This is a genomic window from Rhizobium redzepovicii, assembly GCF_019793435.1.
GTDB classification, from domain to species: Bacteria; Pseudomonadota; Alphaproteobacteria; order Rhizobiales; family Rhizobiaceae; genus Rhizobium; species Rhizobium redzepovicii.
This window is the reverse complement of the sequence record NZ_JAILYH010000004.1, coordinates 225,339-281,736: the sequence shown is the minus strand read 5'-3', so window position 1 is coordinate 281,736 and position 56,398 is coordinate 225,339. Positions and strand designations below refer to the sequence as shown.

General features: G+C 60.4%; 53 protein-coding genes, 5 tRNA genes and 1 pseudogene (2 of these 59 only partly in view). 25 read left to right on the top strand and 34 right to left on the bottom strand.

Annotated features, from left to right (window positions below; all coding sequences use genetic code 11):
* Positions 1-1,907, bottom strand: the 5' portion of a protein-coding gene (locus K6N12_RS08470) for a ComEC/Rec2 family competence protein (RefSeq protein WP_097625364.1). It extends 523 nt beyond the left edge of the window; the window shows 1,907 of its 2,430 coding nt (coding positions 1-1,907); it begins with the start codon at positions 1,905-1,907; its stop codon lies off the left edge, out of view.
* A 290-nt stretch (positions 1,908-2,197) separates the two neighbouring features.
* Between K6N12_RS08470 and gltA the strand changes: the two genes are divergently transcribed.
* A complete protein-coding gene (gltA, locus tag K6N12_RS08465) occupies positions 2,198-3,487 on the top strand; it encodes a citrate synthase (RefSeq protein WP_222148801.1) in 1,290 nt (429 codons plus the stop codon).
* Between the two features lie 42 nt (positions 3,488-3,529).
* Here the strand turns inward: gltA and lpxB are convergent, their stop codons facing one another.
* From lpxB to K6N12_RS08390, 15 genes and pseudogenes are all read right to left on the bottom strand, one after another.
* The gene (gene lpxB, locus K6N12_RS08460) at positions 3,530-4,699 is read right to left on the bottom strand and encodes a lipid-A-disaccharide synthase (protein WP_097625363.1); all 1,170 of its coding nucleotides are present in this window, start codon (positions 4,697-4,699) and stop codon (positions 3,530-3,532) included.
* Positions 4,696-5,577, bottom strand: coding sequence for an LpxI family protein (locus tag K6N12_RS08455; protein WP_097625362.1), 882 nt, complete (start codon positions 5,575-5,577; stop codon positions 4,696-4,698). The genes lpxB and K6N12_RS08455 overlap by 4 nt, the downstream gene beginning before the upstream one ends.
* A gap of 3 nt (positions 5,578-5,580) precedes the next feature.
* Positions 5,581-6,399 (bottom strand): acyl-ACP--UDP-N-acetylglucosamine O-acyltransferase, encoded by an 819-nt coding sequence (lpxA, locus tag K6N12_RS08450; protein ID WP_097625361.1) that lies wholly within the window; start codon positions 6,397-6,399, stop codon positions 5,581-5,583.
* Entirely contained in the window at positions 6,396-6,863 is a 468-nt protein-coding gene (gene fabZ, locus K6N12_RS08445; RefSeq protein ID WP_097625360.1) for a 3-hydroxyacyl-ACP dehydratase FabZ, read from the bottom strand. Before fabZ ends, lpxA begins: the two co-directional genes overlap by 4 nt.
* Complete coding sequence (lpxD, locus tag K6N12_RS08440) at positions 6,856-7,923, bottom strand: UDP-3-O-(3-hydroxymyristoyl)glucosamine N-acyltransferase (protein WP_097625359.1); 1,068 nt, start codon at positions 7,921-7,923, stop codon at positions 6,856-6,858. The genes fabZ and lpxD overlap by 8 nt, the downstream gene beginning before the upstream one ends.
* 50 nt (positions 7,924-7,973) lie before the next feature.
* A complete protein-coding gene (bamA, locus tag K6N12_RS08435) occupies positions 7,974-10,313 on the bottom strand; it encodes an outer membrane protein assembly factor BamA (RefSeq protein WP_003586671.1) in 2,340 nt (779 codons plus the stop codon).
* Between the two features lie 203 nt (positions 10,314-10,516).
* Entirely contained in the window at positions 10,517-11,635 is a 1,119-nt protein-coding gene (rseP, locus tag K6N12_RS08430; protein ID WP_097625358.1) for an RIP metalloprotease RseP, read from the bottom strand.
* A gap of 37 nt (positions 11,636-11,672) precedes the next feature.
* On the bottom strand, positions 11,673-12,503 hold the full coding sequence (locus K6N12_RS08425; protein WP_003586673.1) for a phosphatidate cytidylyltransferase: 831 nt from the start codon (positions 12,501-12,503) through the stop codon (positions 11,673-11,675).
* Positions 12,503-13,246 carry an isoprenyl transferase gene (locus tag K6N12_RS08420; protein ID WP_003586675.1) on the bottom strand — a complete coding sequence of 248 codons (744 nt, stop codon included), beginning with the start codon at positions 13,244-13,246 and terminating at the stop codon, positions 12,503-12,505. The genes K6N12_RS08425 and K6N12_RS08420 overlap by 1 nt, the downstream gene beginning before the upstream one ends.
* 37 nt (positions 13,247-13,283) lie before the next feature.
* Entirely contained in the window at positions 13,284-13,844 is a 561-nt protein-coding gene (gene frr / locus K6N12_RS08415) for a ribosome recycling factor (RefSeq protein WP_097625357.1), read from the bottom strand.
* Between the two features lie 63 nt (positions 13,845-13,907).
* The gene (pyrH, locus tag K6N12_RS08410) at positions 13,908-14,630 is read right to left on the bottom strand and encodes a UMP kinase (protein WP_003573378.1); all 723 of its coding nucleotides are present in this window, start codon (positions 14,628-14,630) and stop codon (positions 13,908-13,910) included.
* A 96-nt stretch (positions 14,631-14,726) separates the two neighbouring features.
* Positions 14,727-15,653: a translation elongation factor Ts gene (gene tsf / locus K6N12_RS08405; RefSeq protein ID WP_097625356.1), complete on the bottom strand. Its 927-nt coding sequence runs from the start codon at positions 15,651-15,653 to the stop codon at positions 14,727-14,729.
* A 239-nt stretch (positions 15,654-15,892) separates the two neighbouring features.
* Complete coding sequence (rpsB, locus tag K6N12_RS08400) at positions 15,893-16,660, bottom strand: 30S ribosomal protein S2 (RefSeq protein WP_003573382.1); 768 nt, start codon at positions 16,658-16,660, stop codon at positions 15,893-15,895.
* Positions 16,661-16,893: 233 nt separating this feature from the next.
* Positions 16,894-17,118, bottom strand: a pseudogene (locus K6N12_RS08395) (hypothetical protein); the annotation flags it as partial.
* Positions 17,119-17,310: 192 nt separating this feature from the next.
* Entirely contained in the window at positions 17,311-18,147 is an 837-nt protein-coding gene (locus tag K6N12_RS08390) for a cell envelope integrity EipB family protein (RefSeq protein ID WP_097625355.1), read from the bottom strand.
* 136 nt (positions 18,148-18,283) lie between these two features.
* Between K6N12_RS08390 and K6N12_RS08385 the strand changes: the two genes are divergently transcribed.
* From K6N12_RS08385 to K6N12_RS08370, 4 genes are all read left to right on the top strand, one after another.
* Complete coding sequence (locus K6N12_RS08385) at positions 18,284-18,754, top strand: RidA family protein (RefSeq protein WP_003586684.1); 471 nt, start codon at positions 18,284-18,286, stop codon at positions 18,752-18,754.
* On the top strand, positions 18,751-19,470 hold the full coding sequence (locus tag K6N12_RS08380; protein ID WP_097625354.1) for a glycerophosphodiester phosphodiesterase: 720 nt from the start codon (positions 18,751-18,753) through the stop codon (positions 19,468-19,470). The genes K6N12_RS08385 and K6N12_RS08380 overlap by 4 nt, the downstream gene beginning before the upstream one ends.
* Before the next feature lie 78 nt (positions 19,471-19,548).
* Positions 19,549-20,739 (top strand): GNAT family N-acetyltransferase, encoded by a 1,191-nt coding sequence (locus tag K6N12_RS08375; protein ID WP_097625353.1) that lies wholly within the window; start codon positions 19,549-19,551, stop codon positions 20,737-20,739.
* 53 nt (positions 20,740-20,792) lie between these two features.
* Positions 20,793-21,218 (top strand): HIT family protein, encoded by a 426-nt coding sequence (locus K6N12_RS08370; protein ID WP_097625352.1) that lies wholly within the window; start codon positions 20,793-20,795, stop codon positions 21,216-21,218.
* A gap of 92 nt (positions 21,219-21,310) precedes the next feature.
* Here K6N12_RS08370 and clpA read toward each other — a convergent pair whose 3' ends face one another.
* The 6 genes from clpA to K6N12_RS08340 form a co-directional block, all read right to left on the bottom strand.
* Positions 21,311-23,803 (bottom strand): ATP-dependent Clp protease ATP-binding subunit ClpA, encoded by a 2,493-nt coding sequence (gene clpA / locus K6N12_RS08365; RefSeq protein WP_012557540.1) that lies wholly within the window; start codon positions 23,801-23,803, stop codon positions 21,311-21,313.
* A gap of 10 nt (positions 23,804-23,813) precedes the next feature.
* Positions 23,814-24,164 (bottom strand): ATP-dependent Clp protease adapter ClpS, encoded by a 351-nt coding sequence (clpS, locus tag K6N12_RS08360; RefSeq protein WP_003586692.1) that lies wholly within the window; start codon positions 24,162-24,164, stop codon positions 23,814-23,816.
* 277 nt (positions 24,165-24,441) lie between these two features.
* Complete coding sequence (locus K6N12_RS08355) at positions 24,442-24,813, bottom strand: phasin family protein (RefSeq protein WP_097625351.1); 372 nt, start codon at positions 24,811-24,813, stop codon at positions 24,442-24,444.
* A 272-nt stretch (positions 24,814-25,085) separates the two neighbouring features.
* Complete coding sequence (locus K6N12_RS08350; RefSeq protein ID WP_037094675.1) at positions 25,086-25,289, bottom strand: DUF3126 family protein; 204 nt, start codon at positions 25,287-25,289, stop codon at positions 25,086-25,088.
* 125 nt (positions 25,290-25,414) lie between these two features.
* A complete protein-coding gene (gene cysE / locus K6N12_RS08345) occupies positions 25,415-26,248 on the bottom strand; it encodes a serine O-acetyltransferase (RefSeq protein WP_012557537.1) in 834 nt (277 codons plus the stop codon).
* Positions 26,249-26,389: 141 nt separating this feature from the next.
* Positions 26,390-27,175 carry an alpha/beta fold hydrolase gene (locus tag K6N12_RS08340; RefSeq protein ID WP_097625350.1) on the bottom strand — a complete coding sequence of 262 codons (786 nt, stop codon included), beginning with the start codon at positions 27,173-27,175 and terminating at the stop codon, positions 26,390-26,392.
* Between the two features lie 166 nt (positions 27,176-27,341).
* Here K6N12_RS08340 and K6N12_RS08335 point away from each other — a divergent pair, with 166 nt between their 5' ends.
* Positions 27,342-27,587 (top strand): zinc-finger domain-containing protein, encoded by a 246-nt coding sequence (locus K6N12_RS08335; RefSeq protein WP_003539274.1) that lies wholly within the window; start codon positions 27,342-27,344, stop codon positions 27,585-27,587.
* Positions 27,588-27,615: 28 nt separating this feature from the next.
* Positions 27,616-28,770, top strand: a complete 1,155-nt coding sequence (locus K6N12_RS08330; RefSeq protein WP_097625349.1) for an FAD-dependent monooxygenase — start codon at positions 27,616-27,618, stop codon at positions 28,768-28,770.
* Positions 28,771-28,781: 11 nt separating this feature from the next.
* On the opposite strand, the gene K6N12_RS08325 is transcribed toward K6N12_RS08330, so the two are convergent.
* Positions 28,782-29,972 carry a cystathionine beta-lyase gene (locus tag K6N12_RS08325; RefSeq protein WP_097625465.1) on the bottom strand — a complete coding sequence of 397 codons (1,191 nt, stop codon included), beginning with the start codon at positions 29,970-29,972 and terminating at the stop codon, positions 28,782-28,784.
* A gap of 359 nt (positions 29,973-30,331) precedes the next feature.
* On the opposite strand from K6N12_RS08325, the gene K6N12_RS08320 reads away from it, so the two are divergent.
* From K6N12_RS08320 to K6N12_RS08305, 4 genes are all read left to right on the top strand, one after another.
* On the top strand, positions 30,332-31,357 hold the full coding sequence (locus K6N12_RS08320; RefSeq protein WP_097625348.1) for an amino acid ABC transporter substrate-binding protein: 1,026 nt from the start codon (positions 30,332-30,334) through the stop codon (positions 31,355-31,357).
* A gap of 97 nt (positions 31,358-31,454) precedes the next feature.
* Positions 31,455-32,651, top strand: coding sequence for an amino acid ABC transporter permease (locus tag K6N12_RS08315; RefSeq protein WP_097625347.1), 1,197 nt, complete (start codon positions 31,455-31,457; stop codon positions 32,649-32,651).
* A 1-nt stretch (position 32,652) separates the two neighbouring features.
* Positions 32,653-33,807, top strand: a complete 1,155-nt coding sequence (locus K6N12_RS08310) for an amino acid ABC transporter permease (RefSeq protein WP_097625346.1) — start codon at positions 32,653-32,655, stop codon at positions 33,805-33,807.
* An 18-nt stretch (positions 33,808-33,825) separates the two neighbouring features.
* A complete protein-coding gene (locus tag K6N12_RS08305) occupies positions 33,826-34,599 on the top strand; it encodes an amino acid ABC transporter ATP-binding protein (RefSeq protein WP_097625345.1) in 774 nt (257 codons plus the stop codon).
* Between the two features lie 78 nt (positions 34,600-34,677).
* Here the strand turns inward: K6N12_RS08305 and K6N12_RS08300 are convergent, their stop codons facing one another.
* On the bottom strand, positions 34,678-35,250 hold the full coding sequence (locus K6N12_RS08300) for a hypothetical protein (RefSeq protein WP_097625344.1): 573 nt from the start codon (positions 35,248-35,250) through the stop codon (positions 34,678-34,680).
* A 505-nt stretch (positions 35,251-35,755) separates the two neighbouring features.
* Between K6N12_RS08300 and K6N12_RS08295 the strand changes: the two genes are divergently transcribed.
* Both K6N12_RS08295 and K6N12_RS08290 read left to right on the top strand, forming a co-directional pair.
* Positions 35,756-36,196 carry a DUF3597 domain-containing protein gene (locus K6N12_RS08295; RefSeq protein ID WP_097625343.1) on the top strand — a complete coding sequence of 147 codons (441 nt, stop codon included), beginning with the start codon at positions 35,756-35,758 and terminating at the stop codon, positions 36,194-36,196.
* A 169-nt stretch (positions 36,197-36,365) separates the two neighbouring features.
* The gene (locus K6N12_RS08290) at positions 36,366-36,677 is read left to right on the top strand and encodes a hypothetical protein (RefSeq protein ID WP_097625342.1); all 312 of its coding nucleotides are present in this window, start codon (positions 36,366-36,368) and stop codon (positions 36,675-36,677) included.
* A gap of 123 nt (positions 36,678-36,800) precedes the next feature.
* Here K6N12_RS08290 and K6N12_RS08285 read toward each other — a convergent pair whose 3' ends face one another.
* Entirely contained in the window at positions 36,801-37,196 is a 396-nt protein-coding gene (locus K6N12_RS08285) for a hypothetical protein (RefSeq protein WP_003586717.1), read from the bottom strand.
* A 221-nt stretch (positions 37,197-37,417) separates the two neighbouring features.
* Between K6N12_RS08285 and K6N12_RS08280 the strand changes: the two genes are divergently transcribed.
* Complete coding sequence (locus K6N12_RS08280; protein WP_012557530.1) at positions 37,418-37,750, top strand: hypothetical protein; 333 nt, start codon at positions 37,418-37,420, stop codon at positions 37,748-37,750.
* Between the two features lie 767 nt (positions 37,751-38,517).
* Entirely contained in the window at positions 38,518-40,560 is a 2,043-nt protein-coding gene (locus tag K6N12_RS08275) for a choice-of-anchor Q domain-containing protein (RefSeq protein WP_131710881.1), read from the top strand.
* Between the two features lie 287 nt (positions 40,561-40,847).
* Here K6N12_RS08275 and K6N12_RS08270 read toward each other — a convergent pair.
* Positions 40,848-40,924, bottom strand: a tRNA-Pro gene (locus K6N12_RS08270).
* A gap of 595 nt (positions 40,925-41,519) precedes the next feature.
* Between K6N12_RS08270 and K6N12_RS08265 the strand changes: the two genes are divergently transcribed.
* Both K6N12_RS08265 and K6N12_RS08260 read left to right on the top strand, forming a co-directional pair.
* Complete coding sequence (locus tag K6N12_RS08265; RefSeq protein ID WP_097625340.1) at positions 41,520-41,825, top strand: ETC complex I subunit; 306 nt, start codon at positions 41,520-41,522, stop codon at positions 41,823-41,825.
* A gap of 57 nt (positions 41,826-41,882) precedes the next feature.
* Positions 41,883-41,959 (top strand) — tRNA-Arg (locus K6N12_RS08260).
* A 32-nt stretch (positions 41,960-41,991) separates the two neighbouring features.
* Here K6N12_RS08260 and K6N12_RS08255 read toward each other — a convergent pair.
* Complete coding sequence (locus tag K6N12_RS08255; RefSeq protein ID WP_097625339.1) at positions 41,992-42,480, bottom strand: DUF192 domain-containing protein; 489 nt, start codon at positions 42,478-42,480, stop codon at positions 41,992-41,994.
* Position 42,481: 1 nt separating this feature from the next.
* Positions 42,482-43,060 carry a cold-shock protein gene (locus K6N12_RS08250; RefSeq protein ID WP_003573434.1) on the bottom strand — a complete coding sequence of 193 codons (579 nt, stop codon included), beginning with the start codon at positions 43,058-43,060 and terminating at the stop codon, positions 42,482-42,484.
* 194 nt (positions 43,061-43,254) lie between these two features.
* Between K6N12_RS08250 and gloA the strand changes: the two genes are divergently transcribed.
* From gloA to K6N12_RS08225, 5 genes are all read left to right on the top strand, one after another.
* Entirely contained in the window at positions 43,255-43,695 is a 441-nt protein-coding gene (gloA, locus tag K6N12_RS08245; protein ID WP_097625338.1) for a lactoylglutathione lyase, read from the top strand.
* A 165-nt stretch (positions 43,696-43,860) separates the two neighbouring features.
* Complete coding sequence (locus K6N12_RS08240; RefSeq protein ID WP_222148800.1) at positions 43,861-44,922, top strand: YcbK family protein; 1,062 nt, start codon at positions 43,861-43,863, stop codon at positions 44,920-44,922.
* 197 nt (positions 44,923-45,119) lie between these two features.
* Positions 45,120-45,194: transfer RNA gene (locus tag K6N12_RS08235), tRNA-Glu, on the top strand.
* A gap of 75 nt (positions 45,195-45,269) precedes the next feature.
* Positions 45,270-45,344: transfer RNA gene (locus tag K6N12_RS08230), tRNA-Glu, on the top strand.
* 432 nt (positions 45,345-45,776) lie between these two features.
* Positions 45,777-45,851: transfer RNA gene (locus tag K6N12_RS08225), tRNA-Glu, on the top strand.
* Between the two features lie 49 nt (positions 45,852-45,900).
* Here the strand turns inward: K6N12_RS08225 and recJ are convergent.
* The 5 genes from recJ to K6N12_RS08200 all read right to left on the bottom strand — a co-directional run bounded on the left by recJ (position 45,901) and on the right by K6N12_RS08200 (position 51,445).
* Complete coding sequence (recJ, locus tag K6N12_RS08220; protein WP_097625336.1) at positions 45,901-47,703, bottom strand: single-stranded-DNA-specific exonuclease RecJ; 1,803 nt, start codon at positions 47,701-47,703, stop codon at positions 45,901-45,903.
* 80 nt (positions 47,704-47,783) lie between these two features.
* Complete coding sequence (locus K6N12_RS08215; protein ID WP_097625335.1) at positions 47,784-48,029, bottom strand: hypothetical protein; 246 nt, start codon at positions 48,027-48,029, stop codon at positions 47,784-47,786.
* Positions 48,030-48,205: 176 nt separating this feature from the next.
* Entirely contained in the window at positions 48,206-49,531 is a 1,326-nt protein-coding gene (locus K6N12_RS08210; protein ID WP_097625334.1) for a homoserine dehydrogenase, read from the bottom strand.
* A gap of 62 nt (positions 49,532-49,593) precedes the next feature.
* Positions 49,594-50,811 carry an LL-diaminopimelate aminotransferase gene (locus K6N12_RS08205; RefSeq protein ID WP_003586883.1) on the bottom strand — a complete coding sequence of 406 codons (1,218 nt, stop codon included), beginning with the start codon at positions 50,809-50,811 and terminating at the stop codon, positions 49,594-49,596.
* Between the two features lie 220 nt (positions 50,812-51,031).
* Positions 51,032-51,445 (bottom strand): hypothetical protein, encoded by a 414-nt coding sequence (locus tag K6N12_RS08200; protein ID WP_097625333.1) that lies wholly within the window; start codon positions 51,443-51,445, stop codon positions 51,032-51,034.
* 146 nt (positions 51,446-51,591) lie between these two features.
* Here K6N12_RS08200 and K6N12_RS08195 point away from each other — a divergent pair, with 146 nt between their 5' ends.
* Complete coding sequence (locus K6N12_RS08195; protein WP_222134747.1) at positions 51,592-53,442, top strand: PHA/PHB synthase family protein; 1,851 nt, start codon at positions 51,592-51,594, stop codon at positions 53,440-53,442.
* 206 nt (positions 53,443-53,648) lie between these two features.
* Positions 53,649-54,980 carry a DUF2778 domain-containing protein gene (locus tag K6N12_RS08190; protein WP_097625331.1) on the top strand — a complete coding sequence of 444 codons (1,332 nt, stop codon included), beginning with the start codon at positions 53,649-53,651 and terminating at the stop codon, positions 54,978-54,980.
* Positions 54,981-55,017: 37 nt separating this feature from the next.
* Here the strand turns inward: K6N12_RS08190 and K6N12_RS08185 are convergent, their stop codons facing one another.
* Entirely contained in the window at positions 55,018-56,175 is a 1,158-nt protein-coding gene (locus K6N12_RS08185; protein WP_097625330.1) for a pyridoxal phosphate-dependent aminotransferase, read from the bottom strand.
* Between the two features lie 210 nt (positions 56,176-56,385).
* On the opposite strand from K6N12_RS08185, the gene K6N12_RS08180 reads away from it, so the two are divergent.
* Positions 56,386-56,398, top strand: the start of a protein-coding gene (locus tag K6N12_RS08180) for a DsbA family protein (RefSeq protein ID WP_097625329.1). It continues 746 nt past the right edge of the window; 13 of the gene's 759 nt are visible here — the first part of the coding sequence; it begins with the start codon at positions 56,386-56,388; its stop codon lies beyond the right edge, outside the window.

The following is a 56,398-nucleotide window of genomic DNA, read 5'->3' as shown; positions in this document are numbered from 1 at the left end:
ATGAAATCCGGCGGGTTTTCACGATTGGAAGCCATTGCCGCGGTCTCGACGAGCGCGACCAGACCGCCATCCTCCGAAATCACCAGATCCGGCGGCCGGGAAACCGGCAGAATCAACAGAATGAAGGTCGAAACGGCGAGGATTGCTGAGCCGGCATGGCGCAGCCGGGTGCGGAGCAGCGTCAGCAGCAGGAAGCCTGCCACGGCGATGGCGAAATACCAGGCGGGCAAGCGGCCGACGCCGATATCGCCGCCCCAGCCGGACACTGTCTTGGCGACCGCGATCACCAGATCAAGGCCGAAGCCGACCACCTTCCAGAGCGGAGCGTCCAGACCGAACGGCATGAGCAACATCGCCAGCAGCCCGGCCGGCATCACGATGAAGGAGATGATCGGCATCGTCGCGAGGTTTGCCGGCAGGCCGTAAGCGGTCAGGCGATGAAAATGTTCGATCGAAAACAGCGCCGTGGAAAAACCGCCGATCAGCGAAGTCAGGAAGACGCCGCCGAAGAAACCGGCGACCGCAACGAGCGGCCGGAAGACCGGCAGCCTCAGCAAAGCGTTTTCGCGAATGCGCCGCTCCTTCCACAACTGATAACCCGATACCAGCGCCAATGTCGCGGCAAAGGACATCTGGAAGCTCGGGCCCAGGACTTCGGAGGGCGAAATGGCGATGATGACGAGGGCCGAGAGCACGACATTGCGCAGGCTGATCGACGGCCGATCGAAGAAGACGGCAATCAGCATGATGGCCATCATGATAAAGGCGCGTTCAGCCGAGACCCCGAAGCCGGAGATCAGGTAGTAAGCGGTGACGGCGATGAGCGCGCCTGCTGCGGCGATCTTCTTGGTCGGATAGGCCTGGGCAGCGCCTGGAAAAAGGCTGAGCAGCATCCGGAAGCCGACGAAGAAGATGCCGGCCGACAGCGCCATGTTGAGGCCCGAGATCGCGACGATATGAGCAAGGCCGGACTGGCGCAGCGCCTCCGTCGTCGCATTCGAGATGGCGCGCCGCTCGTCGGTCACCAGAGCAGCGGCAAAAGCGCCCGTATCGCCGGGCAGGATCGATCGAATGCGATCGCCGATACCGCTGCGCAGCCGGTAAAGCCATTCGAGCATTGCTTCCGACGTCGACATTGCACCCTGCGGGCCCGCCCCCAAATCCCTCTCCGGAGCGCCATAGAAGAAGCCGTTGGCACCGATGCCGTCGAAATAGGCACTGAAGGAGAAATCGTTGAGTTCAGGCAGCGCTGGGCCTGCCGGAGGCGTCAGCCGCACCCTGCCGGTGATGATGTCACCGATCTCGAAAGGCGTATCGGCGCCGCGGACGATCGCGGTGATGCGCCCCGGCCGCCGCTTCAGCTCCGGCGCCTCCGTGCCGGTGACGGCAAGGATGTAGCGCCAACGCCCACGTCCATCGCCTTCCCGCCGTTCGACACGGCCGGTCACCGTCGTCGTCACGGATGAATCGAGGATCACGGTCGAAGCCCTCCAGCTCTCGAATTGTGCTGAGAGCATGCCGCAGGCGAAAAGCGCCAACGCCAGGAAGCTGGCCCGCAGCACCGGCCGGCTGGGGCCGGCGGCGAGAACCACGACCGCCGGCATCGCCAGGCAGAGGAGCGACGCGACGAGGGGAAAATCCCATCGCGCGAGAAACCAGAAGGCCGCCCCGGCGCCGAGGAAGACCGGCGAGAACAGCAGCAGTCGGCCATGGTCGGCCTCCTCGCCCAACATGCGGATTCCAGCACGCAGCGATTGCGAGGCCGCGGCCGGCAGCCAGTGGCGCAATGGCATCGCGGACTGGGTCCTTGCCGGCCGCCTCCCCACCGCAGGCGCGGAAAAACCCGGGGACTGGGCCAGGCCAGCGCCCGCTTCCGGCCGCAATTCGACTGTCGTCAATTCCTCCATACCCCGCCCAAGATCACCCGCACCTGCGGGCAGAATGCAACCTTCAATCAAAACGAGCAAGAATAATCGATTGAAATATGAGGGAAAATCGCCACCGCCAAAAGAGCAGTCGAATCATTGGCTTCCGGTATGCGCACGGCTCATCGCTGCAGTGCCTAAAAGGTGATGCCGCAATGCACAAAATGCCGTCACGGTAACTTGGCATTAGCTTCGCGATCATATAGCTATCGGTGAGGACGCTTAACCCCTATGGCGCTTTTATGGCGCCACCGCCATTTCGGAGGATCAGCATGACGGATCAAAGCGCTACAATAAAAATCGGTGACAAATCTGTCGACCTAGCCGTCAAGAGCGGCACGATCGGCCCGAGCGTCATCGATATCGGTGCTCTCTATAAGAACACCGCTTCCTTCACTTACGATCCGGGTTTTACCTCGACCGCATCCTGTGAATCCAAGATCACCTACATCGACGGCGACGAAGGTGTGCTGCTGCACCGCGGCTATCCGATCGAGCAGCTGGCCGAGCATGGGGACTTCCTCGAAGTCTGCTACCTGCTTCTCTACGGTGAACTGCCGACCACCACGCAGAAGAAGGATTTCGATTATCGCGTCACGCACCACACCATGGTGCACGAGCAGATGAGCCGCTTCTTCACCGGCTTCCGCCGCGATGCGCATCCGATGGCCGTCATGTGCGGCTGCGTCGGCGCCCTGTCGGCTTTCTATCACGACTCCACCGACATCACCGATCCGCACCAGCGCATGGTCGCCAGCCTGCGTATGATCGCCAAGATGCCGACGCTTGCCGCGATGGCCTACAAGTACCATATCGGCCAGCCTTTCGTTTATCCGAAGAACGATCTCGACTACGCCTCGAACTTCCTGCGCATGTGCTTTGCTGTGCCTTGCGAAGAATACGTGGTCAATCCGGTGCTCGCCCGCGCCATGGACCGCATCTTCATCCTGCATGCCGATCATGAACAGAACGCCTCGACCTCGACCGTCCGTCTCGCCGGCTCGTCGGGCGCCAACCCGTTCGCCTGCATCGCGGCCGGCATCGCCTGCCTCTGGGGCCCGGCCCATGGCGGCGCCAACGAAGCAGCGCTCAACATGCTGAACGAGATCGGCTCGGTCGACCACATTCCGGAATACATTGCCCGCGCCAAGGACAAGAACGATCCGTTCCGCCTGATGGGCTTCGGTCACCGCGTCTACAAGAACTACGATCCGCGTGCCAAGATCATGCAGAAGACGACGCATGAAGTGCTCGGCGAACTCGGCATCAAGGATGATCCGTTGCTCGAAGTGGCGATGGAGCTGGAGCGCATCGCGCTCACCGACGAATATTTCATCGAAAAGAAGCTCTATCCGAACATCGACTTCTATTCCGGCATCACGCTGAAGGCGCTCGGCTTCCCCACGACCATGTTCACCGTGCTCTTCGCGCTTGCCCGCACCGTCGGCTGGATCGCCCAGTGGAACGAGATGATCGAGGATCCGGAGCAGCGCATCGGCCGCCCGCGCCAGCTCTATGTCGGCGAACCGAAGCGCGACTACATCCCGGTTTCGAAGCGCTGATCGCTTCGGCCAACATATCGGCCCGAAAAGGAGAAAACCCGGTCAGAGACGACCGGGTTTTTTCTTGTCCAGCACGTCGAGCAGGATTTCGGCGGCATGTTCGCCTGGTGGTTTTTCCGTCTGCATGCGCTGCCAGATGAGATCATAGCCTTCCTTCATCGCCTTAAGCTGGTAGGTGTCAGCCGACAGCCTTTCCATCCAGCGGGCGAGGCTTGCCCCGCGAACGACGTCGTTCAGATATTCCGGGACGACGGCGTAATCGGCAATCAGGTTCGGCAGTGCGCCAGTCCAAGTCTTGATGCTTGACGTCAGCAGACGCATGATCCAGTCGACCTTGTAGGCGGAGACGACAGGAACATCGGCAAGCGCCAGTTCAAGAATGACGGTTCCCGATGCCGCCATCGCCGCATCGGCTTCAGCGAATGCCTTCCATTTAGCTTCAGCGCCGACAACGATCTCCGGCTTGACCGCCCATCCCGCCGTCAGTTGGCGGACAAGCGCTTGCCTGTGCGTCACCGTCGGCAGAACAAAGCGCGTCGGCCCATTGCGGGCGACAAGTTCGCTTGCCGCCACCTCGAAATGGGGCAGGAGCTTCTGGATTTCCGAGGAGCGTGAGCCGGGCAGAAGCAGGATCGCGTCGTTGCCGGGCTGCCTGCCGGCGCGCCGGCGCCGGGTCTCCAAGAGCGCCGGGTCGGCGGTCAGGCGATGGCCGACATAGGTGGTTGCCGGCCCGCCAAGGCGCTGCATCGCCGCCGGTTCGAAGGGCAGGACGGCGAGCACATGATCGACATAGGCGAGCATGCGCGTGGCGCGATATTCTTTCCAGGCCCAGACGCTCGGACAGACGTAATTGACGACAGGCAGATCGGGCAGCGCGGTGCGGACGCGCTTTGCGACGCGATGGGTGAAATCCGGGCTGTCGATGATGAGGAGAATGTCGGGCCTTGCAGCGACGATGGCAGCGGTCGTCCGGCGGATCAGCGTATACAGCTTCGGCAGCCGGCTCAGCACCTGGGTGATGCCCATGATCGACAACTCGGAGAAATCGAACAGGGATCGCAAGCCCTCGGCCTGCAGCCCCTCGCCGCCGACGCCGACAAGTTCCACCGGCCCGGTGTGGACCCGCTTCAGGGCGGCGACGAGATCGGCGCCGAGCAGATCACCCGATACCTCGCCGGCAATGACGGCGATCTTCAGCGGCGCCCCGTTCATTCGAGCCCCCATGCCGGCAGCCCGCGATCGATGCCGCAGACGAAAAGCCCTGCCTCATCGGCGGCCTTGATGACGGCGGCGCGATCGAGCACCAGCGAGCGGCCGGCCTCTACCGCGATGCCGCCGAGACCGGCTTTTTTTGCGTTCAGGATCGTGGAAACGCCGATCGCCGGCAGGTCGGCGCGGATATCCTGCTGCGGCTTGCAGAGCTTGACGAGCGCGCCGCGGCGCCGCGGCGAGATGCGCCCGGCGGCTCTGAGACCCGCGACACGGTCCAGCATCTCATCCGTACCCTCGAGCCCCTCGAGTGCCACGACACGGCCGCCGATGCTGATAGCACCCTGCCCGACATCCAGCCGACCGAGCATGTCCGCGGCTTCGGCGGCGCGGCGGATATCGCGCCGGTCTTCCTCACTAGGCGTCGTCGCGCCAAGCGCACCAACAGAGGCAAGCAGATCCGGAGCAATTTCATGAGCGCCGACAACCCGGCGGCCGTTCCCCTCAATCAGCCGGATCACCATCTGCAGAACCGTGTCGTCGCCGCCGGAGAGCAGTGTGCGGATGGCGGCCGGCACTTTCATCAGAATGCGCAGTGTCGGACGCACCTCGCGCCATTCCGGTCGGCGGGCGACGCTGCCCGACATCACGACACGGCCGACACCATAACGGCTGAGCAACCCATCAAGAGCTGCGAAATCGCCGATGCCGATGACGGCGTGATCATAGTCTTCCCAGCGCCGGTCGCTTTCATCCTTCAGGGCGACGATGACGGGATTTTCACCCGCCGCACGCGCGGCTTCGGCGACATAAGAAGGCAGAAGACCGCCGCCGGCAATTATCGCCAGCCGGCCCGCAGCGGTGTCGCCTGATAAAGCCACGGATCAGCCCTTCTGCCCCCGGGTCGGCGAGGACAGAGCGCGATCGCTGTCGGCGGCGATGAAATCGAGGATCTGGACCGCCTGCTCGCAATCGGCATATTCGTCGCGGATGGCGGCGGCGTTTTCGCGGACGGAGCCCGTTCCTTCGAAGATCGACTTATAGGCGCGGCGTACCCTGTGGATGACGGCGCGGTCGACGCCGGCGCGGGTCATGCCGACGACATTCAGGCCGCTCAGCAGACCGGGATTGCCGTTCAGCATACCGTAGGGAATGACGTCGTAACTCACTGCCGAAAGCCCGCCGACGAAGGCCTGACGGCCGACGCGGGTGAATTGGTGAACGGCCGAGCCGCCGCCCAGGATGACGCGATCCTCGATGACGACATGGCCGGCGAGCATGACATTGTTCGACATGATCACGTGATTGCCGACCTTGCAGTCATGCGCGACATGGGAATTGGCAAGGAAGAGGTTGTTGTCGCCGACGATCGTCTGGCCGCCGAAATCGGCCGTGCCGGTGTTCATCGTCACACCTTCGCGCATCGTGCAGTTGGCGCCAACCGAAAGCGTCGTCTCCTCGCCGCCGTGATGCACGCTCTGCGGATCGCCGCCGATGACAGCCATCGGAAAGATGCGCGTGCCCCTGCCGATCACGGTGCGGCCGGTGACAATAGCATGCGACAAGAGCTCGACATTTTCATGCAGGACGACGTGCGGCCCGACATGGCAGAAGGGACCGATCTTGACGCCCTCACCGATCACAGCCCCGTCTTCGACGACAGCCATCGGATGAATGCGGGCGCTTTCGGCAATAGTGCTCATGCCTGTTCCTTACGAACGATCATTGCGCCGATATCGGCTTCGGCGACCAGGGCGCCGTCAACCTTGGCGTCGCAATGGAATTTCCAGATATTGCCGCGCTGCTTGTGCTTGGCGACATGGAATTCGACGCGGTCTCCAGGAACGACAGGCTTGCGGAAACGGGCATTCTCGATGGTCATGAAGTAGACGAGGTTGCCGGGCTGGCCTTCCTTCTTGGCACAGATCGCACCCGCGGTCTGCGCCATGCCCTCGATCAAAAGAACGCCCGGCATGATCGGAGCTTCCGGAAAATGGCCGGTAAAATGCGGTTCGTTCACCGTGACATTCTTGATGCCGATCGCCGAGTTGTCGCCGTCGATCTGGATGATCTTGTCGACCATGAGGAAGGGGTAACGATGCGGCAGCAGCTTCATGATCTCGATGATGTCCGCCGAAGAAAGCGTTGTCGTGGCTTCTTCAGTCATTTTCCTTGCCTCCAGGGTTCCGACCGCGCAACTTGGACTTCGACACTTGTTGTGCGGCCTCTCTCAGATAGTCTTTTAGCGGACGGGCCGGTACACCGCCATATTGCCCGCCGGCGGCAAGATCGGTCATGATACCGCTTTTGGCAGCGATCTGCACGCCGTCGCCGATCGTTACATGCCCCTTGATGCCGGCCTGGCCGCCGATCTGCACGCCATTGCCGATCTTCGTGCTGCCCGCGATGCCGACCTGCGCGACAATGGCGCAATGGCGGCCCATCTGGACGTTGTGGCCGATCTGGACCTGGTTGTCGATCTTGGTCCCCTCACCGATCACCGTATCGTCCATGGCGCCGCGGTCGATCGTGGTATTGGCCCCGATCTCGACGTTGTCCTGGATGATCACCCGGCCGATCTGGACGATCTTGATCATGCCGCGCGGACCGGGCGCATAGCCGAAACCATCCTGACCGATGCGGACGCCGTTATGGATGATGACGCCGTTGCCGATCAGCGCGCAGAGAATGCTGGCGCCGGCTGCAATCGAACAATCGCGGCCGATCTTGACATTCGGGCCTATGACACTGTGGGCGCCGATGCGCGTGCCTTCGCCGATTTCGGCATGCGCGCCGATAACCGCCAGGGGCTCGACGATCACACCTTTTTCCAGCCTGGCGCTCGGATCGATCACCGCGCTCGGCGCAATCTCGCTTTCACCCGGCGAAATGGCGACCGGACGCAATGCTGCCGGGTAAAACAGTCCGCCTGCCATCGCAAAGGCCGCGTGCGGATTGGACGACAGGATGATGGGGATATGCGGGGGGACGAGATCGGCCAGCGCCTTGTCGCAGATCACCGCCGAGGCTTCGCATGTCGCCAGCTCATCGCGGCTGCGGCGCGACAGGATATAACAGACATCACCCGCCCGCGCCCGGTTGATCGGGGCCACGGATCGGACGACGATGTCGGCATGGTCGGAATTGGGAAGTTCCGCCCCAAGAAACTCTGCCAGCTCAGCGAGCTTCAGACCTTCATGGGGCAGAAAAAAAACGTTTTGCTCCATCGGCAATGCTCCAGAACGGAATTGAGTCTTACAGTTCCGGACTGCCGATATCAGAATTGGTTGTTGATGCCAAACTTGAAGTTCTGCGTCTTGTCGAAGTCTTCCTTGAGAACCGGGATCGCGTAATCCAGGCGCAATGAACCGAAGGGAGACTGCCAGACGACACCGACGCCGACGGAAGCGCGCAGAGAGGCGTCTTCACCATCAATGCCGTCGCCCCTCAGGTCAACGTCATTGCCGAACAGCGTGCCGGCATCCGCGAAGACCGCGCCGCGCAGGTTGAAGTCACGCGGGAAGCCCGGCATCGGGAAGGTCGCTTCGGCCGATGCGGTGAAATACGTCGTACCACCCAGAGGATCATCGTTGGTGCCGGAAACGCGCGGGCCGATGCCCTTGTTTTCAAAGCCACGAATATCGCCGTTGGTCAGGGTGAACTGATCGAAGACATTCAGATGGTCGCCGAGGCCGATGACATAACCCGCCGAAGCAGAAACCGAGCCGATGATATCGGCATCGTCAGCGAGCAGACGGTAATAACGGGCCTTGCCGTAGATCTTATAGAACTGCGAGTCGCCGCCGAGGCCAGCCAGTTCCTGCGTCGCCGTCGCATAGATGCCTTCTCGCGGCAGGACGGTGTCATCAAGCGTGTTATAGGTCAGCGTCTGCGAGATCGAAGAGCGCGTCCACGGGCTGTCTTCAACGAGGTGCTGATACGGAGCTGACAGATCTGAAAGATCGCTGCTGTCCGCGTCATACTTCATCTGCTTGTAGTTATAGCGGAAAGTCGTCGCCAGGTCTTCGGTGATCGGCGCGGTGACGCGCAGAACGACGCTGGTTTCCTCATAGTCGTAGTTGTCGTTGCTCGACGTCTCGCTGTGGTTGACGTCGAAGCCTGCGGCCAGACGATAACCGAGGAAATAGGGCTCGGTGAAGCTGACGCCGTAGGCGCGCGAACCTTCCTGACCGCCGCCGGCCGAGATGCGGATATACTGACCGCGGCCGAGGAAGTTCTTTTCTTCGATGGACGCTTCAAGCAGCAGGCCGTCACCGCCGGCGGCATAACCGGCGCCGACACCGAACGAACCTGTCGACTGATCCTGCACGTCGACGACCACCACGACACGATCCGGCGAGCTGCCCGGCTGGGTTGAAATGTTGACGGACGAGAAGTAACCGAGCGCTTCGAGGCGGCGCTTGGCCTTGGTGATCATCTGCTGGTTGAAGGCGTCGCCTTCGCTCATATCGAATTCGCGGCGGATGACGTAGTCGCGCGTGCGGCTGTTGCCGCGGATTTCGATACGCTCGACATAGGCGCGCTCGCCCTGGTCGACCAGATATTCGACACCGATCGTATTGTTGTTGAGGTCGCGGTTACCGCGCGGCGTGACGCGCGCAAAAGGATAACCGGCAGACGCGACCTGATCGGAGATCGCCTCGATCGACTTCTGCACTTCCTTGGCGTTGTAGACATGACCTTCATGGGTGCGCACGAGCGGCTGCAACTGCTCGGAACCGACGCCTTCGACGGTCGACTGGACGGTCACCGGCCCGAAGTCGTAACGCTGGCCTTCCTCGATGTTGAAGGTGAGCGTGTATTTGTTGGTCGCATCGTCGAAGGTGGCATCGGAAGAGACGATGCGCATGTCGGCATAGCCGCGATTGTAATAGAACTGGCGCAGCGCTTCTTCGTCGGCGTGCAGCTTGTCTTCGTTATAGACGTCCTTGCGGGTCAGGAACGACAGGAAGTTCGAACGCTTGGTGTTGATGACAGCAGCCAGGCGGCCGGCGCTGTAGGCATTGTTGCCGACGAAATTGATCGAATCGATCTTGGTGCGATCGCCTTCGTTGATGACGAAGGCAAGGTTCACGCGGCCTTCGCCGAGCGGCACCACCTGCGTCGTGACTTCGACTTCGCTGCGGCCGGTGGCGGCGTAAGCTTCCTTGATCGACTGGATGTCGGACTGGATCTGGGTGTCGCTGTAGGGGCCTGCGGCATGCGTCTGGACGATGGTCGCGAGCTTGTCATCCTTGATCTTGCGATTGCCGTTGAAGACGACCTGGTTGACGAGCTGGGCTTCCTGGACGTTGACGACAAGCGTGCTTCCGGAGACCGAGATCTTCACGTCGGAGAAGTAACCCGTCCCGTAGAGCTGCTTGACCGATTCATCGATATCGGTGTTCGAAAAGCTCTTTCCGGGAGCGATGGTGAGGTTCGACCGGACCGCTTCCGCGCCGACGCGGCTTGCGCCGCGCACATCAATGCGCTGGATGACCGCGGCCTCGGCGGCGGTAGCGGAAACGAACGTCAAAGCACCTGCGCCCGAAGCAACAACACTAGCAGACAGCGCAACCGCCGATACTGCGTTCAAAAACTTTGAACCAGCCTTCATTTCACCTATTACCTTTTTTTCCCTCGTCCCCGGCCTCAGGAAAACCCGATTCCGGTCACGTGTGTCGTTTTACCCGCTTTTGACATACAAGCAAGGGAGGTCGTTAATTTCTGTTTACTTCATTTCGAAGCGTGACCCATTCGCCACTACAGCCTTGAAACATCGTAAATAAATAGTAATTCCCCTGCTTCGCGCGTTTACCCTTAGCTCGCGCCAATGTCGTTCCAGGTCGTGAAAACCATCAATGTCAGTATCATGGCCAAGCCAATGCGAAATGCGATTTCCTGGGTCTTGGCGCCCAGCGGTTTTCCTCTGACCGCTTCCACCGCATAGAACATCAGGTGGCCGCCATCAAGTACCGGAACCGGCATCAGGTTAAGCAATCCTATCGAAACTGAAAGCATGGCGGCAAGCTGCAACACTGCCCCTATTCCAAGCTTCGCCATCTGGCCCGAAGCTTGCGCCACACGGATCGGGCCGCCTAGTTGATCGGCCCGCATCGTTCCGCGGAAAATATTGCCGATATATTTGAAGGTGCCGGTGACGATATCCCGGGTCTCGATCACACTTTCGCGCAGCGCCTGGAGCGGTGTGTAGGTCTGCAGGCGGAAATTGCCGACCTCCTTGCTGGTCACGATGCCGATCTGGCCGACCTCGATCTTGTTGCCGAACTGGTCGGTCATGTCGACGCGCTGCGGCACCATCGGCAAATCCAGCTTCTGGCCGCCGCGCTCGATGGTGACGACGATCTCCTGACTCGGGCGGATGGCGACATAGCGGCGCACATCGTCGAAGGTCTCGACCTTGCCGCCGTCGATGGCGACCAGCAGATCGCCGGGGAGGATGCCGGCGGCAGCCGCCACGCCCTCCGGCTTAACTTCGGAAACGACGGGATCGGCGACCGAGCGGCCGTAGACCGAGAAAAGAAGGGTGAAAATAGCGATGGCCAGCAGGAAATTGGCGATCGGGCCAGCTGCGACCGTTGCTGCACGTTTCCACAATTTTGCTCCGGCAAAGGAGCGCGCCCTGTCCTCTTCGGACATGGCCGCGATCTTGTCGCTGTCGGGCTTGCTCGAGGCGTCCTCGTCTCCGAAGAAACGGACGTAACCGCCAAGGGGGATCACCGAGATCTTCCAGCGCGTTCCATGGCGGTCGGTGAAGCCGAATATCTCCGGACCGAAACCGACAGAGAAGGCGAGGATGCGGATGCCGCTCCAGCGTCCGACGAGGTAGTGGCCCATCTCGTGCACGAAGACGAGCAGCGAGAGCACGAGGATGAAGGTGACGATATTCCCCATCAGGAATGCGTATATATCGGCCATCACTTCTATCAGTTCCTTCCGTCAGGCTGCCGCGTCATCAAAGGCCGAACAAGGCCGCGCCGAGCGACGTCATCGCAGTCCCCTTTATCAGGGAAAATAATCCAGCTAGCAAGAACGCCGAAAAACAGGCGAAAATCAGTCCGTCGACACGGTCCATGACGCCGCCATGACCAGGAATGAGACGGCTTGAATCCTTGACGCCGAATTTCCGCTTGATGAACGATTCGAACAGATCTCCCGACTGGCTGCAAACCGAGAGAACGAGGGCTGCGACGGCAGCGATGATTTCCGTCCCTGGAAGGAGAAAGTGGATAAGAACGACGCCGGCTACGACCGCCGAAACGGCGCCGCCGATTGCCCCCGACCATGTCTTCCCCGGCGAGATCGAAGGGGCAAGCTTCGGTCCGCCAAGCGCCCTACCGACGAAATAAGCAAGGATGTCGGTTGCCCAGACGACGGCAAAGACGAAGAGCATGGCATAAAGGCCGGGCCGGTCATCGCTTCTGATCGCGGCGAGCGCGAGGCCCGTGGCACCGGCATAAAACAGGCCCACCGGCAACCAGCGGCTGGTGCCGTGCAGGATGATCAGCGCTATGCCGACGGCGGTGACGCCGGCCAGCATGCCGGCGGCGAATTCGAAATTGCCGACAAGCACGAGGAAGGCAATCGCCGCCTGGCCGATCCAGCCGACGGCATTGGCGACCCAATCACGCGCGACGCCGGTTATTGTCGACCATTCATAATAGATCAGCAGGCCGATCACGGCCGCCAGGATGCGGAAGGCAAATCCGCCGTACCAGGTGGCGGCAAGAACGATCACCGCAAGAATCAGGCCTGAAACAATGCGGAGCTTCAATTCCTGCTGCATCAGGTGCCGACCGCGGCTGCCTGCGACGACAGGCCGCCGAAGCGCCGGTCGCGGGAGGCGAATTTCTCCAGCGCCGAGCGGAAGATCTCGGGGCTGAAATCCGGCCAATACTCCGGAACGAAGATGAATTCCGAATAGGCGGCCTGCCAGAGGAGGAAATTGGAAAGCCGCTCCTCGCCGCTGGTGCGGATGATGAGGTCCGGATCGGGGATACCGGCCGTATCGAGACGGGCGTTGATCAGCGATGGCGTGATATCCTGCGCCCTCAGGCGGCCGGCCTCGACGTCTCTCGCCAGGCTGACCACAGCCCGCGAGATCTCGTCGCGCGAGCCGTAATTGAAAGCGATGACCAGCGTCAGCGCCGTATTGTCCTTGGTCGTTTCCTCCGCCTCAAGCAGCAGGCCCAGAATGTCGTTGCGCAAGCTGTGGCGGTCGCCGATCACCTTGATCCGCACATTCTGGCGATGAAGCTCGGCAAGGTCACGGCGGATGAAAGCCTTGAGCAGACCAAGCAGGTCGGAGACCTCGGCCTCCGGCCGGCGCCAGTTCTCCGAGGAGAAGGCAAAGAGGGTCAGATATTTTATGCCGGCCGCGCCGGCGGCGCGCACTGTCTCGCGGACCGCCTCGACGCCCTTGCGATGGCCCATCGTGCGCGGCAGGCCGCGCTGCTTGGCCCAACGGCCATTGCCGTCCATGATGATGGCAACATGCTCTGGCACAGTCACAAATACAGATTCCGACATTTCCCGTCCGGTCTTTCCAGGCAAAGGCACAGATCCACTAGACCTGCATGATTTCCTTTTCCTTCTCGCCAAGCAAGCGGTCGATTTCGGAAATCGTCTCGTCGGTCATCTTCTGTACACGTTCCGACTGCGCCCTGCCCTCGTCCTGGCCGATTACGCCATCCTTTTCGGCCTTCTTAAGGCCGTCCATGCCGTCACGGCGTACATGGCGAATCGCGACCTTGCTCTTTTCGGCGTAATCATGAGCCACCTTGACGAGCGACTTGCGGCGCTCCTCGTTCAGTTCGGGCAGCGGAATGCGCAGGTTCTGGCCGTCGACGATCGGGTTGAGGCCGAGATTGGATTCGCGAATGCCGCGCTCGACGGCGCTGACCATCGACTTGTCCCAGACGGAAACCGACAGCATGCGCGGCTCGGGCACGGTGATGTTGGCGACCTGGTTCAGCGGCATGCGCGAACCATAGGCCTCGATCGTGACCGGATCGAGGATGTTGGCCGAAGCGCGGCCGGTGCGCAGCGATGCGATGTCGCTCTTGAATGCGGAAACCGCGCCGTCCATGCGGCGCTTCAGTTCCTTGATGTCGATACCTTCACTCATGTCGATGCTCCCGTATAAAGCGCGTCGCGATGGCTGCGCCTGACAAAGGCGGCGCAGTCTATATCAGTTGTCGGAGACGATGGTCTTGAGGCCACCGCCCGTCAGGATTTCAGCAAAACCGCCTTTCTCGTGGATCGAGAAGACGATGATCGGAATGGAATTCTCCCGGGCGAGCGCCACGGCGGCAACGTCCATCACCGCAAGCCCCCTGTCCAGCACTTCCTGGTGCGTCAGGCGGTCGAGCCGGGTCGCATCGGGATATTTCTTCGGGTCGGCGGTATAGATGCCGTCGACCTGCGTGCCCTTGAAGATCGCTTGCGCGCCCATTTCGGCGGCGCGCAGCGCTGCGGCCGAATCGGTGGTGAAGAAGGGGTTGCCGGTGCCGCCGGCAAAGATCACCACACGTCCCATCGACAGGTGATAGAGGGTCGCGCGCTGCGAAAAGCTCTCGCAGATCTCAGGCATGGAGATGGCCGAAAGCACCACGGTATCGATGTTGAGCTTGCGCAGCGAGGTCGCCAGCGCCAGCGCATTGATGATGGTGCCGAGCATGCCCATGTGGTCGCCGGTGACCCGGTCACCGCCCTTGGACGCGACCGCGACACCGCGGAAAATATTGCCGCCACCGACGACGACGCCGACTTCCACGCCCATATGCCTTGCTTCGGCGATATCGGATGCAATGCGGTCCGCCACCGCAACATCGATCCCGAAACCCTGGCTACCCATGAGCGCTTCGCCGGAAGCCTTGAGTAGAACGCGTTTATAGACAGGCTCTAAAGACATCTTGGCTCCTCGTAAATTGCCGTGAATGCCCGATACACGAAGGGCACCGCGTTGTCACGCGATGCCCCTGTTGTTTTCCCAATTATGGCTGGAAGATCAACCCTTGACGGCAGCCGCAACTTCGGCTGCGAAATCGGTTTCTTCCTTCTCGACGCCTTCGCCGAGCAGAAGGCGGGCCATGCCGGCAACTTCGATCGGCGCGCCGACGGCCTTTTCAGCTTCCTTGACGGCGGCTGCGACGGTCAGATCCGGATTGATGACGAAAGCCTGCGAGAGAAGGGCGACTTCTTCGAAGAACTTGCGCATGCGGCCATCGACCATCTTCTCGATGATGTTGTCCGGCTTGCCGGAAGCGCGCGACTGCTCGATGAAGACGTTACGCTCGCGCTCGGCGACGGCGGCATCGACTTCCTCGGGGCGGATCGCCAGCGGTGCGGTCGCAGCGATATGCATGGCGACCTGGCGGCCGATTGCGTTCAGGGCTTCCTTGTCGCCGGTCGACTTCAGCGCGACGAGAACGCCGAGCTTGCCGAGGCCGTCGGAAACAGCATTGTGGATATAGGTGGCGACGACACCGTCCTCGACGGAGAGCGCGACCGAGCGGCGCAGGTTCATGTTCTCGCCGATCGTTGCGATCGCGTCCTTGATCGTGTCGGAAACGGACTTGCCGGATGCCGGGTAGGTCGCAGCCGCAACGGCCTCGACGGTGCCGTTTGTGGAGACGGCAACCTTGGCGATGCCGCGGACCAGATCCTGGAAGGCATCGTTACGGGCGACGAAGTCGGTTTCGGAATTGACTTCGACCACAACGGCCTTGGTGCCCTGGCTCGAAACACCGATGAGGCCTTCGGCAGCGGTGCGGCCCGACTTCTTGTCGGCCTTGGCGATGCCCTTGGCGCGCAGCCAGTCGATCGCCGCTTCCATGTCGCCGCCGGTTTCAGCAAGAGCCTTCTTGCAGTCCATCATGCCTGCGCCGGTCTTTTCGCGCAGTTCCTTCACCATCGCAGCCGTAATCTCGCTCATTAGCTTCCTCTTGTCGGTTCATACGGTGGGCCGCAAAGCGCGGCGCGGCACCGGATTGAGGCACGAAATGTACCTGTATGTATGACAGCGTGATGAAGACGCGTCATAACGAAACTTATCTGGCAAAGAGCCTGATGCCCTCGCCCTGAAACAGGCAAGGCCGCCGAACTTCGATGAGTCGCGAGCGGCCTTTCCCAGTCATGCAAGCTTTGGCGGACCTTTCGATCCGCCAGCTTTCATCAGCCTTCGGCTGCTTCTTCGAGAGCCGGCTCGACCGGAACTTCGGAGGATGCGCCGAGATCGCGGCCGGAAGAGCTCTGCTGACGCGCAATGCCGTCGATGGCCGCGCGGGAGATCAGCTCGCAGTAAAGAGCGATGGCGCGCGATGCGTCGTCGTTGCCCGGGATCGGATAGTCGATCAGGTCCGGGTCGCAGTTCGAGTCGATGATGGCAACGACCGGGATGCCGAGGCGCTTGGCTTCGTCGATCGCGATCTTTTCCTTGTTGGTGTCGATGATGAACATCAGGTCCGGAGTGCCGCCCATATCGCGGATACCGCCGAGAGCCTTGTCGAGCTTTTCACGCTCGCGCTCGAGGTTCAGGCGTTCCTTCTTGGTGAAGCCCTGGGCTTCGCCGTTGAGGATCTCATCGAGCTTGCGCAGGCGCTGGATCGAGTTGGAAATCGTCTTCCAGTTCGTCATCATGCCGCCGAGCCAGCGCGAGTTGACGTAGTACTGGGCCGAACGCTTGGCGCTGTCGGCGATGATCTCGGACGCCTGGCGCTTGGTGCCGACGAAGAGAACGCGGCCGCCGCGGGCAACGGTATCGCTGACGACCTGCAGGGCGCGCGACAGCATCGGAACGGTCTGAGCCAGGTCGATGATGTGGATGTTGTTACGATCGCCGAAGATGTACGGCTTCATCTTCGGGTTCCAGCGGTGCGTCTGGTGACCGAAGTGGACGCCTGCTTCGAGAAGCTGGCGCATAGAGAAATCGGGCAATGCCATGCCTTTGTATCCTTTTCCGGTTGAACCTCCGCAAGGCGAACAGCATCCTCTTCGAGAATGCCACCGGGCGGAACGATCCGGATTTCTCCCGGACAATCCCATGCCTTACGTGTGGAATGCCGCTGCCCATACATTCCGTCCGGCATAAAAGCAAGGAAAACATTCCAATCGGCAGACAAACAAGGTTTATGCCGAGAAATTCAGCCGCTGCCCCGCCCTTCGCATGCGTCCGCTCAGCTTGCCAGCATCGTCAGCAGCGACAGCATCAGCTCGGCGTCCGGCATCGGCAGGACGGCATCGACCTCGGCCGGCAGCAGGCTGCCGATTGCGCTGTCGGCGGTGCCGGCGGCGGCTCCTGGCGGACCGCCGAAGCCGTGCCTCGTCCAGGCCAGTTCCTGCAGCTTCGGGCTCACCAGCGCCTCGATCAGCCGATCGGCGTTCTCGTCGACGACGGTCAGCGAGGCGGGCTTTCCAGGCTTGCGAAAGGTAATCGCCTGGAGACCCATCTTCGCAATAAGCAGGCCTTGTCACGATGGACTGGCCGCTAGGATCACACCGACCCGAAAAGCAGGACGACGGAAGACGCTGGTCGCCGCACAATAATGAACTTTATGATACAGTTTTATGACAGTTGGAAAAGCTTTGCAGGCTTACTTGCAAACCTCGGCCTTGCGGTCGAGCAGCTCGAGCTTTGCGAGCTTGCCGGTCAGAACGAAATCGCCGTAATCCATGGTCAGGTCGCGCGTGATGCCGTTCTCATAGAGCTTGAACGACATACGGTAGACCGGCAGAGCGTCGGATTTTGCATTCTCGTTGAAATAGGCGATCGTCACCGGCCAGAAGGCCGTCTTGGAGAAAGCGCCGGCATTTCCGGAATCTGCCTCCTCGGCAACCGGCGTCTCCTGTTTGCCAACGATCGTCGTCGTCACCAGCGACTTGTCGCCGTCATCCGAGCCGTCGAAGACGCGGGCCTCGAAGAAGCGCTTGCCGTCCTTTGCGTTCTGGATCACGTCGAGCATATGTTCGGTCGGGAACCGGCTTTCGGCAAGCTGCAGTTCGCGGCTCGACGGTTGCTTGAGATCGACCTTGACCCCGTCCGGCTGATCCTGAGCCGCACCGTTGACCTCTTTGTCGAGCTGTTGGTCGGTGAAGGATTTGGTGTCGAAGGTGAACTTGCCGTCTTTGAGATTCTCGAAGGTCTTCGTCTGCTGGTCGCTGACGCGGACGCTGTCGCCGGTGTCGATCTGCGTCACGAAGCGGAAGTTGGTGGTGAAGCCCTGGCAATAGCTGCCGTCGAACTCATAGACCATGCGACCGTACATGCCGGCAATGCCGGAGCGGTCAGAGGCGTCCTTCAGTTCCAGATCGTAGACCGCGCGATGTGCGACGAGGCCGGTCGCGATCGCAGCGCTTACCGCGGGCGCGGCCGCCCATGCATTGGCGGAAACGCTGGCGAAAAGCAGAGCGACAAGACCTGATCGGAACATTCATTAACTCCTGTTGGACTCGGTCGCGATGTTATAAGAACGCTTTCGGCCAAATCGAGGCTCGAACCTGTCATATTAAAGATTCTAGTCTTGATGCATAATTTTTGAAGAATTGACAACAAAAGCGGAGACGAAAATGTCGGATGAAATTGCAAAGCGCCTGACTGAGATGGGGATAACCCTGCCCGAAGCCGCAGCGCCTGCTGCAAATTACGTTCCTTACGTCATCAGCGGCAATCTCCTCTACATCTCCGGCCAGCTGCCGCTCGAAGGCGGCAAGATCGCCGTCTCCGGCCATCTCGGCAAGACCGTGGACGTTGCGAGCGGCCAGCGCGGCGCCGAGCTCTGCGCCATCAACATCCTAGCCCAGGCGAAGGCAGCACTTGGCGGCGATCTCGGCCGCATCCGGCGCGTCATCAAGCTGAACGGCTTTGTCGCCTCGGCGCCCGACTTCGTCGAGCAGCATCTCGTCATCAACGGCGCTTCGAACCTGATTGCCGGCGTGCTCGGCGAGGCCGGCAAACATGCTCGTGCCGCCGTCGGCATGGCCGCCCTGCCGCTGAACGCCGCCGTCGAGATCGATGCTATCATGGAAATCGCGGAATGACCAATGCGGCCTGGATTCGGGACGTGCCCGTCGCCCATCGCGGCTATCACGACCTCAATAAGCTCGTCTGGGAAAACACGCTTTCGGCCTTTTCACGTGCCGTCGAAGCGGGCTTTGCGATCGAATGCGACCTGCATTACGCCTCCGACGGCGTGCCGGTCGTCTTTCACGACGAGGACCTGCAGCGGCTCTGCAATCTTCCGGGCGACATCCGCGAGCGCACCTCCCGTGAGCTCGGACTGATCGCCGTCGGCGGCACTGGAGACAAGGTGCCGACGCTCCGCCAGCTTCTCGATCTCGTCCAGGGCAAGGTGCCGCTGGTGCTGGAGCTGAAGGGCCGCGAGGCCGATGACGAGGGATTTGCAGAAGCCGTGCTCGAAGTGCTTCAGGATTATCAGGGCAAGGTGGCGCTGATGAGCTTCGACCACTGGCTGCTGCGCGATCTGAAGGCGCTTGACGCCCCCTACCCGCTTGGTCTTACCGCCAACGGCAACACACCGGAGGAGTTTGCGACGCATGCGAAGGCGATGGAGATCGGTCTCGATTTCATCTCCTATTATTATGACGACCTGCCGAACGCCTTCATCACAGGCGAACGTGAGAAGGGCATCCCCGTCATCACCTGGACGGTGCGCGACGAAGAAGCGCGCCGGCTCACCTTCGCCAACGCGGACCAGATGACCTTCGAGGGCTTCGACCCGCGTGTGGCGGTTTGACGCTCGCTTTTTGGCCAAGATCATGCGCAGACTGAGGCAGAGCCGAGATCATCCTACCACAGGCTTCGCATCTGCCCCATGACCGATGAACTATCCATTCGCGTAGAACGCTCCTTCACCGCGATTTCCCCGGAGAGCTGGTCCAGGCTTTCCGGGGCATCGAAGACTTGCCCGACGCTTGCCTATAACCCCTTCGTCTCGCACGCCTTTTTGTCTTCGCTGGAAGAGTCCGGTTCGGCCAGCGCCGAGACCGGCTGGCTCGGCCACCACCTGCTGCTCGAGACCGAGCGCGGCGAACTGATCGGCGCGCTGCCCGGCTACCTCAAGAGCCACAGCCAGGGCGAATATGTCTTCGACCATGGCTGGGCCGATGCGTTCGAGCGGGCGGGGGGGCGGTATTATCCCAAACTCCAATGCTCGATCCCCTTCACCCCGGCGACGGGGCCTCGTCTTCTCGTCGCCGAGGGACTGCAGCGGCTGCCGATCCAGAGCGCGATCGCCGAAAGCCTGAAGGAGGTCGTGCGCCGACTCGGCATCTCGTCTGCCCATGTCACCTTCGTGCCCGATGAGGAGATCGGCGTCTTCGAGATGGACGGCTATCTGCACCGCACCGACCAGCAGTTCCATTTCATCAATGACGGCTATGCCAATCATGAGGCATTTCTCGAAACGCTCGCGTCGCGCAAACGCAAGGCATTGCGCAAGGAGCGGCGCGCCGCGCTCGAAAACGGCATCAGCATCGAATGGCTGACCGGCCGTGACCTGACGGAACGCATCTGGGACCAGTTCTTCAAGTTCTACATGGATACCGGTGGGCGCAAATGGGGCCGGCCCTACCTCACCCGCAAGTTCTACTCGCTGATCGGCGAGCGCATGGCCGACGACATCCTGCTTGTCATGGCCAAGCGTGACGGACGCTATATCGCCGGCGCCATCAACTTCATCGGCGGCGATACGCTCTATGGCCGTCACTGGGGCTGCGTCGAGGATCATCCCTTCCTGCATTTCGAGGTCTGTTATCATCAGGCGATCGACTTTGCCCTATCGAAAGGGTTGAAGCGGGTCGAGGCCGGTGCTCAAGGCGAACACAAGCTCGCCCGCGGCTACCTGCCGGTGACGACGCATTCGGCCCATTATGTCGCCCATGCCGGGCTTCGCCGGGCGATCGGCGACTATCTCGCCCGCGAGCGCGCCGATGTGGAACAGATGAGCGAGCTGCTGAGCGAGCACAGCCCGTTCCGCAAAGGCGAGCGCCAGCAGGAGGATTGACGCCGCCCTGCCGGCGGCGTTACCCGATCAAGAGGAAATGAGGAGATTTCGCGATGACCAGCGCCTATGACGACAACAATATCTTCGCCAAGATCCTGCGCGGCGAAATTCCCTCGCACCGTATCTACGAGGATCAGCATACCGTCGCCTTCATGGATGTGATGCCGCAAGCGCCGGGCCATGTGCTCGTCGTGCCGAAGGCGGCGTCGCGCAATATTCTCGATGCCGATCCAGCCACCCTCACCCATGCGATTACCGTCGTCCAGAAGATTGCCAATGCAGTTAAGGACGTCTTCGACGCCGACGGCGTGTTCGTCGCCCAGTTCAACGAACCGGCCGCCGGGCAGACGGTCTTTCATTTGCATTTCCACGTCATCCCGCGCCACGAGGGCGCCGCACTCAAGCCGCACTCCGGCAAGATGGAAGATGGCGCCGTGCTTGCCGCTCATGCAGAAAAGATCCGGGCGGCACTGGCCTGACATTGATCCCGAAGCGAGACAGAGGCTACGGAAAGAGCAGAAACGGAAAAAGGCCGCGATGACGCGGCCTTTTTCAATTCAACGAGGAAAGCTCACTTCTTGCGCGGAACCTTCGGAACCGTGCTGCCCTTCTTCGGGGCGTCGCGAACCTCGGGCTCGGCCTGCGGGACCGTCTTGGCGCGAGTCTTGGGCGCCGCCTTGGTCTTCAGCTCGCCGTCGCCCTGGTCGTCGGCGTCGGGATGGACGACCTCGGCTTCCGGCTTCGGCTTGATCGGCGCCGTATCCGGGATGGCCTCCAGCACGATGCCGGGCTTGCCGTCTTCCTTCGGGCCGACCGTGACGTTGACGACGCCGCCCTTCTTCAGCTTGCCGAAGAGGATTTCGTTGGCAAGCGGCTTCTTGATGGTGTCCTGGATCACGCGGGCCAGCGGGCGGGCGCCCATCTTCTCGTCGTAACCCTTTTCCGACAGCCAGGCGATCGCGTCCTCATGCAGGTCGAAGGTGACGTTCCTTTCGGAAAGCTGGGCCTCCAACTGCATGATGAACTTCTGCACGACCTTGTGAATGACGGCCGTCGGGAGTGCCGCGAAAGGAATGATCGCGTCGAGACGGTTGCGGAACTCCGGTGTGAACAGGCGGGTCAGCGCCTCCTCGTCCTCGCCAGTGCGCTTAGACGAGCCAAAGCCGATCGCCGCCTTGGCCATTTCGGACGCGCCCGCATTCGTCGTCATGATCAGGATGACGTTGCGGAAGTCGATCTTCTTGCCGTTATGGTCGGTCAGCGTGCCGTGGTCCATGACCTGCAGCAGGATATTGTAGATGTCGGGATGCGCCTTCTCGATTTCATCGAGCAGGACCACGCAATGCGGGTGCTGGTCGACGCCATCGGTCAACAGACCGCCCTGGTCGAAGCCGACATAGCCGGGAGGTGCCCCGAGCAGGCGCGACACCGTGTGCCGCTCCATATATTCCGACATGTCGAAGCGCAGAAGCTCGACGCCGAGCGACGATGCCAGCTGCTTTGCCACCTCGGTCTTGCCGACGCCGGTCGGACCGGAGAAGACATAGGCGCCGATCGGCTTGTTCGGCTCGCGAAGGCCGGCACGCGCCAGCTTGATCGAGGTCGAAAGCGCTTCGATGGCGATATCCTGGCCATAGACGACCGAGCGCAGTTCCTGCTCGAGATTGGCAAGCACCGCTTCGTCATCCTTGGAGACGGTCTTCGGCGGAATGCGCGCCATCGTGGCGACCGTCGCCTCGATCTCCTTTTCGGTGATCAGCTTGCGGCGCTTCGAGGGCGGGAGCAGCATCTGGGCAGCACCCGTCTCGTCGATCACGTCGATCGCCTTGTCCGGCAGCTTGCGGTCGGAGATATAGCGGGCCGAGAGTTCGACGGCCGACTTGATGGCATCGTTGGAATAACGCAGGTGGTGATATTCTTCGAAATAGGGCTTGAGGCCCTTCATGATCTCGATCGCGTCATCGATCGACGGTTCGCTGACGTCGATCTTCTGGAATCGGCGAACCAGCGCCCGGTCCTTTTCAAAGAACTGGCGATACTCCTTGTAGGTGGTCGACCCGATGCACCGGATCGCGCCCGACGACAGGGCCGGCTTCAAGAGGTTCGATGCATCCATCGCGCCGCCCGAGGTGGCACCGGCGCCGATCACCGTGTGGATCTCGTCGATGAACAGCACGGCGCCCGGATATTCCTCCAGTTCCTTGACGACCTGCTTCAGGCGCTCCTCGAAATCGCCGCGGTAGCGCGTGCCGGCAAGCAGTGTGCCCATGTCGAGCGAGAAGATCGTCGCATCGGCGAGCGCTTCGGGAACCTTGCCTTCGACGATGCGCTTGGCCAGGCCCTCGGCGATCGCCGTCTTGCCGACGCCGGGATCGCCGACATAGAGCGGATTGTTCTTCGAACGGCGGCACAGGATCTGGATGGTGCGGCTCACCTCGGCGTGACGGCCGATCAGCGGGTCGATCTTGCCGCCCTTGGCCTTCTCGTTGAGGTTGACGCAATAGGCCTTGAGCGCATCCTGCTGCTTCTTCGGGCCGCCCTCTTCCTCGCCGCCGCGCGCCGTCGGCTTGCTGCTCTCGGCTTCCTCCTCGGCGCCGCGCGGGGGCCGCGCTTCCGAAGCACCCGGGCGCTTGCCGATGCCGTGGGAGATATAGTTGACGGCGTCGTAGCGGGTCATCTCCTGCTCCTGCAGGAAATAAGCGGCATGGCTTTCGCGCTCGGCAAAGATCGCGACGAGCACGTTGGCGCCGGTCACTTCCTCGCGGCCGGACGATTGCACATGGATCACGGCGCGCTGGATGACACGCTGGAAGCCGGATGTCGGCTTTGAATCCTCGTCATATCCGGTGATCAGATTGGAGAGTTCGTTATCGACATATTCGACGAGCGTCTTGCGCAGCGCGTCGAGATCGACATTGCAGGCGCCCATGACCGCGGCCGCATCGGCATCGTCGATCAGGGCGAGCAGCAGATGCTCGAGCGTCGCATATTCGTGGTGCCGCTCGTTGGCAAAGGTCAGTGCCTGATGGAGCGCCTTCTCTAAACTAGGCGAAAATGTTGGCACGTTCAGATCCTCACTTCTTTTCCATGACGCATTGCAGCGGATGCTGGTGCTGCCGGGCGAAGTCCATCACCTGGCTGACCTTCGTTTCCGCCACCTCGTATGTGAATATTCCGCATTCGCCGACGCCGTGGTTATGGACATGGAGCATGATGCGGGTGGCACTTTCACGATCCTTTTGAAAAAAACGCTCCAGAATATGGATGACGAATTCCATGGGCGTGTAGTCGTCATTCAAAAGCAGCACGCGGTAGAGATTGGGCTTCTTGGTCTTCGGCTTGGTGCGTGTGATGACCGAGGTTCGATTTCCGTTCTCCCCGTTCCTATCGCTGTCGTTCTGCATCCGGATCGGCTTTGCGATCATTGTCATTCATTCCTCAAGCAATCCGGCGGAGCATGGGAGGGTGCTTTTCCCGCCGAATATCTGAAACACTAACTTAGTTCATAATAGGCCGATTTTAAGCCCCCTGTCAGTCACTGCAATCAAGAAATGGCCGGCATGCACGGGAAAGACCAAAAAAGTCCCCGGCCAATCCCACGGAGGTACTGCAGCATAAAGTGGAAACAAAAAGACCGGCTACAGATGCGTAGCCGGTCCATAATTTTCAATATGTAGCGCAGGTTGCGCCGTCGCAATCAATTCATGCAGCGGCTGGTGTGGAAGGCTGCGCCTGCCGGCTGGTCTTGGCGACGGCAGCGGCGATCGGCGCTTCATAGGGCTTGTAAGCGGATTTGGCGAGATCGGCATACATCTCGCTGAGCTTCGTCGTCTCGGAAACGAGACCTTCGAAATAGGACTTGACGTAGTTGGTCTGAAGTTCGAAAGCCGCCTCGAAGCTCTTGACGCCAGCCAGCGTTTCGAAATGCGTAACCGCGTCCTGAAAGGATTTCTTCGAATAATCCGCAGCTTCGGCAGCGATCGCCTGAAAGCCCCTGGTCGTATCCGAATAGGTTCTCAGCGCCGTATCAACGGCTTCCTTGCTCTTCTTGTTTGCGTCGTCAAAGTTGAACATGACCGTCCTCCGTTGGGCTGTGGGATGGCGGCAGGGTAGCTGCAACGCACAAATAGTCAAGTAGTCTTGTGCATTGCAAAACACCCACCGGTTGTGCAACAATAATAAAACAAAGGATGCGCGCCGGGGCACGTACGTCTTTAACTGTTTTTGCTAATATATATCATATAAACGCAACCTGAAGCTTCAAATAAATTTTGAACTGAAGCCCAGAAAACGAAAAAGACCGAACGGATCGCGCCGTTCGGTCCCTTGGAAAGCGTTCGAGCGGATTAGAGATCGACGTCGAGGATCGCCATCGAAAAGTTGTAGGAGCGGTCGCCGTCCTCGTCATCGATATAGACGACGCCCAGAAATTCTTCGCCGAGATAGACTTCTGCAGAATCATTCTTGCGCGGACGCGCCTTGACGACGATCTGCGGATTGAGCATGCGTTTGAAATAGGCGTCGAGCTTCTTGATTTCTTCAGGCTTCACTCTGTATCTCCGTAAACGGTCTTGATTGACCGCTTCTTGCACAGGAAAAGCAGCGGTGTAAAGGCAAGGTTGCCACTTGGCAATTTTCGTCCCCGCCGACCTTTCCCAATCCTTCCGGCAGCCGATCAGATATCGGCGCCGATCACCTGGTCCATGTTGCGCGACGGCTCGGAACAACCTGCTTCGCCGACGACCTTGGCCGGTACGCCGGCGACCGTCTTCTTCGGCGGCACCGCTTTCAAGACGACGGAACCGGCGGCGATGCGTGAGCAGTAGCCGATCTCGATATTGCCGAGGATCTTTGCGCCGGCGCCGATCATGACGCCGCTGCCGATCTTCGGATGGCGGTCGGCGCCCTCTTTGCCGGTACCGCCGAGCGTGACGTTGTGCAGGATCGAGACGTTATCGCCGATCACAGCCGTCTCGCCGACGACGAGGCCGGTGGCGTGATCGAGGAAGATGCCTTTGCCGATCCGGGCGGCCGGATTGATGTCGGTTTGGAAGACGCTAGAAGAACGGCTCTGCAGATAGAGCGCGAAATCTCGCCGGCCGCGGTTCAGCAGCCAATGGGCGAGACGGTGTGTCTGCAGCGCGTGGAAGCCCTTGAAATAGAGCACGGCTTCCATGAACCGCAGGCAGGCGGGATCGCGATCGTAGATGGCTTGGATGTCGACGCGCAGAATGGAACTCCATTCCGGCCAATCGGAGAGCATTTCCTCGAAGGTCTGGCGAAGCAGGTTCGCCTGCATGTCGGGGTGATCGAGACGTTCGCAGATGCGATGGATGACGCATTCCTCGAGCGAATGGTAGTTGATCACTGTCGAGTAGAGGAAGGCGGCGAGAACCGGGTCCCGTTCGGCGGCGAGCCGGGCTTCCTCGCGCAGGCTGTCCCAGATGGGATCCATCACCTTTAGCGGATGGCCTGTCTCAAAAGCACGAATATCAGTCTTGGCGACCATGGCCGCTCTCCTCGTTGCCAACAGGAATGCCGTTTTCGGAATGCCAATATATAGTGGAAAACGCCAATAACATAAATGGGTGCCGTCGCCATGGTTTTTTAGCATGGGTTTTCGGCATCATGATGATCTCACCCACCAATGTCACCCGCTGGCGACTTTCGCGTAGAAGGCCAGCACCGCCTGCTTGAAAACCTTGTCGCCGACGGCGAGCATGTGATCACGGCCCGGAATATCCAGCGCTTCGGCATCAGGCATCAGCGCCGCCAACGCCTGCGGCGAGCCGGCGATATCGTCTTTTGTGCCGACGCCGATCAGCGTCGGCATGTCGAGCCTTCCCATATCCGTGCGGGCAACGAGATCGCGCGAGCCGCGGATGCAGAGGGCAAGGGCGACGCGATCGCTCTTAGTCTGTTCGGCGAAGGCGCGGAACATGCGGCCGCGGTCATGCGTGACGTCCTCGAGCGAGGGAGCAAGCAGCGCATTGGCGATCGGATCCCAGTCGCCGACGCCGTCGGTCATGCCGATGCCGAGACCGCCGAGCACCAGCGAGCGGACCCGATGCGGATTGGCAAGGGCGGCAAAGACCGAAATGCGCGCGCCCATCGAATAACCCATGACATTGGCTTCCGGGATGCCGAGATGATCCAGAAGCGCGATCGCATCGCCGGCCATCACCCATGGACGATAGGCTTCGGCATCGTGCGGCTTGTCGCTTGCGCCGTGGCCACGATTGTCGATGGCGATCACCCGGTAGCCGGCATCGCCCAGCGTCTTCAGCCAGCCGGGGTGCACCCAGTTGACGTTTGCGGTCGAAGCAAATCCGTGGATCAACAAGACGGGCAAGCCGGCCGGATCGCCCTCATCGAAGAAGGCGAGCTTCAATCCGTCATGGGTGAAGCTTGAAAATGCAGGCGTGTTCAGGTTCATCGCGTCTTCCTTCAGGGCCTTTTCCGCGCGACCATAATCGAGCCGCCATTCATCGTGAAGCTAGAAACTGTGCCTAAAAACAGTACCCACCGCGGCGCTTTGGCTCTACACATTTGCGGCGAAGGCTTATAAGGTCCGCGCAGATTTCAAGCATTCGGAGAGCGACATGGCCGGCCACAACATTCCCCACTTCCAGAACGACGGCGGTCACCGGGTTATCGAAGTCGGCGTCAAGGAATTCATGTGCACCGGCGCTTCGGCCCCGTTCGACCATCCGCATATCTTCATCGACATGGGCGACGACAACGAGAAGGTCTGTTCCTACTGTTCGACGCTCTATCGCTTCAATTCCGCGCTCAAGCCGAGCCAGACCAACCCGGCCGGCTGCGTTTTCCACGTGAAGGCGGCGTAACCCGTCCAGATTTCGGATCGGACGGATAATGCCGGTCGAACATGCCGCCATCATCGGCGCCGGGATATCGGGGCTGACCGCTGCGCTATCGCTTTCGCGTCGGGGCATCAGCTCCGACATCTTCGAGCAGGCGGGTGAACTCACCGAGGTCGGCGCCGGCTTGCAGGTTTCGCCCAACGCCTCGCGCATTCTTGCCGAACTTGGTATCCTTGACGGGTTGTCAAAGGTCTGGCTCGAGCCGGAAACGATCCGGCTGATCTCGGGCAGTTCGCTGCGCCAGCTGGCAGCCGTGCCTGCAGGCACATTCGCACGGCAGCGCTGGGGCGCTCCCTATGGCGTCCTGCATCGCAGCACATTGCAGAAAACCCTTTTGGCCGCGGTCGAGGCCGATCCGCTCTGCCGGCTTCACCTTGGTATCAGGATGGAATCGGCGCTGCCGGATTTCGAGCGGGACGCCGATGCCGTCATCGGCGCCGACGGCGTCTGGTCGAAGCTGCGACAATTGGTTCCGGGCAGCCCCTCGCCACGGTTTTCCGGCAATATCGCCTACCGCTTCACCATTGCCGAAACCGAAGCGCCCGGCTTCCTCGACCGACAAAGCGTATGCGCTTTCCTCGGCGGCTCGGCACATCTCGTCTGCTACCCTTTGAGGGAGACTGCCAACTTCAACATGGTGGCGATAACCGCCGGCAACAGCGCGCCGCAGGCCTGGCAAAGCGAGCCGACGGCCGAGCAGCGCGCAGAACTCAGGAAACGCTTTTCGGGCTGGAACGCCGCGATCGTCTCGCTGTTCGACCAACGCCGGAAGCTGACGTTCTGGCCGCTGTTCGAAACCTCCGCCGGTGCGTGGCAGGACGGCCGCAAGACAGTTCTGATCGGCGATGCCGCGCATGCGATGATGCCCTTTGCCGCACAGGGCGCGGCCATGGCGATCGAAGACGCCTACGAACTTGCCGTGTTTCTTTCCAATCGTCCGGCGGCGGAAGCTATAAAGCTCTTTGAAAGCCATCGGGCGCCACGCATCGCGAAACTTCGCCAGCGCGGCGCCTTCAACCGGTTCGCCTATCATGCGAAGGGGCCAATCCGGATCGGCCGCGATCTCGTGCTCGGCCTCAAGCCGCCGCAAAGCCTGGCGGCGGACCTCGACTGGATTTACGGGTACCGGGCTCTGCGTCTGCCATAAAGCACAGCGTGTCAGACAGCGCTTGCGGCGGCAAAACCCCTTTCGATATCGGCCTTGAGGTCAACCACATCCTCGATGCCGATCTGCAGGCGGATGACAGCACCATCCGTCGGAGCCTTGGCGACCGTGCGGTCGTTGAGATAGGCGTGCAATGCGAGGCTTTCAAAGCCACCCCAGGAATAGCCGAGACCGAAGATCCGGAGCGCGTCGAGAAAGGCATGCGCCTTTGCCCTGGATTTTTCCGGGCCATCGGCGGCGAGCACGAAGGAAAAGATGCCGCTGGCGCCTTTGAAATCGCGCTTCCATAGATAATGAGAGGGGAAACTCGGCAAGGCCGGATGCAACACGCGGGCGACGTCCTCCCTGCCCTCCAGCCATTGCGCGATATCAAGCGCGCTTTCATAATGCCGCTCCAGACGCAGGCCCATGGTGCGCAATCCGCGCAGGATCTGGTAAGCGTCATCGGGCGCGCCGCAGATGCCGAGCACACCGTTTGCTTCCTTCAGCCGCTCCCAGTGCTCGGCATTGGCCGACACGGTTCCAAGCAGGATATCGGAATGGCCTGAGGGATATTTCGTGGATGCGTGGATCGAGATATCGACGCCGTGATCGAGCGGTTTGAAATAGAGCGGCGTCGCCCAGGTATTGTCCATCATGACAACGGCGCCGCGGCGGTGCGCCACCGCCGAGATCGCCGGGATATCCTGCATCTCGAAGGTGTTGGAGCCGGGAGCCTCGGTGTGGACGACCCTGGTGTGCGGTCGGAAGAGCGTCTCTATGCCGGCGCCGATCGACGGGTCGTAATATTCGACCTCGACGCCAAGACGCTTCAACATCGTGTCGCAGAAATGGCGCGTCGGGCCGTAGACCGAATCGACGACGAGCGCATGGTCGCCGGCGGCGACGAAACCCAGAAACGGAATGGTCACGGCTGCAAGGCCCGAGGGGACGAGGATCGTGCCGGCCGAGCCTTCGAGTGCGTCGATTGCCTCGCAGAGCGCATCCGTCGTCGGCGTACCGCGCGTTCCATAGGTGTATTTCTGCGAGCGTGTCTCCATCGTGCGCGCATTCGGAAACAGCACCGTCGAGGCATGCACGACTGGCGGATTGACGAAGCCGTGATAGTCGAAAGGGTCGTTGCCGATATGCGTCAGGCGGGTGTTGATGCCGGCATTCTGCAGCAAGCTGTCTTTTTCTTTCATGTCGGAAATAGCCTTTGGCGAGGGGCGCAAAACCAGACTTTTGGACGCCCCGCCGTTTCCGGTCAACCCCTTGACCGTGGGTTGGCGACAACGCTTGGACATGATGGAATTTCCGAATTTCGCGTTATTTTTCCGCAATCGGACGCCTATTTCATAGCCAACCGCCCTCGAATGCGGCGCAATCAACCAAAATTCTGAATTTTGCCGCAATTATTGATGGTGACACTTGACCATGGTGACATTTGCGACTGTGATAGGGCACTCGCGCCGGGAGGGTGTCGAGACATTGGGGGCGGCAGGTTTTTCCGCCGGAACTTCCCCACAAGAAAATATAAGACAACGGAAAAGGTTGGGAAAAAATGAAGAACAAGCTTCTGTCCGCCGCACTCGGCGCAGCAGTTTTCGCTCTTGGCACCTCGGCTGCCTCGGCCACCACTCTCGGAGACGTCAAAGCGAAGGGTTTCGTGCAATGCGGCGTCAATACCGGCCTTCTCGGTTTCGCGCAGCCTGATGCATCCGGCAATTGGGCCGGCTTCGACGTCGATTTCTGCAAGGCCGTCGCTTCGGCCGTCCTCGGCGATCCGACCAAAGTCAAATATACGCCACTGTCGGCGAAAGATCGTTTCCCGGCACTGCAGTCCGGCGAAATCGACATTCTGTCGCGTAACACCACCTGGTCGATCAACCGCGATACCGCACTCGGCTTCAACTTCCGCCCGGTCACCTATTACGACGGTCAGGGCTTCATGGTTCGCAAGAGCCTGAACGTGAAGTCGGCGCTGGAACTATCAGGTGCGGCCATCTGCGTGCAGTCGGGCACGACCACCGAACTGAACCTCGCCGACTATTTCAAGGCGAACAACCTTCAGTACAATCCGGTGGTTTTCGAAAAGCTTGAAGAAGTCAACGCCGCCTATGATTCCGGCCGTTGCGACGTCTATACCACCGACCAGTCCGGCCTCTATTCGCTGCGCCTGACGCTGAAGAACCCCGACGAGCACATGGTCCTTCCGGAGATCATCTCCAAGGAGCCGCTCGGCCCGGCTGTGCGCCAGGGCGACGACCAGTGGTTCGACATCGTTTCCTGGACGGCCTATGCGCTTGTTAACGCCGAAGAATTCGGCATCACCCAGGCGAATGTCGACGAGATGAAGAACTCGCCGAACCCCGATATCAAGCGCTTCCTCGGCAGCGAGGCCGATACCAAGATTGGCACCGACCTCGGCCTGACCAACGACTGGGCTTACAACATCATCAAGAACGTCGGCAATTACGGCGAAGTCTTTGAGCGCAATATCGGCCAGGGCAGCCCGCTGAAGATCGCACGCGGCCTCAACGCTCTCTGGAGCAAGGGCGGCATCCAGTACGCTCCGCCGGTTCGCTGATCGCGCACCGCTTGAAAAGCAGGGAAAGGCGGTAAAACGCCTTTCCTCTTCCAAAAAAGAAAAGCCCAAAAACGGGCTCACAGGGGATTGGCGCGGCATGACGCAAGAGGCATCTGTACCTTTGCATGCGACCGGCTGGAGTTTGAGCTCCGCCATGTACGACCCGAGAATTCGGGGTATTTTCTTCCAAATCCTAACCGTCGTGGTGCTTGTCGTGGCGATCACATGGATCGCGCACAATACGGCAGCAAACCTTGCCCGCAGCAATACGGCATCGGGTTTTGCCTTCCTGCGCGGACGCGCCGGTTTCGAGATCGGCCAGTCGCTGATCGGCTATTCGAGCGACAGCACCTATGGACGCGCCCTGCTCGTCGGCATCCTGAACACGATCCAGGTCGCCATCACCGGCATCATCACCGCGACGATCATCGGCTTCGTCATCGGCATCGGCCGGCTCTCGCGCAACTGGCTGATCGCCAAGCTCTGCACCGTCTATGTCGAAGTATTCCGCAACATCCCGCCGCTGCTCGTCATCTTCTTCTGGTATTCCGGCGTTCTTGCCGTGTTGCCGCAGCCGCGTGAATCGCTGCATCTGCCGCTCAACATGTTCCTCAACAATCGCGGGCTCGCCTTCCCGAAGCCGATCTTCGAGACCGGCATGTGGGTTGTCGGCATCGCGTTTTTGATCGGGATCGTCGCAACCGTCCTGATGACGAAATGGGCGCACAAGCGGCAGGCGGCAACAGGCAAGCAGTTCCATACGATCTGGGCGGCGATCGGCCTGATCGTCGGGCTGCCGATTCTCGCCTTCCTGCTAAGCGGCCTGCCCATGTCATTCGACATGCCGGTTGCCGGCAAGTTCAACCTGACCGGCGGCAGCGTCATCGGTCCGGAGTTCATGTCGCTCTTCCTGGCCCTCTCCTTCTACACCGCAGCCTTCATCGCCGAGATCGTACGCAGCGGCATTCGCGGCGTGGCGAAGGGCCAGTCGGAAGCGGCAGGCGCGCTCGGGCTGCATCCATCGAGCATCACGCGCCTCGTCGTGGTGCCGCAGGCCCTGCGCATCATCATTCCGCCACTGACCAGCCAGTATCTGAACCTGACGAAGAATTCGTCGCTGGCGATCGCCATCGGTTTCGCCGATTACTTCGCCGTCAGCGGCACGATCCTCAACCAGACCGGTCAGGCCGTCGAGCTCATGTTCCTGGTGGTCGTCGCCTATCTGCTGCTCAGCGTCGTGACCTCGGTCTTCATGAACTGGTTCAACGCCAAAATGGCCCTGGTGGAGCGATAAGATGTCGATATCGAACCAATCCTTCGTCAGAACCGCCATGCTGGCACCCGAACCGGCCCCTCCCGGCGAAAGGGGCGCCCTCGCCTGGGTCCGCAAGAACCTGCTTGCGACACCCAAGGATATAGTGATGACGGTGCTTGCACTCGCCGTTCTCGCCTGGGTACTGCCGCATATGATCAACTGGCTGTTCGTCCAGGCCGTCTGGAGCGGCCCGGACCGGACATTCTGCGCGACAACCGTGCAGGGCGGCATCCAGCCGGATGGCTGGAGTGGCGCCTGCTGGGCCTTCGTCAACGCCAAGATGGATCAGTTCGTCTATGGCCGTTATCCGCTCTCCGAGCGCTGGCGCCCGACGATCGTCGGCATCCTGTTCATCGTCCTGTTGGTGCCGATGCTGATCCCCCGCGCCCCGCGCAAGGGGCTGAACGCCATCTTGCTGTTCATCGCATTGCCGCTTCTGTCCATTTGGCTGCTCTGCGGCGGTTTCGGGCTTGAGCCGGTCGAGACCTCGCTCTGGGGCGGCCTGATGGTGACGCTGGTACTCTCCTTCGTCGGCATCGCCGTATCGCTTCCCTTCGGCGTCATCCTGGCACTTGGGCGGCGCTCGCATATGCCGATCATCCGCACAGTCTGCATCGGCTTCATCGAGATCGTCCGCGGCATTCCGCTGATCGCCGTGCTGTTTATGGCAAGCGTCATGCTGCCGCTCTTCCTGCCCACCGGCTGGAATGTCGACAAACTGCTCAGGGCGCTGATCGGCGTCGCGATTTTCACCTCGGCCTATATGGCGGAGGTTATCCGCGGCGGTCTGCAGGCGATCCCGAAGGGTCAGTTTGAGGGTGCCGATTCGCTCGGCCTCGGCTATTGGCAGAAGATGCGGCTCATCATCCTGCCGCAGGCGATCAAGCTGGTCATACCGAGCATCGTCAACACCTTCATCGGTACGTTCAAGGACACATCGCTGGTCTCGATCATCGGCATGTTCGATCTGCTCGGCATCGTCCGCCTGAATTTCAGCGACGCTTACTGGGCCAGCGCCGTCACGCCGCTGACCGGCCTGATCTTTGCCGGCTTCGCCTTCTGGCTTTTCTGCTTCGGCATGTCGCGCTATTCAGCATTCATTGAACGCCATCTCGATACCGGCCACAAACGATAAGAATGAGGGAAAACAATCATGGCTGAAGCTCCAGCTAAAAAGCTCACCGTTTCCGCAACGGAAGTGGCGGTCGATATCATCAACATGAACAAGTGGTACGGCGATTTTCACGTGCTGCGCGATATCAACCTTAAGGTCATGCGCGGCGAGCGCATCGTCATCGCCGGCCCGTCGGGTTCCGGCAAGTCGACGATGATCCGCTGCATCAACCGCCTGGAAGAGCATCAGAAGGGCCGCATTATCGTCGACGGCACCGAACTCACCAACGACCTGAAGAAGATCGACGAGGTCAGGCGCGAAGTCGGCATGGTGTTCCAGCACTTCAACCTCTTCCCCCACCTGACGATCCTCGAAAATTGCACGCTGGCGCCGATCTGGGTGCGCAAGATGCCGAAGAAGCAGGCGGAAGAAATCGCCATGCATTTCCTCAAGCGCGTCAAGATCCCCGAGCAGGCCAACAAATATCCGGGACAGCTTTCCGGCGGCCAGCAGCAGCGCGTGGCGATCGCCAGGTCGCTATGCATGAACCCGAAGATCATGCTGTTCGACGAGCCGACCTCGGCGCTCGATCCCGAGATGATCAAGGAAGTGCTCGACACCATGGTGGGCCTTGCCGAGGAAGGCATGACCATGCTGTGCGTCACCCATGAAATGGGCTTTGCCCGCCAGGTCGCCAACCGCGTCATCTTCATGGATCAGGGCCAGATCGTCGAGCAGAATTCCCCGGCCGAGTTCTTCGACAATCCGCAGCACGAACGCACCAAGCTGTTCCTCAGCCAGATCCTGCATTAGGCAGATCCTGCATAAGGCTGGGGAACCGAGCAATTTGAAAGACCCGCCGTGCCTTCCGGTTCGGCGGGTCTTTCACGTTCAGCGCGAGGCTGACGCCTGCAGCAGGCTGCAGAGACCGGCAAGGCCGGAATCAGAACCACCTGAGGCCGAGCCGCCAGGCGATGAGATATCAACGCAACGGACAAGCATCTTGCGTTGCTCATTGACCGGCCTCGACCGGAAGTCATCCAGGATGCGGGCCTGCGATGCGCTGAGGTTACCGTCTGCCGCGGATTTGTTGCTGCCCCCTGCCCCGCCGATGGCGAGATTGGCATCGATGCCGCTGCCGCGTCTGACCGAGGCCGTGGCATCGGTATCAAGCCCACTGGAGCCGCCGATGCGTGCATTGAGATCGGCATCAACGCCCCGGCCGCCGCCGGCATTGGCGGTCGCATTGGCGTTGACGCCGCTCGAACCGCCGACGGAAGCATTGGCATCGGCGCGGATGCCACTGCCGCCGCCAAGCGACGCCCCGACATCGGCGCTGGCGGCATTGCCGGCATTTACCGATACGCCGACATCGATGGCGTGTGCATCGCTTGCCGGCATGGCAAGCAGGGCGCAGGTGGATGCAAGCACCGCCAGGGATAGTCCATTGTGATTATGGGTCATGTTTTTCCTCCGTTTCCCATTCGCCAAGCGATCTGCCCGGCAATCGAAAATCGAGGAACGCGCGTGCCTTCGATCGTCTGGACGCCTGCAACCTGCGGGACATCCATGGCAAGGCAACGTGAAGGGATGACGAATGTTTCACAACACAGCGGGGCAAGTCGGCTCTGTGGCGTACAATGATCTTTCACGGTTATTGAAATACGAATTGCCAACCCGACTGTGCCGAAAGCGAGCATGTCTTGCATCGGCCGGAGTGCCGGCCGAGTATTTCCTTCCCGGCCGCGTCAGCAATCTTCACAGCGGGCAAGAAAAGCGCAGATCTCGATGCGACTGGACGGCGATTGATCCATTCGCAGCGTTTTGCGGGTCGCCTGCACCTTGCCTTGAAACTGGATTTTCCATCATCGATTGAGATAGGCAAAAATAACTCCCCTCCGTCTGGATATATCAGGCAGGAAGTCCATGTTTCAGCATGTTCTCATCTAATGGAACTGGAGGTTCAAGAATGGGCATTTTCGACAAGATCAAACATGCAATCTTCGGAGAAGCGAAAGCAGCCGAACCCGTTGCATCAGGCGCGCCGAAGACGCAACCCGCCCAGGCGCCCGTCTCGCCGCCGGCAGCGCCCAGTGCCGCACCTGCCGCCTCTCCCGCTCAAAGCAAGCCGGCCGCGGCACCGTCCACAGCAAATGTCGATATCGTCCCGATCCTCGACGCGGCCGTGAAAAAGAGCGGCCAGAAACTCGATTGGCGCCACTCGATCGTGGATTTGATGAAAGCGGTCGGAATGGATGCGAGCATGGCCGAGCGCAAGGAGCTCGCCTCTGAACTCGGCTATACCGGCGACATCGGTGATTCCGCCAAGATGAATATGTGGCTGCACAAGGCACTGATGAAACGCCTGTCGGAAAATGGCGGCAAAGTACCGGCCGATCTCCTGGATTGATCGAAGAGCCCGGCGCTTCGCGATCGAGGCTCATCTGTCACGGAGCGCCGGCAATCCAGTCCATGCGCCGCTCAGACCGCAGGCCACAAGTCCCCTTGCCCGCAGGCATTGGAACCAATAACGTTCCGCTCGATTACTTCGATAATCGATCAGGGGAGAACTAAATCCAATGAAATTGATGGCAGTCGTTGGCGTTGCGCTTAGCTTGGGCTGTATTTCGGCCGCGGAGTCTCCTTCAAACTATCAATCCTACAGCGGCATCCGGGTCGATACCGATCCGGTCCTCCTGGCTCGATACGACAAATCGCTCCGGTGGTGCGTGCCGGAGGCGGGTTCCTGGCGACGCGGCTCGCCGGATCCGCAAAGCCTGCATTACAACGCGGCGCTGAGAAACTGCCTCTACAGACACGGCTTCGTCGATAGAGGCGTCTACGCCTACCCGATCCCCGAGATCTACTTCGAGCATTTCCTCGATCGCTAAGAAGATCCGGGCAGCGCAGATCCGTCATGGGCCTTCAAGGTAAAACATCAGCCCGCCGTGTTGGCGGGCCGTGTCCACTGCGACTGCCCACATGTCAGCAAGTTCCTTAATCGAGCCGCAGCTTCAGCCGACCGTCGAGACCGCATGAACTTTCATATCATCGCGAACTTCGTAGAACTTGTCGCCGTCGATATAGATCGAATGGCAGCTCGGTTTTTCGCCCTTGCCATTGGAGCAAGCTTTATCGCCCTTGAATGTGAGTTTGGTTTTCACGTCGATCGTTTTGCCGCCGACATCAGCCTTACCGGTGATCGTGCCCTTCTTCCAGTTCCAGACCAGATCAGCGGTCACGGGCTTGTCCAGATCAACGATCTCCACCTTCACATGCTTGCCATCAGCAAATGCTTTAAACTCTTCCATCGTGACCTTCTTGGCGCCGGCCGGAAGATCGACGGCATAGGTGTTCACAGCCGACAGCATGAAGGCCGCAGCGCCGACGCTGGATAGGATGGTTCTCATGTTCCGCCTCCTCAGGATTGGCGGCAAATTACAACCCGTCGGGCGAAACAACATCCCGCCTATTGTGATTAGGGCAGTATACGGCAGGGCTGAACTGTCAAAATGCAGCAATTTTTCTTCTGGGCGACATCGCAATTTTTGCGCGTTGTCTTTCCTGCATCACACGAATCGAAATAAACACCAGAAACCGACCATCGGATATTTAAAGGAATAAGGTAACAATGCCTACTCGCACCATAATAGTATTGATTGCCATGGCCTTGCTCGCTGCCTGCGTACCGACTCGCCAGGAATATGATTCCTTCGTTACTTTGACGCAGGGGAGTGCAAGAGCGAGAAATGAGGCTGTCAATATTTGCGTGAAGAGCTTCGATGCAAATGCGCGCCGCAACGCTGGCATCGTGACAAACGCTTCGGACAAAGACGCTCCGCGCGTTGCCTGCAATCGGCTTCTAGCGGCGATGATTTCCGGTCGCGCCACCTACGATGACTTCGTTGACATCAAAAGCCACAAGTTCACACCGAAGCTGATCAAGATTTTCCAAGGGCGTTAAACTGGGTCAAGCGACGGCTTGCAGCCTCGACCTTGCAAGCCGTCAACGGCCCGCTCGAAACGCGGTTTGCATTCAAACCTTAGGCACGTTTCGTTGCCGTTGTAGGTCGTATCGCCGACAGGCCTTGCAAAGCCGATGTTTCTCGGCGACGGCTGACATCGCAACAGCCGTCGGAGCAAGCTCGATGTCATAGAGCGGGACTTCCCCGGCGTGGCAGGCGCGCTTCTTGCGGCATGCCTGCCGCGGCGTTCAGAGTACCCGAATGCTGCATCGAGATCAGAAAACGAGAGCATTTCCTGATCGCCGATCCGTTTGAGCGGGGCTTATTCTGGGCCCCGAAGTGCGGGCGATTCTACGGTCCTGCCTCCCCTAACCATCGCGATCCGCCCGCATTTTTAGGGTGATTTTACCCAAAAATTGCTAAATTCAGAAAAAAATGTCGGTTCCGCCTCTGACGACAGGATTCCAGTCACGCCGTCAGGTTTTTCTAATGTTTTCAATAGACGCATTTCGCTATAGTTGCAGAAAGAATAATTCGCGAAATGCGAGACATTTATACTGCCCCAATTTGGGCGACTCGAAATTCTACAAATATTTCAAAACGTAACATCGAAGTGATTGGGATAATGTGGCAGCAATATGGCTATGTTTCTCAAGTACTTACCGTTGCGTTGCTGTTGCGCCCTCCAAAATGTCGCCCTATAACCCCCCGCCGTAAGACATGATTAACCTGAAATATTAACGGGCAGGGGTTGAGGAACAAGACAATGACAACATACTACGTAGCGACGACTGGCAGCAGCAGCGGTAACGGCAGTGCCTCCTCGCCTTTCCGCACGATCGGTGACGCGATGGCGTCGAACCTCAAGCCCGGCGACGAGGTCGTGGTGAAAGCGGGGACCTACAACGAGTCCATCAACATCGACAAGGACGGCTCAGCGGCAGGCAACATCACACTGCGCTCGGAAGTGCCCGGGGGGGCGCTGATCCGGCCGCCAGCGGGCTCATACACCGGGATCAGTGTCAACGGCAACTACGTGGTCATCGACGGCTTTGACATCAAGGGCGGCACTGGCGACGGCATCGAAGCGAACAACGTCCACCACATCCAGATCCTCAACAATACTGTCCACGACAGCGGCGAGTCGGGCATTCAGTTCAACCAATCGGACTTCATCCGGGTCGAAGGGAACGAGACGTACAATAACGCGTCGTCCGGCTGGTACTCGGGCATCTCGATCTACGAGAACCGGAACATTACCGGCGATACCTCGACGGACGGCTACCGGACGATCGTGCGGAACAATATCTCACACGACAACGTCACGAAGGCGGGTGCACACACCGATGGCAATGGCATCATCATCGACGATTTCCAGAGCACGCAGTCGAGCGGTCATCCGAACTACACGTTCAAGACCCTGGTTGAGAACAACCTCGTCTACGAGAACGGTGGCAAGGGCATTCAGGTTACCTGGAGCGACTCTGTCACGGTGAAAAACAACACCGCATACCACAACAATCAGGACAACGCGAACACCGGCACCTGGCGCGGCGAGCTCAGCAACTCCGCGTCGAACAACAACACCTGGGTCAACAACGTCGCCGTAGCGGACCCATCGGTGAACAAGAACAACACTGCGATCGATAACACGTCTACCAGTGGCGCCAATAGCAACGTCGTCTGGGCCAACAACATCACCTACAACGGCACGGCCGGCCAGGCATCGGTCAAGACCGACGGCGGCAACGCGATGCCCAGCACGGCGAACGGCAATAAGCTCGGCGTCGACCCGACATTCGCGGGGGCAGCGAGCGACAACTTCCACCTCGGCTCCGGCTCGTCGGCGATCGACAGCGGAACCAGCAAATACGGTGTCGCATCGGTCGATCTGGACGGCCACGCTCGCGTCGTTGGAACTGTCGATATCGGTGCCTACGAATCGGGCTCCAGCTCGACCCCGGCAACGCCAACCACGCCGACAACGCCGACAACGCCGACGCAACCGACAACGCCAACAACGCCAACCACCCCGACGCAACCGACAACGCCAACCGCGCCGACAAAGGAATTCGTCGGCACCAATGGCAACGATATCCTGCCACACACCGGTCAGTCGAACGGCGGCAACGAAACCTTCAAGGGTCTCGGTGGTAGTGATGTGTTGAAGGGCGGGGCCGGCGCGGACGCGCTCGACGGCGGTACTGGCAACGACACCGCCAGCTATGCGGGCTCCGGCGCGGTCAACGTCAACTTGGCGACTAAGGTCGCATCGGGCGGCGAGGCGACCGGCGACAAGATCGCCAGTATCGAAAACTTGACCGGCTCAAGCTACAACGACGTACTGACCGGCGGCAACGGCGGCGGCAACGTTCTCACTGGCGGGGCTGGCGCGGACAAGCTGGATGGCGGCGCCGGCAATGATGTCCTGATTGGTGGTGCCGGAAAGGACATTATGACCGGTGGCACCGGCGAGGATAAGTTTATCTTGAAAGCACCGACGGAAACCGGGTCCGGCTTGAACCGCGACGTCATCACCGACTTCCAGCACGGCATCGATAAGATCGACCTCTCGGCGATCGATGCGAATGGCTCTGCGGCGGGCAATGGAACCTTCCATTTTCAGGCACAGGAGAATGCCCTGTTCGACCACAAGGCTGGCGCGCTCGCTTGGCACTATGACGACCAGTCCGGAACCGCGAACGATGTTACCGTTATCCAGGCCGACACGAACGGCGACGGTGTTCATGACTTCGAGGTTCAGCTGAAGGGCTTGGTCCACTTGGGGGCAGGCGATTTTCTCCTGTAATTGTCCCCGTTGTGGCGGTCGTCCGATCGCCACAACCATCGTGCTGACATCCGAGCGCCGATCAGGCGTTCGGACACCAAGGTCTCCGTCATCGTCGACGGAAGGTTGCTGGTGACTAACGTGGCAATCATGCATAAAACAAAGCTAAAGCGCGTCGCATCAATCAAGTTTGATGCGACGCGCTTTATCTGTCTGTCATCCGTTTCCGGAAGCAGTTGGCCGACAGCACGCCCGACAATGCGGGCCATGATGCGGCTGTCAAAGATGCAAGATATCGGGATATTGAATGGTCGGAGTGGAGAGATTCGAACTCCCGACCCTCTGGTCCCAAACCAGATGCGCTACCAGACTGCGCTACACTCCGTGCCGTGGCGGGGAGATACACGGTTCACTTCGCCGTCGCAACCCATAAATCCAGCGCGGGTCGAAGAATCCCGCCTGATACGTCGATGTCTCTAGAAAAAGCTGCATGACGCGCGTCTGCACCGCCGGACGCAACTAGACGTCAGGAGAGCGCTGCCTCAGCCGCGTTCGAGCAGACCGATATATTGAGCGTAGCTAATGGCAACGTAGAAGAAAGCCGTAATGCCGGCCCCGATCACAATGGCATTGAACTCCGCCGAACGTCTCATCATGCGTGCAATCCACTGAAATTGACTGCGCCGTAAATAGTCCCGCGGGTTGGCCGCGGCAATCAGGTTATGATCACAACATGAGACGATCGGTAATATTGCGCAACCGGCCTGTCTGCCGGTGTCTTGCTTCCGCAGCATCGCCCTATCATCGCGATGGTACCGGCAACGCGTCATACGCCGCCTTTTTTCTTGAAAAGGCGGGGATTCGCGGATAAGCAAAATTCATCTCTTCGCGCTATCTCTCAAGATGAAGCAAGAGCCTCGGCAACGAGAAATGAGACCATTAAAGGCGGGTGTTGCCCGCATAGTCGGAGATGCGCAGTCATGTCTGCCAAGATCTATCGTCCAGCCAAGACCGCCATGCAGTCCGGCAAGGCCAAGACCCATCTGTGGGTGCTTGAATTCGATCAGGAGTCGCCGCGCAAGATCGATCCGATCATGGGTTACACCTCCTCCGGCGATACGCGCCAGCAGGTGAAACTCACTTTTGAAACACAGGAACTGGCCGAAGCCTATGCCCAGCGCAACGGCATCGAATACCGGGTGATCGCGCCGAAGGATCCGGTTCGCCAGGTTGTCGCCTATCCGGATAATTTCCGCTATACCCGCACGCAGCCCTGGACGCATTGAGATTTCTCGTCCAGAACTGCCGCATCCGATCGCGCTCCCTGAACGCGATCGCCAGACGGCCCCTTAGCTCAGCTGGATAGAGCACCTGCCTTCTAAGCAGGTTGTCGCAGGTTCGATTCCTGCAGGGGTCGCCACAAATTTAATGACCTGAAGCCGCCCGGGCTCGTCACTTCGACTTCTTGGTCGTCGTGGCGCTGACGATTCTGTCGCCCGGTTTGATCCCGAGTTTGGCGGCGATGCCGGCATTGAGTTCGACGACATATTTCACCGGGGTCATCGAATCGATGATATCGCGCGAATAGGGCGTCGCGTTTTCCTTGATGTGGCGGATCGTGCCAGTGTCGTCGGCAAAAAGCATGTCGAGCGGCAGGATGGTATTTTCCATCCACATGGTTACGCGCCTGGGCTCGTCGAAATCGAAGATCATCCCGGCATCATCTGCCATCGTCTTACGAAACATCAGCCCGTAGGCGCGCTGATCCGGCGTCGAGGCGATCTCGACGGTAAAGTGCAGCACCTTGCCCGCGGCGGTCTGGATAAGAAGCGGCTCCTTGTCGAAGCGGACCTGCTCCTCGGCGAAAGCCGGCAGCGCGACCATGAAAAAAAGCGCCAGGATGGCGCTTTTGATCGCATGAAGAAGGACGATGTCACGCATATCAATGCGACCGGCTGGCCGGGCTCGGAATGTCGGGATGGATTTCCGCGGCCATCAGGCCCTTTTCGCCGTCGCCGAAGCGGACGAGCACCACCTGGCCGGGGCGCAGTTCCGTCAGGCCGAAGCGGCGGAGCGTTTCCATGTGCACGAAGATGTCTTCGGTGCCCTCGCCGCGCGTCAAGAAGCCGAAGCCCTTGGTGCGGTTAAACCATTTGACCAGCGCACGCTCGAGGCCGCTCGTCGCGGTGACCTGCACATGCGTGCGCACCGGCGGCAGCTGCGAGGGATGAACCGCAGTCGACTGATCCATCGAAAGGATCTTGAAAGCCTGGTAGCCGCGTTCGCGGCGCTGAATGAGGGCGACGATACGCGTTCCCTCGAGGATCGTCTGGTAGCCGTCGCGGCGCAGGCAGGTCACGTGCAGGAGAACATCCTGCATGCCGTTGTCGGGCACGATGAAGCCGAAACCCTTAGCGACGTCGAACCACTTGACGACGCCGGTGATTTCAACAAGATCGACCGCCTCTGCCGATAGCTCGTCAAGGTCGGAGTATTCGTTCGATGAAATCCTGTCAGCCATAGTCGCCAGCCCCTCGAATACGCGTCACACTGTTACGGTTAACTGATTCTTGAAATCAAGATTAACATCTTGGTAACGGATAAGCGCAAGTCCTAGTTTTCGGTTATTCCCAACTGCACATTTTATATCGATGACTTGCCCGAAGCTGACCTCAGCTCGCCGAAAAAGCCAGACCCAATAAAGGAGTAGATAGAATGCGTTATCTCCATACAATGGTTCGCGTCAAAGACCTGGACGCCTCACTCGCCTTTTACACCACCCTGTTCGGGCTGGAGGAGATTCGCCGGCACGAAAACGAGAAGGGCCGCTTTACCCTGGTTTTCCTGGCTGCTCGCGACGATCTCGACCGTGCGCGCAGCGAAAAGGCTCCCTGCCTCGAGCTTACCTATAACTGGGATACGGAAGATTATAGCGGAGGACGCAATTTCGGCCACCTCGCCTATGAGGTCGACGATATTTACGCAACCTGCCAGAAGCTGATGGACAACGGCATCACCATCAACCGGCCGCCGCGCGATGGGAACATGGCTTTCGTGCGCTCGCCCGACGGCATCTCGATCGAAATCCTGCAGAAAGGCAGCCCGCTCGCCGCCGCCGAACCCTGGGCCTCGATGGGCAATACCGGCGCCTGGTAAGGCTTTTCGCCGCAAGGCTTTTGCGAGGCTTGCGGCTTTTGCGATTTCGGGTCCGGCCGGCGCCTTGACGCTTGCCGCGACCCGGCCCCGCAGGCAATCTCCTGACGACTCGACGCGGAAGATGGCGGTTTTCGACCATTTTCCGCATCAATTGGAGACTGTCGCTTGCGTAACATTGAGATGCGGCCCCTGACGGGCGCTTTGCTGATCGCCACTTCGGTGCTGGCGCTGTCCGGCTGCGCGTCGGACAAGAAGGCACTCGATTCCGCCGCAGCCGTTCCGGCACCGCAGGCAGCCGCACCGCAGCTTGCCGCGGCGGCACCCGCAAGCCCTGCCCCACGTTCGGTCTACACGGATCCCCGGCTCGTCAATGTCTCCGGCGCCCAAGCCGCGCCCCAGGCCGTAGGAGCAGATCCGAATGCCCCCGTACCGCCGGCCGATCCGGCGGCGGCAGCGCCTGCCAATATCGGCGGGCTGGTGCTGCAGTCGACCCGGATCAACGCGCAGGCCATGAGCATCTTTTCCGACCACCAGCCGGCGCCGCAGAACAACAGCACGTCGACTGTCATTCAGCCGCAGGCCTATGCGCCTGTCGGTGCAGCACCCGCCAGAAGCAGCGTCTACAGCCAGCAACCCGTAACAGAACCGCCTGCGGATCCGGTGCTGCCGCAACAATCCTCGCAGAATGGCAGCACACAGCTTGTGCCCGTCCAAACGGCGTCGCTGGCGGCAGACGGCAATCCGGCCCCGACGATGAATGCGCTCTACAGCGCGCCGAAGCAGAACCTGCTCGGCAGCCTCACCGGCCTGTTGCAAAAAGCGTCCCTGCCCGGCATGACGCGGATCGCGCCGAACGGGCTGCATGTCCAGAACGACAAGGTCGAGGTCGGCTGCTTCAAGCCCGAGCTGCTGAACGTGATCAAGACGGTCGAAACCCATTTCGGCCGGCCTGTCATCGTTACGTCGGGCTATCGCGACGAAGAGCATAACCGCCTGGTCGGCGGCGCCGACGAATCGATGCACAAGAGTTGCGAGGCGGCCGACATTCAGATCGACGGCGTCACGAAATGGGATATCGCCGCCTATATCCGCTCACTGCCGAACCGCGGCGGCGTCGGCACCTATTGCCACACGGATTCGGTCCATCTCGATACCGGCAAAAGTCGCGACTGGAACTGCGGCTGCGGCGGCAAACGCGCGCCTATGGCGACCGCAAGAGCGATCTGACGGCCGCGCGTTCTTCGCATGACCTTACGGAAGCGCCGCCTCGTCTTGTTGAAGAGATAGCCGGCAGCCCGTTGATTCAGCTTCAATAATCAGCTCCTCGAACGCATTCGGATTTCCTGTCATTTTTTTGAAAGAAACCGAATTTGCCGCTTGCGGGATTCATAACGCCTGACTATAAGGGCGCCACCACGAAGGAAGCGCCCTTCGTCTATCGGTTAGGACACCAGATTTTCATTCTGGGAAGAGGGGTTCGACTCCCCTAGGGCGTGCCACTTTCTCTCCATATAGAAGCCATTGCATCCGCTTGCAGAAGTCTGCGCGTGCTCCTATTTTAACGGGGCCGGCCTGCGCCCTTCGTCTATCGGTTAGGACGACAGATTCTCATTCTGTAAAGAGGGGTTCGACTCCCCTAGGGCGTACCAATTTTATCCAAATCAACTACCGGCGCGGCACCGGATCAATAGCCTGTCCGACAGACGGTGTCGTCCCCGCCCTCTTTGACTAAGACGCTTGTTGATGGATTTCTGGGCATTCCCCATTTGCAACGAAACAGGTCGGCTCTGAATGCGTCGAACCTCGACTTCCGATTCCGAGGACAACAGTACCCGCCCGCCCCGGTCGTCTACGTACCTGCACAGCCCGCAATGCGGATCACCAACTGCAACAGACTTGGCAATGGGTCTCCTGCGCGACATTCTGAGGCGCGTATCTCTGCGGCCTCCGCAACTGGCTTATCGGCATAGCGCCACGTTTCTCCACAGCCACAAATAAATCGGCGAAAACGATGATTTTTTCGCGTCTTGGCGCTTGCGGCTTTTGAAGGTGCTGACTATAAGGGCGCCACCACGAAGGAAGCGCCCTTCGTCTATCGGTTAGGACACCAGATTTTCATTCTGGGAAGAGGGGTTCGACTCCCCTAGGGCGTGCCACTTTCTTCTCTCTGAACTCCACATCGTCAGCATTTTTTGCGCGGCTATTTTATTTTGCCGGCGCAGCATCGCAGACGCGAAGCTGGATGCGGCGGGCGCCCTGGTAATGCTCGGCACCGAGCGAGCCTGCAACATGCAGGCTGGCGCCGCGTGAATTGATGAGAAGATTGCCGAGTGCCGTATCGGCGGCGCGGAAGGCGATGCCGTCGAGCCGCGATCCATCCATTGCCTCCATCGTCACCTTCACATGTTTCTCCCCGACCAGGCGTGCATCGCGCACCCGATGCGCCGGCACGGCAAAGAGCGGCTGGGCGTGGCCGGAGCCATAGGGGCCGGCGGCCTCCAGGCGGTCGATGAGTTCGAGCGTGGCGCCGCTGGCGCCGATCGCCCCGTCGATCTTCAAGGTCTCGTTGGCGACGAGGTTCGCCACGGTTCTTGCCGACTTCTCTGTGAAGAAGGTCCTCAACCTGCCGAGATCGGCGCGCTCGACCGTCAGCCCCGCGGCCATGGCGTGACCACCGCCCTTGATCAGCAACCCTTCATCGACCGCCGCGCGCACCATCCGGCCCATGTCGAAGCCGTTGATAGAGCGGCCCGAGCCGGTGCCGCGGCCGGAGGTATCGAAGGCGATCGCAAAGGCCGGCCGTTTGAACTTCTCCTTCAGCCGCGCCGCGATCAGTCCGACGATGCCGGGATGCCATTTCTCGTGGGCGGTGACGATGACGGAGGCGCCCTCGCCGTCGCCATATTCGGCGAGCGCTTCGGCCTCAGCCTCCTGCAGCATGATCGCCTCCATCGCCTGGCGCTCGCGGTTGAGCTCATCCAGGCGCTGGGCGATCACCTCAGCCTCCCCCGTGTCATCGAGCGTCAGCAAGCGGCTTCCGAGCGCGGCATCGCCGATCCGACCGCCGGCATTGATGCGCGGACCGATCAGGAAGCCGAAATGATAGGGTGTGACAGGGCCAGCGAGCCCGGCCTTGCGGAACAGCGCTGCAAGCCCGGCATTGCTTTGGTGGCGGGCGGCGACCAGCCCCTTCACCACATAGGCGCGGTTGAGGCCCTTCAGCGGCACGACATCGCAGACTGTCGCCAACGCGACGATATCCAGCCATTGCAAGAGGTCGAGCGCCAGGATGCCCTTGTTGCCGGCCGCCCGCAGCAGCCTCAGTGTGGCGACCAGCACCATGAAGACCACGCCGGCGGCGCAAAGATGCCCCTGCCCCGACAGATCGTCCTCGCGGTTCGGATTGACGAGCGCATGGCAGGGCGGCAGCTCATGTGTCACCTGGTGGTGATCGATGACGACGACATCGATATTGCGCGCGGCGGCGGCGGCCAGCGCCTCGTGACTGGTCGAGCCGCAATCGACCGCGACGATCAGCCGGGCGCCGTTGTCGATCAGCTGGTTGATCGCCGCCGGATTGGGGCCGTAGCCTTCAAAGACGCGGTCGGGAATATAGATGTGCGCCTTGACGCCGAAATGAGTGAGGAAACGAAACATCAGCGCCGAGGAAGCCGCACCGTCGACATCGTAGTCGCCAAAGATCGCGACATTCTCGCCGCGCTCGATGGCGCTCACCAGGCGGGTGGCGGCCTTTTCGCAATCCGTCAAAACATGCGGATCGGGCATCAGGCCGCGGATCGTCGGATCGAGGAATTCGATCGCCTCGTCCACCGTCACGCCGCGCCCGGCCAGCACGCGGGCGATCAGATCCGGCATGCCGTGGATTTGCGACATGGCCAGCGCCCGGTTCTGCCCGGCCTGGTCGAGCCGCGCCACCCAGCGATTGTCGAGCGCGGATTTCTCCACGCCGAGAAACGCGCGCTGTACCGGATCGACGAGATCTGCCATGCCATACTCCGCTGACTTCATCTGCTCTTTCTACAGAAGCAGCGGAGATAACATAGCGATGGATTTACAGACACGGATTTTTACCAGAACACCGCCCAGATGATTGCGGCGACGCCGGCAAGCTGCACGAGCAGGAAGGAGAACAGCGTCAGCAGAATAGCCCAGTTGCGGCCTTCCGTGTATTCATCGCCGTCAGCCTCATCAGGGACCTCTTCGCGAATGTCACGGTAGGCCGGCTTGAGAATTTCCCCAAGCATATCAGGACGGTCCGGCGGCACCTCGCTCGGGCGGCCATACCCCTTGCCGGCGTGGCTGTCCTTGCTCATGAAATTCTCCACGCCGACGACTCACCATCTATGGTTTTATTTATATCAATATTTCGGTATTTGTTAATATAGACTTCCGTAAGGGGAGCCCGGACGATCAACAAAAAAACCGCCCTGTCTTGTTGAACTGCCAGTTCAACAAGACAGGGCGGCTGATATTCGCCGGCTGGAAAGGCTTAAGCTTCTTCTTTCGGCCGCTCGATGCGAATCACCTGCGGTTCGCCGAAGAGATAGCCTTCCGATTTGATCGAGGCGACCGCCTTGCGCACCGACTCTTCCATCGTCGCGTGGGTGACGAGAATGATCGTCTGGTGGTGCGACGGCGCCAGATGCTGCTTGGAGCGCTGGACGATCGATTCCAGCGAGATGTTGTTTTCCGCCATGCGGGTTGCGACGCTGGCAAAGACGCCGGTGCGGTCGAGCACGGTCAAGCGGATAAAGTAGCCGCCCTCGTGGCTCTGCATCTGCGCCTTGCGGTAGGGTTCCAGCGCCTTTGCGGGATGGCCGAGCACCGGTACGCGCTGCGCGCCCGGCTGGCTTTTGGCGATATCGGCGATATCACCAAGTACGGACGAGGCCGTCGCATTGCCGCCGGCGCCGGGACCGACCATCAGCAGTTCGCCGAGCACGTCGGATTCGATTGCGACAGCATTGGTGACGCCATCGACCTGGGCAATGACCGAATCGACCGGCACCATGGTCGGATGCACGCGCTGCTCAATGCCGGTGTCGGTTCGCTGGGCAACACCCAGGAGCTTGATGCGATAACCGAGCTCGGCGGCAGCGTGGATATCCTCGATCGAGATGTTGGTGATGCCTTCGAGATAGATATCGTCGGCCGCGATGCGATTGCCGAAGGCGAGCGTCGTCAGGATGGAAAGCTTATGGGCCGTGTCGTTGCCCTCGATATCGAAGGCCGGATCGGCCTCGGCATAACCCAGCCGCTGGGCTTCCTTCAGGCACTCGGCGAAGGAAAGCCCCTCCTTTTCCATCTTGGTCAGGATGTAATTGCAGGTGCCGTTCATGATGCCATAGATGCGCGAGACGGCATTGCCGGTCAGCGATTCGCGCAGCGCCTTGATGACCGGGATGCCGCCGGCGACTGCGGCCTCGAAGTTTAGAAGCGCGCCCTTCTCCTCGGCGATCGTCGCAAGCTCGACGCCGTGATAGGCAAGCAGCGCCTTGTTGGCTGTCACCACATGGAGACCGCGCTTGAGTGCGGCGCGTACGGAGGTGTTGGCAGCCCCTTCGGCGCCGCCCATCAGCTCGACGAAGACGTCGATATCGCCCTTTTCGGCAAGATCTTCCGGCCGATCGAACCAGGTAACAGCGGAAAGATCGATGCCGCGGTCTCTCCTTTTGTCACGCGCGGAGACCGCCGTGATGGTGATCGGACGCCCGCAGGTGACGGCAAGCTCGTTGCTCTTCTGCTGAATGATGCGGACTAGCGAGGCGCCAACGGTGCCCAAGCCCGCAATGCCGATTTTGAGGGCATCTGCCATGGATCGATCCTGAATGTCTGTGTGGCGGCAGCCGCAGGACGCGGCTGCCTTTAAGAGTTGGATTAACGGTGCGCGTTCAGCGAAATGACGTTGTGCATCGTTTCGTCTGCCGTCGACATGAACTTCTTGATGTTGCGCGCAGCCTGGCGGATGCGGTGTTCGTTCTCGACGAGCGCCAGACGGACGTAGTCGTCGCCCTGTTCGCCGAAGCCGATGCCGGGAGCAACGGCGACGTCGGCCTTCTCGACCAGCAGCTTGGAAAACTCAAGCGAGCCGAGATGACGGAACTTTTCCGGGATCTTCGCCCAGGCGAACATGGTGGCAGCCGGCGGCGGCACGTCGAAGCCCGCCTTGCCGAAGCTTTCGACCATGACGTCGCGGCGGCGCTTGTAGACGTTGCGAACCTCCGCAATGTCGGAGCCGTCGCCGTTCAGCGCATGCGTCGCCGCCACCTGGATCGGCGTGAAGGCGCCGTAGTCGAGGTAGGACTTGACGCGGGTGAGCGCCGCGATCAGCCGCTCGTTGCCGACGGCAAAGCCCATGCGCCAGCCAGGCATGGAGAAGGTCTTCGACATCGAGGTGAACTCGACCGTCACATCGATTGCACCCGGCACCTCGAGAACCGACGGCGGCGGAGCGCCGTCGAAATAGATCTCCGAATAGGCAAGGTCGGAAAGCACGATGATGTCGTGCTTCTTGGCGAAGGCGATGACGTCCTTGTAGAAATCGAGTGTCGCGACCAGGGCAGTCGGATTCGAGGGGTAGTTGAGGATGAGTGCCAGGGGCTTCGGGATCGAATGCCGGACCGCGCGCTCAAGCGGCGGGAAAAAGCTCTCATCCGGCTCCACTGACATGGAGCGGATCACGCCGCCCGCCATCAGAAAGCCGAAGGCGTGGATCGGATAGGTCGGGTTCGGGCAGAGGATGACGTCGCCGGGCGCGGTGATCGCCTGCGCCATATTGGCGAAGCCTTCCTTGGAGCCCAAGGTGGCGACTACCTGGGTATCCGGGTTGAGCTTGACGCCGAAACGGCGGGCATAATAGGCGGCCTGGGCGCGGCGCAGCCCCGGAATGCCCTTGGAGGACGAATAACGGTGGGTGCGCGGATCCTGCACGACCTCGCACAGCTTGTCGACGATCGACTGGGGAGTGGGAAGGTCGGGGTTTCCCATGCCGAGATCGATGATATCGGCGCCGCCCGCTCGCGCGCTTGCTTTCAAACGGTTGACCTGTTCAAAAACATAAGGCGGCAAACGCCGGACTTTGTGAAACTCTTCCATTTCATTCCCCATGGAAAGGCGGCTTTCGGGCCGCAGTCGAAGTTCGTTCCGTCTCCCGGCGGCTGCGACACGAACTTCAGAATCGCAACGCCGTATTCATCAGACCCAAGACACGCGGCAAATCTTTGACGGAAAAGCCGCATAAAGCGCATTATCGGGAAAATCTTGTCTTCCGATCCATCCGGAAGGCTTTGCGTCCAAAATGCCTGAAAGGCAAGGTCTATTTGGAGATTTCGGAGAGCGTATCAGCGCCGTGCTCGGCGGCGAGGCGGCGCATTTCGGCGGCCTTGGCCTGATATTCGGCTTCCGAGATCGTGCCGGCCTTACGCCGGGCGGCAAGTGCGGTCAGCTGATGTTGCAGTTCGGCTGCCTGCTCGTCGCTCATCTGCACATTGGCGGCCGTCAGCGGCGCGCCGAAATTTGGGTAACCGTCCGGCGACTTCGCCAGGCCGCCTTCGACCGCATCGCCCTTGGTGGCCGGCATGACCACGGCGGTCGGCGCCGCTCGCTTGGCGGCGGCTGCGGCCTTCTCCTCGGCCGTCAGATTGCATCCGGCCAGGGCCATCGCCGCCGCGGCGCAGATCAATGCGGTGCGGTTGAAGGTTGCGATGCGCCGAATGCCGTTCTTCGTCATGCCTCAAAATCCAGTTCTGACTGCGTCGACTGTTAAATTTGTCGCAGCGACAAAGCAATAGCATGAGCCGGCGCGGGTGGAACTTGTTTTCTCGTTCAATCACGATGTACAACGATTGGATAAAAAGAGTGCTGCCGCCGGAGGAAATGGTGACCGACAGCAAGCAGGAGAATGGCGGCCAGAAGAATGGCGGCAAGGCCGGTTTCGACGCGACCGATCTCGATCCCTATCTGTTGAAGGATCCCGAGGCGATGGCGATGAATTTCGCCCGGGCGCTCGAAAATCTCGGCCAGGCGGCCTCGGCCTGGCTTGCGCCGCGCGAACGCGGCGAGATCAGCGAAACCGTCGTCGATCCGATGACCGACATGGTCAAGACGCTTTCCAAGGTCACCGAATACTGGATTGCCGATCCCCGCCGCACCTTCGAGGCGCAGACGCAGCTGATGTCCTCCTTCTTCGGCATCTGGATGCGCTCTATGCAGCGCATGCAGGGCGAGCCCTCGCCTCCGGAACCGGACACCCGCAAGGACAAACGCTTCTCCGACGAGGACTGGCAGAAAAATCCGTTCTTCGATTTCATCCGCCAGGCCTATTTCGTCACCACCGACTGGGTGGAGAAGCTGGTGTCGGAGACCGACGGCCTCGACGAGCACACCAAGCACAAGGCCGGTTTCTACGTGAAGCAGATCACGGCAGCACTCTCGCCGAGCAATTTCGTCGCCACCAATCCGCAGCTCTATCGCGAGACGATCGCAACCAGCGGCGAAAACCTGGTGCGCGGGATGAAGATGCTGGCCGAGGATATCGCTGCCGGAAAGGGTGATCTTCGCCTTCGCCAGACAGACATGACGAAATTCGCCGTCGGCCGCGACATGGCGCTGACGCCGGGCAAGGTGATCGCCCAGAACGACATCTGCCAGATCATCCAATATGAGGCTTCAACCGAAACGGTCCTGAAGCGGCCGCTGCTGATCTGCCCGCCCTGGATCAACAAATTCTATATTCTCGACCTCAACCCACAGAAATCCTTCATTAAATGGTGCGTCGATCAGGGTCAGACCGTCTTCGTGATTTCCTGGGTCAACCCGGATGCGCGCCATGCCGCCAAGGACTGGGCGGCCTATGCCCGCGAGGGCATCGATTTCGCGCTCGAGACGATCGAGAAGGCGACCGGCGAGAAGGAGGTCAACGCCGTCGGCTATTGCGTCGGCGGCACACTTTTGGCCGCAACGCTGGCGCTGCACGCCAAGGAGAAGAACAAGCGCATCAAAACGGCGACACTTTTCACCACCCAGGTCGATTTCACCCATGCCGGCGATCTCAAGGTCTTCGTCGACGAGGAGCAGCTTGCAGCGCTCGAAGAGCATATGCAGGCGACCGGCTATCTCGACGGCTCGAAGATGTCGATGGCGTTCAACATGCTGCGCGCTTCCGAGCTGATCTGGCCTTATTTCGTCAACAGCTACCTCAAGGGCCAGGATCCCCTGCCCTTCGATCTGTTGTTCTGGAACGCCGATTCGACCCGCATGGCGGCGGCAAACCATACCTTCTATCTGCGCAACTGTTATCTCAGGAACTCGCTGACGCAGAACGAGATGATCCTTGACGGCAAGCCAGTGTCGCTGAAGGACGTGAAGATCCCGATTTATAATCTCGCCACCCGCGAGGACCACATCGCCCCTGCCAAATCCGTCTTCGTCGGCAGCCAGTTTTTCGGCGGCAAGGTGGAATTCGTTGTCACGGGCTCGGGACATATCGCCGGCGTGGTCAACCCGCCGGATAAGAAGAAGTATCAATTCTGGACGGGCGGCCCGGCCAAGGGCGAGTACGAGACCTGGATCGAGCAGGCGACCGAGACGGCGGGATCATGGTGGCCACATTGGCTGGCCTGGATCGAGACCCATGACGGCAGGCGCGTTGCGGCGCGCAAACCGGGCGGCGATGCGCTGAACGCGATCGAGGAAGCCCCCGGAAGTTATGTGATGGAACGCGTCTGAAAGATCCCACGCATCTCTTTTTGAGACGTCATGAAAAAGCGCAACACCGCGTAAACAAATTAGAAACCATAATTCGTCATCCTTGCGAAACAGTCGGATGTCGCGGGTGGTCTAAATTCGGCCCATTTGCGCCATTACCGGCCCCGGCGAAGTGTAGTCAGTCAGTGCCGCCGGCCTGCGTAGCGAGTTTGAAAGACGAGTTCAGTATGGCGTTTGCGGTCGGGACGTTCGATGACGTCACCCCTCTTGGCGGATCTGCTTTTCGTTTGCGCAGATCTCGTGGCTTTCTTTACGGCGTCGTCGGCGCCGGATTTCTGACCTCCACATGGTTGATTGCGACCTTGGCGACGATGCATTCGGTTGCCGCGCCCGTTTCTCCGCCCGAAAGATTCACCCAGGCCGCAGCGGCGCCGAAGCCCAGGCCGGCGACGCACGAACGGCTGATCCATGTCGGCAAGGCCGATCGCTTGGCCGCCTTCGACGCCAAGCCGGTCGTCGCCCTGACGGCCGACCTCGTCCAATCGCATGCGCAGAAAACCAATGCTACTGCAACGGCACTGGCGGCACTTACAAAACACAATCGGCTTGTCATGGCTGCCGAGCAGCCTGTGGTTGCCGCGATTTCCGACAGCGCCAAATTCCGCAAGGATGACGTGGTCACGCCGCCGGCCGTCGAGGTTGCCTCGGCAGAGAGTGTAGAAGAAGACGACGGCGACCGGATCGTCGTTCCCTCGAAGGAGGCCGTCGCCGCTGCCGAACTCCCGGCCCTGCTGGCGCTTGCCGATGCCGGACCGCAGCAGATTGCGCCTGCCCCGGTCCAGCCCGCCCTCAAGACGGCGTCACTGCCGCAGGAAAAATCTGCGCCCGTAGAAATTGCCGCGGCCGAAGACCCGCAGCCTTTCGATCTCGTTCTGGCGCCGGATGCCGGTTCCGTACCGCTGCCGATGGCGCGTCCTGACGGCCTTATCGGCAAACCGGCACCGGCCGCCAAGGGTTCGCAGCGCGCCGGCGAGCCTGCCCTTGCCTATGCCCAGCCGAACTCGCCGATCGAAGACGACCAGGACGATGCAGTGCCGCGCTACGACAAGCCGGTCTTCTCGCCGAAGCTGCGCGCCGGCGTCGCCATCTACGACATCGAAAACAGCACGGTTTATCTGCCGAACGGCGAGAGGCTGGAAGCTCATTCCGGGCTCGGCAAGATGCGCGACAATCCGCGTTACGTCGACAAGAAGATGCGCGGGCCGACCCCGCCACATACCTACGCCCTCACCATGCGCGAAAGCCTTTTCCACGGTGTCGAGGCGCTGCGGCTGACTCCGCTCGAGGGGTCGGACGCCATCTATGACCGTGTCGGCCTGCTCGCCCACACCTACATGCTCGGCAAGAACGGCGATTCCAACGGCTGCGTCTCCTTCAAGGATTACAAGCGCTTCCTCGCCGCCTACAAGCGCGGCGACATCAGGCAGCTCGTAGTCGTGCCGCGCCTGAACAACAAGCCGTCTTCGACGCTCGCCTCGCTGTTTTCGTCGCGCAGTTAAGCGATGGGAGAGCAGCAGCCGCTGGTGTGCCTGCGCGCTACTTCAACCAGACTGCAATCCGCTCCACCGCCTCGGCGATCTCGGCTTGCGAGCCCGCGTAGGACAGGCGCAGGGTGCGATGTCCCTCCAGCGGATCGAAGTCGAGACCGGGTGTTGCGGCGACGTCGATTTCCGCGAGCATGCGCTTGGCAAAACCCATGCTATCATTGGTGAAGCGGGTGACGTCGAGATAGGCATAGAAGGCGCCGTCCATCGGCGAGGCGATCGAAAGACCGATCTGCGGCAGGCGCTTCATCAGCAAATCGCGGTTGGCGGCATAGCTCGCCTTATAAAGATCGAGTTCGGCGCCGGCGCCGAGCGCGGTCGTGGCGGCGATCTGGGAGAGTTCGGGCGGGGAGATATAGAGGCTCTGCGCCAACCGCTCGATCGGCCGCACCAAGCGCTCTGGCAGCACCATCCAGCCGATTCGCCAGCCGGTCATGCAGTAATATTTGGAGAAGGAGTTGATGACGATCGCCTCGTCGGTCAGTTCGAGTGCACTCGCCTCCTCGCCGGCGAAAGTCAGCCCGTGGTAGATTTCATCGGAGATGAAGGCGATGGAATGGGCCGCGCAGTAATTCGCAAGCGCCTTCAGCCCATCGCGGCCGGTCACCGTGCCGGTCGGGTTGGCGGGGCTCGCCAGCAGCACGCCCTTCAGGCTCACGCCGCTTTGCTTCTGCGCCGCCTCGAGGCTCTCAGGGGTGAGTGTGAAGTGGGTCTCGGCGGTTACCGGCACTTCGACAACCCTCAGGCCGAGCGCACCGAGGATATTGCGATAGGCGGGATAACCGGGCCTTGCGATCGCCACCGCATCACCGGCATCGAAGAGCGAGAGAAAGGCGAGATTGAAGCCTGCAGAGGAACCGGTGGTGATGGCGATCCGCGTGGGATCGATTTCCAGGCCGTGACGAAACCGGTAATGCTGGGCAAGAGCCGTTTTCAGCCGCGCCGTCCCCAGCGCATCGGTATAACCGATCCGGCCTTCGGCAAGGGCTGCGCGCGCCGCTTCGAGGGCCGCCTGGGGGGCTGGATGCGAGGGCTGACCGACCGCCATCGAAATCACCGGATGGCCGGCTACGCGCCGTTTCGTCGCCTCCGCCAGCACGTCCATGGCATGAAAAGGCTCGACTTCGCTGCGTTTCGATATGGAAAACAAGATCGCTTCTCGCTCGGCTTCTGCAATGATGGCCCGACAATTGCCGCATTAATCGGCTCATCACAATCCCGCGAGGGCCGCGCGGGGGTGAAATTTCCTGTTTGAGCGGAACTCAACGCGCCGTACCTTGACGCGACGCATTCAAGTCCATTAACCCGGCGACGGTCATCTCGCCCAGGAGACGACCCCATCGCCGTTGACGAGGATATCATGGCCTTTCTTC

What these genes read in the sequence shown, in the direction of transcription:
- gltA (WP_222148801.1), top strand. Translation starts at nt 2,198, where the DNA reads ATGACGGATCAAAGCGCTACAATAAAAATCGGTGACAAATCTGTCGAC.
- lpxB (WP_097625363.1), bottom strand. Translation starts at nt 4,699, where the DNA reads ATGAACGGGGCGCCGCTGAAGATCGCCGTCATTGCCGGCGAGGTATCG.
- lpxA (WP_097625361.1), bottom strand. Translation starts at nt 6,399, where the DNA reads ATGAGCACTATTGCCGAAAGCGCCCGCATTCATCCGATGGCTGTCGTC.
- fabZ (WP_097625360.1), bottom strand. Translation starts at nt 6,863, where the DNA reads ATGACTGAAGAAGCCACGACAACGCTTTCTTCGGCGGACATCATCGAG.
- lpxD (WP_097625359.1), bottom strand. Translation starts at nt 7,923, where the DNA reads ATGGAGCAAAACGTTTTTTTTCTGCCCCATGAAGGTCTGAAGCTCGCT.
- bamA (WP_003586671.1), bottom strand. Translation starts at nt 10,313, where the DNA reads ATGAAGGCTGGTTCAAAGTTTTTGAACGCAGTATCGGCGGTTGCGCTG.
- rseP (WP_097625358.1), bottom strand. Translation starts at nt 11,635, where the DNA reads ATGGCCGATATATACGCATTCCTGATGGGGAATATCGTCACCTTCATC.
- K6N12_RS08425 (WP_003586673.1), bottom strand. Translation starts at nt 12,503, where the DNA reads ATGCAGCAGGAATTGAAGCTCCGCATTGTTTCAGGCCTGATTCTTGCG.
- K6N12_RS08420 (WP_003586675.1), bottom strand. Translation starts at nt 13,246, where the DNA reads ATGTCGGAATCTGTATTTGTGACTGTGCCAGAGCATGTTGCCATCATC.
- frr (WP_097625357.1), bottom strand. Translation starts at nt 13,844, where the DNA reads ATGAGTGAAGGTATCGACATCAAGGAACTGAAGCGCCGCATGGACGGC.
- pyrH (WP_003573378.1), bottom strand. Translation starts at nt 14,630, where the DNA reads ATGTCTTTAGAGCCTGTCTATAAACGCGTTCTACTCAAGGCTTCCGGC.
- tsf (WP_097625356.1), bottom strand. Translation starts at nt 15,653, where the DNA reads ATGAGCGAGATTACGGCTGCGATGGTGAAGGAACTGCGCGAAAAGACC.
- rpsB (WP_003573382.1), bottom strand. Translation starts at nt 16,660, where the DNA reads ATGGCATTGCCCGATTTCTCTATGCGCCAGCTTCTCGAAGCAGGCGTC.
- K6N12_RS08390 (WP_097625355.1), bottom strand. Translation starts at nt 18,147, where the DNA reads ATGTTCCGATCAGGTCTTGTCGCTCTGCTTTTCGCCAGCGTTTCCGCC.
- K6N12_RS08385 (WP_003586684.1), top strand. Translation starts at nt 18,284, where the DNA reads ATGTCGGATGAAATTGCAAAGCGCCTGACTGAGATGGGGATAACCCTG.
- K6N12_RS08380 (WP_097625354.1), top strand. Translation starts at nt 18,751, where the DNA reads ATGACCAATGCGGCCTGGATTCGGGACGTGCCCGTCGCCCATCGCGGC.
- K6N12_RS08375 (WP_097625353.1), top strand. Translation starts at nt 19,549, where the DNA reads ATGACCGATGAACTATCCATTCGCGTAGAACGCTCCTTCACCGCGATT.
- K6N12_RS08370 (WP_097625352.1), top strand. Translation starts at nt 20,793, where the DNA reads ATGACCAGCGCCTATGACGACAACAATATCTTCGCCAAGATCCTGCGC.
- clpS (WP_003586692.1), bottom strand. Translation starts at nt 24,164, where the DNA reads ATGATCGCAAAGCCGATCCGGATGCAGAACGACAGCGATAGGAACGGG.
- K6N12_RS08355 (WP_097625351.1), bottom strand. Translation starts at nt 24,813, where the DNA reads ATGTTCAACTTTGACGACGCAAACAAGAAGAGCAAGGAAGCCGTTGAT.
- cysE (WP_012557537.1), bottom strand. Translation starts at nt 26,248, where the DNA reads ATGGTCGCCAAGACTGATATTCGTGCTTTTGAGACAGGCCATCCGCTA.
- K6N12_RS08340 (WP_097625350.1), bottom strand. Translation starts at nt 27,175, where the DNA reads ATGAACCTGAACACGCCTGCATTTTCAAGCTTCACCCATGACGGATTG.
- K6N12_RS08335 (WP_003539274.1), top strand. Translation starts at nt 27,342, where the DNA reads ATGGCCGGCCACAACATTCCCCACTTCCAGAACGACGGCGGTCACCGG.
- K6N12_RS08330 (WP_097625349.1), top strand. Translation starts at nt 27,616, where the DNA reads ATGCCGGTCGAACATGCCGCCATCATCGGCGCCGGGATATCGGGGCTG.
- K6N12_RS08325 (WP_097625465.1), bottom strand. Translation starts at nt 29,972, where the DNA reads ATGAAAGAAAAAGACAGCTTGCTGCAGAATGCCGGCATCAACACCCGC.
- K6N12_RS08320 (WP_097625348.1), top strand. Translation starts at nt 30,332, where the DNA reads ATGAAGAACAAGCTTCTGTCCGCCGCACTCGGCGCAGCAGTTTTCGCT.
- K6N12_RS08315 (WP_097625347.1), top strand. Translation starts at nt 31,455, where the DNA reads ATGACGCAAGAGGCATCTGTACCTTTGCATGCGACCGGCTGGAGTTTG.
- K6N12_RS08310 (WP_097625346.1), top strand. Translation starts at nt 32,653, where the DNA reads ATGTCGATATCGAACCAATCCTTCGTCAGAACCGCCATGCTGGCACCC.
- K6N12_RS08305 (WP_097625345.1), top strand. Translation starts at nt 33,826, where the DNA reads ATGGCTGAAGCTCCAGCTAAAAAGCTCACCGTTTCCGCAACGGAAGTG.
- K6N12_RS08300 (WP_097625344.1), bottom strand. Translation starts at nt 35,250, where the DNA reads ATGACCCATAATCACAATGGACTATCCCTGGCGGTGCTTGCATCCACC.
- K6N12_RS08295 (WP_097625343.1), top strand. Translation starts at nt 35,756, where the DNA reads ATGGGCATTTTCGACAAGATCAAACATGCAATCTTCGGAGAAGCGAAA.
- K6N12_RS08290 (WP_097625342.1), top strand. Translation starts at nt 36,366, where the DNA reads ATGAAATTGATGGCAGTCGTTGGCGTTGCGCTTAGCTTGGGCTGTATT.
- K6N12_RS08285 (WP_003586717.1), bottom strand. Translation starts at nt 37,196, where the DNA reads ATGAGAACCATCCTATCCAGCGTCGGCGCTGCGGCCTTCATGCTGTCG.
- K6N12_RS08280 (WP_012557530.1), top strand. Translation starts at nt 37,418, where the DNA reads ATGCCTACTCGCACCATAATAGTATTGATTGCCATGGCCTTGCTCGCT.
- K6N12_RS08275 (WP_131710881.1), top strand. Translation starts at nt 38,518, where the DNA reads ATGACAACATACTACGTAGCGACGACTGGCAGCAGCAGCGGTAACGGC.
- K6N12_RS08265 (WP_097625340.1), top strand. Translation starts at nt 41,520, where the DNA reads ATGTCTGCCAAGATCTATCGTCCAGCCAAGACCGCCATGCAGTCCGGC.
- K6N12_RS08255 (WP_097625339.1), bottom strand. Translation starts at nt 42,480, where the DNA reads ATGCGTGACATCGTCCTTCTTCATGCGATCAAAAGCGCCATCCTGGCG.
- K6N12_RS08250 (WP_003573434.1), bottom strand. Translation starts at nt 43,060, where the DNA reads ATGGCTGACAGGATTTCATCGAACGAATACTCCGACCTTGACGAGCTA.
- gloA (WP_097625338.1), top strand. Translation starts at nt 43,255, where the DNA reads ATGCGTTATCTCCATACAATGGTTCGCGTCAAAGACCTGGACGCCTCA.
- recJ (WP_097625336.1), bottom strand. Translation starts at nt 47,703, where the DNA reads ATGGCAGATCTCGTCGATCCGGTACAGCGCGCGTTTCTCGGCGTGGAG.
- K6N12_RS08215 (WP_097625335.1), bottom strand. Translation starts at nt 48,029, where the DNA reads ATGAGCAAGGACAGCCACGCCGGCAAGGGGTATGGCCGCCCGAGCGAG.
- K6N12_RS08210 (WP_097625334.1), bottom strand. Translation starts at nt 49,531, where the DNA reads ATGGCAGATGCCCTCAAAATCGGCATTGCGGGCTTGGGCACCGTTGGC.
- K6N12_RS08205 (WP_003586883.1), bottom strand. Translation starts at nt 50,811, where the DNA reads ATGGAAGAGTTTCACAAAGTCCGGCGTTTGCCGCCTTATGTTTTTGAA.
- K6N12_RS08200 (WP_097625333.1), bottom strand. Translation starts at nt 51,445, where the DNA reads ATGACGAAGAACGGCATTCGGCGCATCGCAACCTTCAACCGCACCGCA.
- K6N12_RS08195 (WP_222134747.1), top strand. Translation starts at nt 51,592, where the DNA reads ATGGTGACCGACAGCAAGCAGGAGAATGGCGGCCAGAAGAATGGCGGC.
- K6N12_RS08190 (WP_097625331.1), top strand. Translation starts at nt 53,649, where the DNA reads ATGGCGTTTGCGGTCGGGACGTTCGATGACGTCACCCCTCTTGGCGGA.